Below are 55,111 nucleotides of genomic sequence, written 5' to 3' on the forward strand. Positions count from 1 at the left end.
GTTGCGCTTTCAACCAGCGGGTACGCGCCGGGTAAACACATTGCGCGTGCTGCTGGCCTTTACTGACCGGGGCATAAAGCGCTTGTACGGTGGCTGTCAGCTCCGCGTCGGGATGCTCGGCGCCATTGGTCGCCAGGAAGAACTTCTTGTCGCTGACATAGCTGCGCCAGCCGCCGAGTTTTGCGCTTTCGTAGTGGCCCAGGGAAATCCAGAACGGGTCGTTGGCCAGTTGCTGCAAACGTTGGTTGTCGATGCGAGGCGCGGCGGACAGCGGGGCGCAGACAAACAGCGCCAGACAGGCAAGGCGTTTGAGCATGGTGAGCTACTTGATTCAAAAAAAAAAGACCCAAAGAGGAGGGGGCGTTCTCAATTAGTTTCCACACCGCGGGGAAACTAATTGAGAACGCCCCCCAGGTCCAAAAAAACAAAACCCGCCTCGGTGGCGGGGCTGGTGCGATCGAGCTTAAGTCGGGGTGGCATATTTGGCCAGCCGAGCATCGCCTTTGAGCACGGCCAGGGTATTGGTGTGCACGTCGTCAGCGGTCACGTCAGCCTTGCTGAAAATCTGCTGGAAGTGCTCGTGGGTGACGGTGGCGAAATAGGCGCGGTCTTCCTGTGCGACGCCCAGTACCACGGCATAGGTGGTCAGCGCTTCGCCTTGACCCTTGGCCATGTCTTCGGACAGTTCGTTCATCATGCCGTTCATGGCAATCCAGGACTTGCCGCCATAGGTCAGTGCGGAGTTGGTTGCACAACCGTTGGTGCCGGACGTCATGCCGAAGGTGGCGTTGCCAGAGGTGCCGTTGGTGGTGGATGCCAGGACGTGCGCCGGGGTGCCACGCTGACCGTTGAACAGCATGTTGCCCCAACCGCAATCCGGCCCGCCAGGCGCCTGGGCCATGGCGTTGAGGGAGGCAACGGTGAAGAGAGTACCAAGAAGAATCCGTTTCATAGCTGTGTTCTCTTTTGTGTACGTACCATTGGACAGGGGGCTGGCGCCACTCTGACGCCAGTGGGCCGGTGATTTGCCCAGCCGTGCGGGTTGGAGTTTAGGCACGATCCTGCGGTTCCGTGATTTTTTGCAAAACATTCCCCGATACTATTGATTCACACCCGGCCCGCCTGGGGTTTGCCCTTTGACTATGCTTTTACCCAAGGCGCGCCTTGCCAGTCAGGCACAGGCGGCGCCAGAATGCCTTCAACTGCCCCGCCTGATGTAAGGAAGCCCGATGCCTGATCCTGTTGCTGCCAGCTTGCGTCTAGCGCCTGAAGCGCTGACCCGTCCGTTTTCCGCTGAACAGTTCAGCTTCTCTACCACCAATGATCTGGAGCCTTTTCGCGGCGTGCTTGGCCAGGAACGTGCGGTTGAAGCATTGCAGTTCGGTGTGGCCATGCCACGCCCCGGTTACAACGTATTTGTCATGGGTGAGCCCGGCACTGGCCGGTTTTCGTTCGTCAAACGCTACCTGAAAGCCGAAGGCAAGCGCCTGCAGACCCCGGCGGACTGGGTCTACGTCAACAATTTCGATGAGCCACGCGAACCGCGCGCACTGGAGTTGCCGTCAGGGACGGCCGGTGCGTTTATCGGCGACATCAATGGCCTGATCGACAACCTGCTGGCGACTTTTCCAGCGGTCTTCGAACACCCGTCCTACCAGCAAAAGAAAAGTGCCATCGACCGCGCCTTCAACCAGCGCTACGACCGCGCACTGGACGTGATCGAGCGCCTGGCGCTGGAGAAAGAAGTCGCGCTGTACCGCGACAGTACCAATATTGCCTTCACCCCGATGAGCGAAGGCAAGGCGGTGGACGAGGCGGAATTCGCCCAGTTGCCGGAAGCCGATCGTGAGCGTTTTCACACCGACATCTCATGGCTCGAAGAGCGTCTGAACGAAGAGTTGGCCAGCCTGCCGCAATGGAAGCGCGAGTCGAGTAACCAACTGCGTCATCTCAACGAAGAAACCATCACCCTGGCCTTGCAGCCATTGCTTTCACCGCTGTCGGAAAAGTACGCAGAAAACGCCGCGGTGTGCGGTTACCTGCAAGCCATGCAGGTCTATCTGCTCAAAACGGTGGTCGAGCAACTGGTCGATGACAGCAAGACCGACGCGGTCGCCCGTAAATTGCTCGAAGAACAATACGGCCCGAGCCTGGTGGTCGGTCATCCGTTCAGCGGTGGTGCGCCCGTGGTGTTCGAACCGCATCCGACTTACGACAACCTGTTTGGCCGTATCGAATACAGCACCGATCAGGGCGCGCTCTACACCACGTATCGGCAGTTGCGTCCGGGTGCGCTGCACCGGGCCAACGGCGGCTTCCTGATTCTGGAAGCCGAAAAAATGCTCAGCGAACCCTTTGTCTGGGATGCGCTGAAGCGGGCCTTGCAGTCACGCAAACTGAAAATGGAATCGCCGCTGGGCGAGTTGGGCCGATTGGCGACGGTGACCCTGACACCGCAACATATTCCGTTGCAGGTCAAAGTCGTCATCATCGGTGCACGCCAGCTGTATTACACGCTGCAAGACCTCGATCCGGACTTCCAGGAGATGTTCCGGGTGCTGGTGGACTTCGACGAAGACATCCCGATGGTCGATGAGAGCCTGGAGCAGTTCGCTCAGTTGCTCAAAACCCGTACCTCGGAAGAAGGCATGGCGCCGCTGACCGCCGATGCGGTGGCGCGTCTGGCAACTTACAGTGCGCGACTGGCCGAGCACCAGGGCCGTTTGTCGGCGCGCATTGGCGATCTGTTCCAGTTGGTCAGCGAAGCGGACTTCATTCGCGATCTGGCCGGCGATGAGATGACCGATGCCGGGCACATCGAGCGTGCGCTCAAGGCCAAGGCAACTCGCACCGGGCGTGTGTCGGCGCGGATTCTCGATGACATGCTGGCGGGGATCATCCTGATCGACACTGCCGGCGCGGCAGTCGGCAAGTGCAATGGACTGACGGTGCTGGAAGTCGGTGACTCGGCCTTCGGTATACCGGCGCGGATCTCAGCCACGGTCTACCCCGGTGGCAGCGGCATCGTCGACATCGAGCGTGAGGTCAACCTCGGGCAGCCGATCCACTCCAAGGGCGTGATGATCCTCACCGGGTATCTGGGCAGCCGTTACGCTCAGGAATTCCCGTTGGCGATCTCGGCGAGTATCGCGCTGGAGCAGTCCTATGGTTACGTCGATGGCGACAGTGCCTCGCTGGGCGAGGCGTGCACGTTGATTTCGGCGTTGTCGAAAACCCCGCTCAAGCAGTGCTTTGCGATTACCGGCTCGATCAACCAGTTCGGTGAAGTGCAGGCAGTGGGCGGGGTCAACGAGAAGATCGAAGGCTTCTTCCGTCTCTGCGAGGCACGCGGTTTGACCGGCGAGCAGGGTGCGATCATTCCTCAGGCCAACGTTGCCACGCTGATGCTCGATGAGCGGGTGCTGGCGGCCGTGCGTGCCGGGCAGTTCCATGTTTACGCAGTGCGACAGGCCGATGAGGCATTGAGCCTGCTGGTGGGCGAGCCTGCCGGCGAGCCGGACGAAGAGGGTCAGTTCCCGGAAGGCAGCGTTAACGCGCGCGTGGTGGAGCGTTTGCGGGTGATCGCGGAAATGATCAGCGAAGATGACTTGAAAGAGGCCGAGAAGGAGCAGGCCCAGGAAGCGTTGGCCGAAACCAAGCCTGCCTGATTTTCCTGCGTAGGAGCTGCTGCAGGCTGCGATCTTTTGATCTTGATGTTCAAACGTCAAAAGATCGCAGGCTTCGCCAGCGCCTACGGGGGGCATGTGTATGCAATAAATGGCGGTCATTTTTGTTGAGTGGATGACGTCAAAAATCCAACAACGACCATTCGGCGCCTTCTAGCCCGCCGTCAACTTGCTGACTCGACTTTTCTTCTATGCTCAGGTCAAGGACATCGACAGTCATCACTGGATCGAGACAGCCTTCCCGTGGAGGCTGAATACCCGGTTTACCGAGGGTCGCCGCCATGCCGCGCAACCTCTGCCTCACCCGCCAATGCTTAGGCCTGGTTACTCGTATCGAATGCAGTATTCGCCCGCTCGCGGGGGACACCGGTATGTGGACCTTGTTGTTTGCCGCCGGAATGGCTGGCGAGCAACCTTCCGCCATCAAAGCCCAGGGCCCGTTTCATGGTCCTTTCGTGGCCGAATCAATACTTGAAACCATCGTTGAAAGCTTGACCCTGCACGGCTACGAGTTGGCCGATGACCCGCAAATCTGGTGTTTGCACCTGCAAGCCCAGCTGCGGGAAATCAACGGTGGGCGCTGCCGCAACCTGAGCGGTTTCGAGTTCAACCCCGAACATTAGAGGCCTATTCGACAGGGTTTGGGTTTTCAGCCTTGTCGAGTTTGACCTCGAATCCATATTCGACAGTATTGAGGTCGGTGCGCTGGTAGGTCTCCAGGCTAGCCGGCTGGCCGTAGAAATAATGCACCTCAAACACCGCCGGGCCGTCTGCGCTGGCGTCGTGGCTGACAGCAAGAATTTCCTTCAAGTAGTTACCGCTCGTGTCCTTGGCGAAGAAGCGCCAGTCCTGGGCGGGGAATACTTTCTGGTCAACCACCAAGGCATTGCCCTTGAGCTCCAGGCCTTTGGGCAGCTTCTGGGTGTCGAGGCTGCTTTTTGCAATATTGGCTAAAAACAGCGGCATCGAGCCGACGGCATACGCCGGTGTCTCGGGGAACAAGGTCAGGTCGTACGTGATAGTGGCGTGCAGCGGGTCGATTTCGAAGGCCTCGGCTGGCAATTCGATGGGCTCGCCGCGTTTGCCCTTGTCATCCTGGGTGAAGAAGGTCACGGGGGTGTCACCAGGGCTGAATGAGGAACCGAGCAGTTCGTCGTTGAAGCTTTTCGGGTGATCGAATTCGATGCGTGCTGCGCTGGCGTCCTCGACGGACTGGTTGACGTGGATGCTCTTTTTCAGCTGTTCCTCATTCAGTGTGGCGCCTTTGAGCCAGGTTGCAGCCTGATCGTCGTACACGACCACGGGCAGGTTCAGGCTCTGGATGGTTTTATCCGTGGTAGTGCGGTCGAAGCGGCGTACCGGCAGTTCCAGGGCCTTGCGGGTGACGGTGACGGCCGAGAAGTCGAGCACGTTGACTTCAAGGTTGTCGAGGGGGCCGTTGAAGTACACCTTGGTGTAATGATGAGTCTGCTTGTGCTCGAACGCCTGCTGCTCGTCGTCGAGCTGTTTTTCGAACGCATCGCTCCAGGCGGTCTGCTTCTGCATCTCGGCCAGTTGTTTTTGATAGAACGCGATGTGTGCGGCGTCTTCGTTGATCGAGCCCGAGCGTGAGAGGAACTGCCCGGTCGTGTCCCTGGCCTGGACGATCAGCGGATTGAGCGGGGTATCGCTGACGTCTGGCGCCAGTGCTGCGCTGTTGTTGACTTCAACCTCGGCGTAGTTCTTTTCCAGGGCCCGCAGGGTGACGCTGATGTTGTCGTCGGTGCGGGTTTGGCCCACGTCCTTTTTCGTCAGGTCGAAGGTGAATACCTTGCGCGGTGCGATGACTTCGATTTTGCCTTGCAGGGTCGCTGGTTGCGGCGGGTTTCTGTTGTCGACTTCCAGGCCCTCGACAAAAGGGTAGGCCACGGTCAGGTCATCCGGATTGCTCATGTTGGAGCTTGAAGGACTCAACTGAATGCCGGGATCGGTTTCCGACCATTCAGGCTGGAAAGGGACGACCTTCTTGTTGCTCAGCGTGACCGACTGCCATTCCAGCCCATGCGGGAAGGGGAACTCGGAAGGCATGTTGAAGTTGAAGGGGAACACTGGTTGCAAGTCGGTCAGGTAGTCGGAGCTGGAGTGCTTGCGCAGTACGAACAGGCCGTCGATGTAAGTGTCGACCAGTGCCTGCGGGGTTGAATAGTGCTTGAGCAGGGCCATGGCGTCTTCGCCGTATTCGGTAGCGATCGGCTTGATGGCAAGCTTTTGCTGCGCACGTTCGAGCAGCAGCAACGAACCGCCGAGGTTGGCCACGGCATCCTTGAGCTTGGGATCCTGAATCGCGTCCAGCGACTTCTCGAACTGTGCGGTCTTTTCCTCGAGGCTCTGCGGGCGTTTCTCATCGTTGGGTGAGCAGCCGCCGATCAGTACCGCGAGGCAAAGGCTGACAGTCGTTAAAGGCAATCGCAAATCCATTTTCCGGTTTTCCTCTACGACGCAAGTGAACGGTGCGAATGCTGTGGACACTAGCAGAAAAACGCTTTGGCGGACTCGCAGGGTGTGGATTTGTCTGCGGTTTATGGGGTTTTGAGCGGCTGATATACTCGCCGCCGTTTAAAACCCTTGTGTGAGATTTAATGGAACGTTTTGTCGAAAATGCAATGTACGCCTCGCGCTGGCTGCTGGCGCCGATCTACTTCGGTTTGTCCCTGGGCCTGCTGGCCCTGGCCCTGAAGTTCTTTCAGGAAGTCTTCCACGTTATCCCCAACGTGTTCTCGATGGTCGAGTCCGATCTGATCCTGGTGCTGTTGTCGCTGATCGACATGGCGCTGGTGGGTGGCTTGCTGGTGATGGTGATGATTTCCGGGTACGAAAACTTCGTGTCCGAACTCGACATCGATGAAGGCAAGGAAAAGCTCAACTGGCTGGGCACGATGGACTCTTCTTCCCTGAAGATGAAAGTTGCGGCCTCGATCGTGGCCATTTCCTCGATCCACCTGTTGCGCATCTTCATGGACGCCAGGAACGTCGACCCCGAGCACCTGAAGTGGTACGTGATCATTCACATGACCTTTGTGATCTCGGCGTTTGCCATGGGTTATCTGGACAAGCTGACCAAGCACTGATAGCCGTTCCCGCGCCGTAGCGTGCCGCCCGGCCGTTGTGAAACGGACGGGCGGCGGCGTTTCTGGCTTGTGCTTTTGTGCGCCGAGGCATATCCCTGTAAGTGTCTCGGCTCGCCATTGCGCGGGGGGTGCTCATGAACCTGCACGAATTGAACGCCTATGCCATCGCGGGGAAGGTCGATGAGCTGAATCTGATCTCGATGGAAGGCGGGATTTATCTGTTGGAGGCACGGATACATGGCGCCGCTCATTCGCTCGACGACGCCCACGGGCAAACACTGCGCCTGCGTTCGGTGGAACATGCTCGTGAAGTGCTTCATGCCTTTCCCAAGTTGACTTTCAACCTGATTCACACCTCGGTGCACGACGAGATGTGCGGTCTGGGCGCCAGCGGGGAAGAAAGCCTGAAGGTGCCCATCTCCTGATAGCGCCGACACCCCTGATCACCGCAATGGCATCTGTGCTAGTCTGCTCGCCCTTTTGGTTCCGGGCGCTCCGGGATGCGCTGTGCACGCACGGCAATGTCCCGAGCCGTCCGCACAGCGGAGCAGTGTCATGTCCGAAGTAAATCTGTCCACCGACGAAACCCGCGTCAGCTACGGTATCGGCCGTCAGTTGGGCGACCAACTGCGCGACAACCCGCCACCGGGCGTTAGCCTGGACGCGATCCTGGCCGGTCTGACCGATGCATTCGCCGGTAAGGAAAGCCGTGTTGGCCAGGAAGCCATGTCTGCCAGCTTCAAGGTTATCCGCGAAATCATGCAAGCCGAAGCAGCTGCCAAGGCTGAAGCGGCTGCTGGCGAAGGCCTGGCATTCCTGGCTGAAAACGCCAAGCGTGACGGCATCACCACGCTGGCTTCCGGCTTGCAATTCGAAGTGCTGACTCAAGGTGAAGGCGCCAAGCCAACCCGTGAAGATCAAGTGCGCACTCACTACCACGGCACCCTGATCGACGGCACTGTGTTCGACAGCTCCTACGATCGTGGTCAGCCTGCAGAATTCCCGGTTGGCGGCGTGATCGCTGGCTGGACCGAAGCCCTGCAACTGATGAACGCCGGTAGCAAATGGCGCCTGTACGTGCCGAGCGAGCTGGCTTACGGCGCACAAGGCGTTGGCAGCATTCCGCCGCACAGCGTTCTGGTGTTCGACGTCGAGCTGCTTGACGTTCTGTAATACCTGGCCCGATGTCGGGTCGAACTAATGTGGGAGCGAGCTTGCTCGCGATTGAATCACCTCGGTTTCACAGGCAAACCGGGTTGGCCGCATCGCGAGCAAGCTCGTTCCCACAGGTTTTACGGCGCTTCTCATATCTCGAGCTTGGTGTTCAGTTCATTCACCGGGCGCAATGCCCGGGCGTAGCAGAACAGAAACAGGTTGCGCACCAGCTCCTTGAGCACCACCGGTTCGCTGGAATTCAGGCTGTTGAGGTCGAGGTCACCCTGATCTTGCAGTTCACTCAAGGCTTCTTCTTCCAATACAGCACACACTTCCCCGGTTTCCCGATGCAGGATCCTGAGGTAAGGGTGTGGGCGATCCAGCCATGCATCGATCAAGTAAGTCATGATGCTCATCTCCTTTTAAATGGTTTGATGAGAATAATTCCTATTCAATTAATAGCAAGTACCTATTGGCGGTTTCTGCTGTTTTCTGTGCGGGAATTGCTGGAGGTCAAAACGGTTGGCGTTTTGCTACTGGGCGGGATTGTTTGGGGAGTCAGGCGAGGGTGAAGCGCCATCCCACGCAGGGCGTGGGATGGAGTACAGGAGGTTCAGACTTTTCTGACGAACTCGGATTTGAGCTTCATCGGGCCGATACCGTCGATCTTGCAGTCGATGTCGTGGTCGCCATCGCACAGGCGGATGTTCTTGACCTTGGTGCCGACCTTGACCACCAGCGATGTGCCCTTGACCTTGAGGTCCTTGATCACAGTGATGGTGTCGCCGTCTTGCAGGACATTGCCGACCGAATCCTTTTTCACGGTTTCATCGGACGCCGCTTCGGCTTCACCATTGGCAGTCCACTCGTGGGCGCACTCAGGGCAGATCAGCTGGGCGCCGTCTTCGTAGGTGTATTCAGAATTGCATTTCGGGCAGGGTGGCAATGTGCTCACTAGGGCTCCTTGGATTCAGGATGGCTAAAAAGCGCACATTGTATAGGGTTTTAAGCAGGAGAGGGTGTAGCGGTGACAAACCTAATGTGGGAGCGGGCTTGCTCGCGAAAGCGGCATAACAGTCGACATCAATGTTGAATGTTCGTCCGTCTTCGCGAGCTAGCCCGCTCCCACAAAGGTTGGCTTTTAGTGCGTGCGTGCGACCGCAAATTCGCTCAACTCAACCAATGCATCACGGTATTCGCTGGCAGGCAGCGTTTCGAGGCATTTGATCGCACGGGCCACGTAATCACGGGCCAGTTGTGCGGTGTAGTCCAGCGAGCCCGAGGCTTCCACGGCGGCGCGGATGCTTTCCAGGTCTTCGATGCCACCTTTTTGAATCGCCTGACGCACCAGTGCCGCTTGCTCCGGCGTGCCTTCGCGCATGGTGTAGATCAGCGGCAGGGTCGGCTTGCCCTCGGCCAGATCGTCACCGACGTTCTTGCCCAGGGTTTCCGCGTCGCCACGGTAGTCGAGCAGGTCGTCGACCAACTGGAAGGCCACGCCGAGGTGATCACCAAAGGTGCGCAGTGCTTCGCTCTGTTCCGGCGTAGCGCCGGCCAATGCTGCGGCGCTGTGGGTCGAGGCCTCGAAAAGCATCGCGGTTTTGCCGCGGATGACTTCCATGTAGGTTTCTTCGGTGGTGCTGGCATCGCGCACCTTGGACAGCTGCAGGACTTCGCCTTCAGCAATGATTCGCGTGGCTTGCGAGAGAATCTTCATCACCGGCATCGAGCCCAGTTCGACCATCATCTCGAACGAGCGCGAGTACAGGAAGTCACCCACCAGCACGCTCGGGGCGTTGCCCCACATGGCGTTGGCGGTCGAACGGCCACGGCGCATGCCGGACATGTCGACCACGTCATCGTGCAGCAGGGTGGCGGTGTGCAGGAACTCGATGGTGGCGGCCAGCAAGCGCATGTCGTCGCCTTCGCGCCCCAGGGCCTTGCCACACAGCAACACTAATAAAGGGCGCAGGCGTTTACCGCCGGCCGAGGTAATGTAGTCGCCGATTTTCGATACCAGCGGCACTCGGGAAGTCAGCTGCTTCTTGATGATGCCGTCGACGGCGTTAAAATCGTCCGCCACCGCGCGGTAGAAAGCTTGGGGTTGCATCAGCGACAGTTGCTCCAGAAGGGTTGCGCGGCATGCTAGGACCCACGTCAGCGGGTGTCAAGGCGCGGTCAGGCACTGTGAAGCTGCTGCAGGCTTCGAGCCTTCCGCAGCGTCTGAAGGCCACTTGCAACGTACCCGCGCCTTGCGTACAATCGCGCACCCTGAACTTCCTGGGCAGCACCTGCCTTACGCAATTGCATTTGGGTCGTTCCATCCCATGCAGCCATGCCAGCCAATACCTCTTCTTATAAAGAGCTGGGTGAGCAGGATTATCGGAGAAATACCATGTCGTACGCAGTAATCGTTACTGGTGGCAAGCAATACAAGGTCGCCCCAGGTGAATACCTGAAGATCGAGAAACTGGAAATCGCTACCGGCGAATCCGTAACTTTTGATCGCGTTCTGTTGGTCGCCAATGGCGATGACGTGAATATCGGCGCTCCAGTTGTTGCTGGCGCTACCGTTGTGGCTGAAGTGATCTCCCAAGGTCGTCACGATAAAGTCCGCATCATCAAGTTCCGTCGTCGTAAGCACCACATGAAGCGTATGGGCCACCGCCAGTGGTACACCGAGATCAAAATCACCGGTATTCAGGCTTAATTTCAGCCTAATTCCTCACTAGGAGAATTGAACTCATGGCACACAAAAAAGCTGGTGGTAGTACCCGTAACGGTCGCGACTCAGAAGCCAAACGCCTTGGCGTGAAGATGTATGGCGGCCAGGTTATCATTCCGGGCAACATCATCGTGCGTCAGCGCGGCACCCAATTCCACGCTGGCTACGGCGTTGGCATGGGCAAGGATCACACTCTGTTCGCTAAAATCGACGGCGTGATCAAGTTCGAAGTAAAAGGCGCCTTCGGTCGCCGTTACGTGAGCATTGTCCCGAAGACTGCAGTCGTCGCGGCATAATTACGTAGTTGCTGGAAAAGCCCTGTCTTGCGACGGGGCTTTTTCGTTTGTGGGGTGAGTCTCTTGCAAAACTGTTTGTATGGGCTGCCGGCGCTGGATTGTGCGGTCGTTGATTGAGGTCGCTGCGCTCATTTTTGCAAGAGTCTTATGTCTTAGTGTTTTTCGGCTCGTCCGTATGGCGAGAGGCGTTTTGTTATGAAGTTTGTTGATGAAGTATCGATTCGAGTAAAAGCTGGCGACGGCGGCAATGGCTGCATGAGTTTCCGTCGGGAAAAATTCATCGAAAACGGCGGTCCTAACGGCGGTGACGGTGGTGATGGCGGCTCGGTCTACATGATCGCCGACGAAAACCTCAACACCCTGGTCGACTACCGTTACACCCGGCACTTCGATGCCGAGCGTGGCGCCAACGGCGGCAGCACTGACTGCACCGGTAAAAAAGGTGAAGAGCTGGTCCTGCGGGTTCCGGTCGGTACCACGGTCATCGACTCTGCTACGCAAGAAGTCATTGGCGATCTGACCAAGGCTGGTCAGCGTCTGCTGGTGGCTCATGGCGGCTGGCACGGTCTGGGTAACACTCGTTTCAAGTCCAGTACCAACCGCGCGCCGCGCCAGACTACGCCGGGCAAGCCGGGCGAGCAGCGTGACCTCAAGCTGGAAATGAAGGTGTTGGCCGACGTGGGCCTGCTGGGCTTGCCGAACGCCGGCAAAAGTACCTTTATCCGTTCGGTTTCGGCGGCCAAGCCGAAAGTTGCCGATTATCCGTTCACCACGCTGGTGCCAAACCTGGGTGTGGTCAGCGTCGATCGCTGGAAGAGTTTCGTCATTGCCGACATTCCGGGGTTGATCGAAGGTGCTTCTGATGGCGCGGGCCTGGGGATTCGCTTCCTCAAGCACTTGTCGCGTACCCGTCTGTTGCTGCACCTCGTCGACATGGCGCCGCTGGATGATGCCAGTGCTCCAGATGCTGCCGAAGTGATCGTCAGCGAACTGACCAAGTTCAGTCCGTCCCTGGCTGAGCGTGATCGCTGGCTGGTGCTGAACAAGTGCGACCAAATCCTTGAGGAGGAGCACGACGCTCGCGTCAAGGAGATCGTTGATCGTCTGGAGTGGACCGGCCCGGTTTATGTGATCTCGGCCATCTCCAAGCTGGGCACTGAGCGTCTATGTCACGACATCATGCGTTACATGGAGGATCGTGCCGATCGTCTGGCTAACGACCCGGCCTACAAGGAAGAGCTGGCCGATCTCGATCAGCGCATCGAAGATGAAGCTCGTGCCCAGTTGCAGGCGCTGGATGATCAGCGTGCCCTGCGCCGCAGTGGCGTGAAGTCGGTCCACGACATCGGTGACGATGATTGGGATGAAGAAGATGTGGATGACGAAGACGGTCCGGAAATCATTTACGTGCGTGACTGATTCGTTGCAGTAAACTTAAGCGCCGCTCAATCGAGCGGCGTTTTGGTGTCTGGAAATCGGTAGTCACGAATAACGTTACGGGCAGCGCTGGGTCGCGCTGTCCTCAAGCTAAGGTTGAAGATGATGCGGAGCAAGGTGACAGGTGCGCAGCGTTGGGTCGTGAAGATCGGCAGCGCTTTGCTGACGGCTGACGGCAAGGGTCTGGATCGCGCAGCAATGAGCGTCTGGGTTGAGCAGATGGTCGCGCTGCATGAGGCGGGTGTCGAGCTGGTGCTGGTGTCCTCAGGGGCGGTAGCGGCAGGCATGAGTCGCCTTGGCTGGACCGCACGACCCAGTGCGATGCACGAGTTGCAGGCGGCTGCCGCCATCGGGCAGATGGGGTTGGTGCAGGCCTGGGAGTCGAGCTTTGCCGAGCATGGCCGGCACACGGCGCAGATTCTCCTGACGCACGATGACTTGTCCGATCGCAAGCGTTACCTCAACGCCCGCAGCACCTTGCGTGCACTGGTCGACCTCAAGGTCATTCCGGTGATCAATGAGAATGATACGGTGGTCACCGACGAAATTCGTTTCGGCGACAACGACACGCTGGCGGCGCTGGTGGCCAATCTGGTCGAGGCTGATCTGCTGGTGATTCTCACGGACCGTGATGGCATGTTCGACGCCGATCCGCGTAACAATCCTGATGCCAAGCTGATTTACGAAGCGCGTGCCGATGATCCGGCGCTGGACGCAGTCGCGGGTGGTACCGGCGGTGCGCTCGGTCGTGGCGGTATGCAGACCAAATTGCGCGCGGCGCGTCTGGCGGCGCGCTCGGGGGCTCACACGATCATCGTGGGTGGGCGGCTGGAGCGTGTGCTGGATCGTTTGAAGACGGGCGAGCGCATCGGCACCTTGCTGTCGCCTGAGCGCGGCCTGCTGGCGGCACGCAAACAGTGGCTGGCTGGGCATTTGCAGACCCGCGGCACGCTGGTGCTGGATGAGGGGGCGGTCACGGCGTTGTCGCAGGGCAATAAAAGTCTGCTGCCGGTTGGTGTAAAACTGGTTCAGGGCAGCTTCCGTCGCGGCGAAATGGTGGTATGCGTGGCGCCGGACGGTCGTGAGATCGCTCGTGGCCTGGCTAACTACAGTGCGCTTGAGGCGCAAAAAATCATCGGTCAATCGTCTGAAGCGATTGTCGGTCTGTTGGGTTACATGGCGGAGCCGGAGCTGGTTCACCGCGATAACCTGATTCTGGTTTAAGGAAAACGCGAATGCGCATGGCAAAAGGATTGTTGGGGTTGCTGCTGGCGATGCCGCTGCTGGCTTCGGCGGAAGAAATCGGTCAGGTATCGACCGTGTTCAAATTCGTCGGGCCGAATGACCGTATCGTCGTCGAGGCCTTCGATGATCCGAAGGTCGATGGCGTGACCTGCTACCTGTCGCGCGCCAAGACGGGCGGCGTCAAGGGTGGTCTGGGGTTGGCCGAGGATCGCTCGGAGGCGTCCATCGCTTGCCGTCAGGTCGGGCCGATCAGCTTCAAGGGCGAGCTCAAGGATGGCGAAGAAGTGTTCAAGGAGCGCACGTCGCTGGTGTTCAAGACCATGCAGGTGGTGCGTTTCCTCGACAAGAAGCGCAATACCCTGGTGTACCTGGTCTACAGCGACCGTCTGATCGAAGGCAGCCCGCAGAATGCGGTGACGGCGATTCCGATTTTGCCTTGGACTCACAATCAGTAATCTAACGAAGATTGAAATGTGGGAGCGAGCTTGCTCGCGATAGCGGTGTAGCAGTCAGCAATCATGTTGAATGTTATGGCCTCATCGCGAGCAAGCTCGCTCCCACATTGGTTTTGGGTGTGCGCTCGCCAAATCGCAGGCAATAAAAAACCGACCCTGGGGTCGGTTTTTTAATGAGCGTGTCGCTTAGGCAGCAGCGGCAACGTTCAGAGCCTTTACGTGGCCATTCAGGCGGCTCTTATGGCGAGCGGCTTTGTTCTTGTGGATGATGCCTTTATCGGCCATACGGTCGATAACTGGCACAGCCAGAACGTAAGCAGCTTGCGCTTTTTCAGCGTCTTTTGCGTCGATGGCTTTAACTACATTCTTGATGTAGGTACGAACCATGGAACGCAGGCTGGCGTTGTGGCTGCGACGCTTCTCAGCCTGTTTTGCACGTTTTTTGGCGGAAGGTGTGTTGGCCACCGTCGAGCTCCTCGAAAGACTTTTTAGGAAATAGCAAACAAAATAGGCCGCGAATCATGCCGATGAGTTGAAGTCTTGTCAAGGGCGGGTGATGCGTTCCGCTGAGTGGTCGATCTAAAGAGGCGGGATATTTATTTCCGGCGCTTGACCTGTAAACTCGCGAGCTTTGGCTCTGTGCTGTTGCGGCGCGGAGTATCGCATAAGTGGGCGGTTTGTTCGCCTGCTGTTTATCGACAGGCAAAAACTCTTCAATGAACCTGCTTAAATCGTTGGCCGCCGTCAGCTCTATCACGATGCTTTCCCGAGTTCTGGGGTTCGTCCGTGACACGCTCGTCGCACGCATATTTGGCGCCGGGATGGCCACAGACGCCTTCTTTATTGCCTTCAAACTGCCCAATCTGTTGCGGCGAATCTTCGCCGAAGGGGCGTTTTCCCAAGCCTTCGTGCCGATTCTGGCGGAATACAAAAGTCAGCAGGGCGAGGAGGCGACGCGAACCTTCATCGCTTATGTTTCGGGCTTGCTGACGCTAGTACTGGCGCTGGTGACGATTCTCGGGATGATCGCGGCGCCCTGGGTCATCTGGGCAACGGCCCCGGGCTTTACCAGCACGCCGGAAAAATTCCAGCTGACCTCCAGCCTGTTACGGGTGACCTTTCCTTATATATTGCTGATCTCGCTGTCCTCGCTGGCCGGCGCGATCCTCAATACCTGGAACCGCTTCTCGGTACCGGCCTTCGTGCCGACCCTGCTCAACGTCAGCATGATCGTCTTCGCGTTGTTCCTGACGCCGTACTTCGATCCGCCCGTAATGGCTCTGGGCTGGGCGGTGTTGGTCGGTGGCCTGGCGCAATTGCTCTATCAACTGCCGCACCTGAAAAAAGTCGGCATGTTGGTGCTGCCGCGTCTGAATCTGCGCGATACCGGCGTCTGGCGGGTGATGAAGCAGATGCTGCCGGCGATCCTCGGGGTCTCGGTCAGCCAGATTTCGCTGATCATCAACACCATTTTCGCCTCGTTTCTGGTGGCGGGTTCAGTGTCCTGGATGTATTACGCCGACCGCCTGATGGAGTTGCCGTCCGGCGTTCTGGGGGTGGCACTGGGGACGATTTTGCTGCCGACGCTGGCCAAGACTTACGCCAGCAAGGATCGCCACGAGTACTCGCGAATCCTCGATTGGGGCCTGCGCCTGTGCTTCGTGCTGGTATTGCCGTGCTCGCTGGCGCTGGGGATTCTGGCCGGGCCGCTGACCGTTTCGCTGTTCCAGTACGGCCAGTTCAGCGCATTTGATGCCTCGATGACCCAGCGCGCACTGGTTGCCTACTCGGTCGGTCTTCTCGGGATTATCGTGATCAAGGTCCTGGCGCCGGGGTTCTATGCGCAACAAAACATTCGCACCCCGGTAAAAATCGCAATCTTCACGCTGATCGTCACTCAGCTCTTCAACCTGGCCTTGATCGGTCCGTTGAAGCACGCAGGGCTGGCCCTGGCCATTAGCGCTGGTGCATGCCTCAACGCCAGCCTGTTGTTCTATCAGTTACGCAAACAGAAGATGTATCAGCCACAGCCAGGCTGGGGCCTGTTCGGGCTTAAACTGGTGGTTGCGGTGACGGTAATGTCCGCGGTGCTGCTGGGGTTGATGCATTTCATGCCGGCCTGGGGCGAAGGGCACATGCTGGAGCGCTTCCTGCGTCTGGGGGCTTTGGTCGGTGCCGGTGTGGTGACCTATTTCGGTATGTTGGCGTTGATGGGCTTCCGTCTGCGGGACTTCAATCGCAAGGCGCTGAACTGAAGACGCAGCGTCAATAGTCGCGGGTCGGGCGTCGGTTTTGTCGGTTCGATCACTTTGGGTTACGGTGTTGCCTGTCGTCGGCCGCCGGGTGTGGTTATAATCGACCACTTTATGAGCAAGAAGCGCGTTATGCAGCTGGTTCGAGGCCTCCACAATCTGCGCCCCCAGCATCGGGGCTGTGTCGCCACTATTGGCAACTTTGACGGTGTTCACCGTGGTCACCAGGCTATCCTGGCCCGACTGCGTGAGCGTGCGCTCGAGTTGGGTGTACCCAGCTGCGTGGTGATTTTCGAGCCACAGCCGCGTGAGTTCTTTGCGCCTGACACGGCTCCGGCCCGTCTGGCGCGCTTGCGCGACAAGCTGCAGCTATTGGCCGACGCAGGTGTCGACCGGGTTCTGTGCCTGGCCTTCAATCAGCGCTTGAGCAAGCTCAGCGCCGCCGAGTTCGTCGACACCATTCTGGTTGATGGCCTGGGCGTGCAGCATCTGGAGGTCGGTGACGACTTCCGCTTCGGCTGTGATCGGGTAGGGGATTTCGATTTCCTGCAACAGGCCGGCGCCGTTCAGGGCTTCACCGTCGAAGCGGCGCAGACCGTTGAACTGGACGGGTTGCGTGTCAGCAGCACCCAGGTGCGTAATGCCTTGGCTGCGGCTGATTTTGCCTTGGCCGAGCGATTGCTGGGCCACCCGTTCGGGATTGCCGGGCGGGTTCTGCACGGGCAGAAGCTGGCGCGCCAATTGGGCACGCCAACGGCTAACGTGCAACTCAAGCGTCGTCGTGTACCGCTGACCGGGGTTTACCTGGTGAGCGTCGAAGTCGACGGCAAGACCTGGCCGGGAGTCGCCAATATCGGCGTTCGGCCAACGGTCGAAGGGGATGGCAAAGCCCACCTTGAAGTCCATATTCTAGATTTTGCCGGCGATTTGTATGACCGGCGTTTGACGGTGGTTTTCCACCATAAGCTGCGTGAAGAGCAGCGTTTCGCCTCTCTGGAGGCGCTTAAGACGGCGATCAATGCGGATGTCGCCGCCGCCCGTGCCTATGCCGCACCTAGCGCCAATCGCTAATGAAGAGCCTTAAATGACCGACTATAAAGCCACGCTAAACCTTCCGGACACCGCCTTCCCAATGAAGGCCGGCCTGCCTCAGCGCGAACCGCAGATTCTGCAGCGCTGGGACAGCATTGGCCTGTACCAGAAGTTGCGTGAGATTGGTAAGGATCGTCCGAAGTTCGTCCTGCATGACGGTCCTCCGTACGCCAACGGCACCATTCATATCGGTCATGCGCTCAACAAGATTCTCAAGGACATGATCATCCGCTCGAAAACCCTTTCGGGTTTCGACGCGCCTTATGTTCCGGGCTGGGACTGCCATGGTCTGCCGATCGAGCACAAAGTCGAAGTGACCCACGGCAAGAACCTCACCGCGGATAAAACCCGCGAGCTGTGCCGTGCCTACGCCACCGAGCAGATCGAAGGCCAGAAGTCCGAGTTCATCCGTCTGGGCGTGCTGGGCGACTTCGCCAACCCGTACAAGACCATGGATTTCAAGAACGAGGCCGGTGAAATCCGTGCCTTGGCTGAAATCGTCAAGGGCGGTTTCGTGTTCAAGGGCCTCAAGCCTGTGAACTGGTGCTTCGACTGTGGTTCGGCCCTGGCTGAAGCCGAAGTTGAATACGAGAACAAAAAGTCCTCGACCATCGACGTAGCGTTCCCGATCGCCGACGAAGCCAAACTGGCTGCCGCCTTCGGCCTGCCATCGTTGGGCAAACCGGCTTCGATCGTGATCTGGACCACCACCCCGTGGACCATCCCGGCCAACCAGGCGCTGAACGTTCACCCGGAATTCAACTACGCGCTGGTCGATGTCGGCGACAAACTGCTGGTACTGGCTGAAGAACTGGTCGAGTCGTGCCTGGCTCGCTACAACCTGGAAGGTTCGGTCATCGCCACCGCCACTGGCGCGGCGCTGGAACTGATCAATTTCCGTCACCCGTTCTATGATCGCCAGTCGCCGGTTTACCTGGCCGAGTACGTCGAACTGGGCGCTGGTACTGGCGTGGTTCACTCCGCACCGGCTTACGGCGTGGATGACTTCGTGACCTGCAAAGCCTATGGCATGGTCAACGACGATATCCTCAATCCAGTGCAAAGCAACGGCGTGTACGTGCCGTCGCTGGAGTTCTTTGGCGGCCAGTTCATCTGGAAGGCCAACCCGGCCATCGTCGACAAGCTGACCGAAGTCGGTGCGTTGCTGCACACCACCGTCATCGAACACAGCTACATGCACTGCTGGCGCCACAAGAGTGCGCTGATCTACCGCGCCACCGCGCAGTGGTTCATCGGCATGGACAAACAGCCGACGTCTGGCGAAACCCTGCGCAAGCGCGCAATCAAAGCCATCGAAGACACCCAGTTCGTTCCGGCCTGGGGCCAGGCACGACTGCACTCGATGATCGCCAACCGCCCAGACTGGTGCATCTCCCGCCAGCGTAACTGGGGCGTGCCGATCCCGTTCTTCCTGCACAAGGAAAGCGGCGAGCTGCACCCGCGCACCGTTGAGCTGATGGAAGCCGTTGCCAAACGCGTCGAAGTCGAAGGCATCGAAGCCTGGTTCAAGATGGACGCGGCCGAGCTGCTCGGTGACGAAGCGCCGCAGTACGACAAGATCAGCGACACCCTCGACGTCTGGTTCGATTCGGGCACCACGCACTGGCACGTCCTGCGCGGTTCGCACCCTGTGGGCCACGAAAACGGTCCGCGTGCCGACCTGTACCTGGAAGGTTCCGACCAACACCGCGGTTGGTTCCACTCGTCTCTGTTGACCGGTTGCGCCATCGACAACCACGCGCCGTACCGCGAACTGCTGACCCACGGTTTCACCGTCGACGAAGCCGGCCGCAAAATGTCCAAGTCCCTGGGCAACGTGATTGCGCCGCAGAAAGTCAACGACACCCTGGGCGCCGACATCATGCGTCTGTGGGTGGCTTCGACCGACTACTCGGGCGAAATGGCGGTTTCCGACCAGATCCTGCAACGCAGTGCGGACGCCTACCGGCGGATCCGTAACACTGCGCGCTTCCTGCTTTCCAACCTGACCGGTTTCAACCCGGCCACCGACATCCTGCCGGCAGAAGAAATGCTCGCGCTGGACCGTTGGGCCGTGGACCGGACCTTGCTGCTGCAACGCGAGCTGCAAGAGCACTACGGCGAGTACCGTTTCTGGAACGTCTATTCCAAGATCCACAACTTCTGTGTGCAGGAGCTGGGTGGTTTCTACCTCGACATCATCAAGGACCGTCAGTACACCACTGGCGCCAACAGCAAGGCTCGCCGTTCGGCGCAAACCGCGCTGTTCCACATCTCTGAAGCGCTGGTGCGCTGGATCGCGCCGATCCTCGCCTTCACCGCTGATGAGCTGTGGCAGTACCTGCCGGGCGAGCGCAACGAATCGGTCATGCTCAACACCTGGTACGAAGGCCTCAGCGAGTTGCCGGAAGGCTTCGAACTGGACCGCGCCTACTGGGAGCGGATCATGGCGGTCAAGGTCGCGGTCAACAAGGAAATGGAAATCCAGCGCGCGGCCAAGGCCGTGGGCGGTAACCTGCAGGCCGAAGTGACGCTGTTCGCCGAAGAAGCGCTGAGCGCCGACCTGGCCAAGCTGAGCAACGAACTGCGCTTCGTGTTGATCACCTCGACAGCGAGCATTGCACCGTTCGTGCAAGCGCCGGCCGACGCGGTAGAAACCGAAGTCAGCGGCCTGAAACTCAAAGTGGTCAAGTCGGGCTTCGTCAAGTGCGCCCGTTGCTGGCATTGCCGTGAAGACGTCGGCGTGAATCCGGAGCATCCGGAAATCTGCGGTCGTTGTGTCGACAACATCAGCGGTGCCGGCGAGGTTCGTCACTATGCCTAAGGCTGCTAGCCGTTTCGGACGGCTGAGCTGGCTCTGGTTGAGCGTGCTGGTTCTGGTCATTGACCAGGCCAGCAAGTTCCACTTCGAAAGCTCGCTGACGATGTACCAGCAAATCGTGGTGATCCCCGATTACTTCAGCTGGACCCTGGCCTACAACACCGGTGCGGCATTCAGCTTCCTGGCTGACAGCTCTGGCTGGCAGCGCTGGTTGTTCGCCCTGATCGCCGTCGTGGTCAGTGCCGTGCTGGTGGTCTGGCTCAAGCGTCTGGGGCGTAACGACACCTGGCTGGCGATTGCGCTGGCACTGGTGCTCGGCGGCGCGCTGGGTAACCTGTACGACCGCATTGCCCTGGGCCATGTGATCGATTTCATTCTGGTGCATTGGCAGAACCGCTGGTATTTCCCGGCGTTCAACTTTGCCGACAGCGCCATCAGCGTTGGGGCCGTGATGCTCGCGCTGGATATGTTCAAAAGTAAGAAGACCGGAGAAACCGTTCATGACTGAACAGGTATTGGCTGAGCAACGCATAGGCCAGAACACGGAAGTCACCTTGCACTTTGCATTGCGCCTGGAGAACGGCGACACCGTCGACAGCACCTTTGACAAAGCCCCGGCGACCTTCAAGGTCGGCGACGGTAACCTGCTGCCAGGTTTCGAAGCCGCGCTGTTTGGCTTCAAGGCGGGCGACAAGCGTAATCTGAGCATCGCGCCGGAAAACGCTTTTGGCCAGCCCAACCCGCAAAACGTGCAGATCATCCCGCGTTCGCAGTTCCAGGATATGGAACTGTCCGAAGGCCTGCTGGTGATCTTCAACGATGCGGCGAATACTGAGCTGCCCGGTGTGGTCAAGGTTTTCGATGACGCTCAGGTGACCATCGACTTCAACCACCCACTGGCTGGCAAGACATTGACCTTTGACGTAGAAATCATCAACGTCAAAGCGCTGTAACTGACTGAGTAGGGTCAAATGTGGGAGCGAGCTTGCTCGCGATGGCTGAGTACCATTCAACATCAATGTTGGATGTGAGGCCCTTATCGCGAGCAAGCTCGCTCCCACAGTAAGTTTTCACTGTTTTCGAGCCCGGTGTTCGAATGACAGGCAGGCATTACTATTTCTTGCGCGCAAGACACGAGGCACAGCATGCACATCAAACTCGCCAACCCCCGTGGCTTCTGCGCCGGTGTGGACCGGGCGATCGAAATCGTCAATCGCGCCCTGGAAGTCTTCGGGCCGCCGATCTTTGTGCGCCACGAAGTGGTCCACAACAAATTTGTCGTTGAAGACCTGCGCGCACGCGGGGCGATCTTCGTCGAAGAACTGGATCAGGTGCCGGACGACGTCATCGTGATTTTCAGCGCCCATGGGGTTTCCCAGGCTGTTCGCACTGAAGCCGCAGGCCGTGGCCTGAAGGTATTCGACGCGACCTGCCCGTTGGTGACCAAAGTGCACATCGAAGTGGCGCGCTACAGTCGCGACGGTCGTGAATGCATTTTGATCGGCCATGCCGGTCACCCGGAAGTCGAGGGCACGATGGGGCAGTACGACGCCAGCAATGGTGGTGCGATCTACCTCGTCGAAGATGAAAACGATGTCGCCGCGTTGAACGTGCGCAACCCTGAAAATCTCGCCTTCGTCACGCAAACCACCTTGTCGATGGACGACACCAGCCGTGTGATCGATGCCTTGCGCACACGTTTCCCGGCGATTGGCGGCCCGCGCAAGGACGACATCTGCTACGCCACGCAAAACCGTCAGGACGCGGTCAAGCAACTGGCTGACGAATGCGACGTGGTGCTGGTGGTCGGTAGCCCGAACAGCTCCAACTCCAACCGTTTGCGCGAACTGGCTGAGCGCATGTCCACCCCGGCGTACCTGATCGACGGCGCCGAAGACCTGCAACGCAGCTGGTTCGAGGGCGTCGAGCGTATCGGCATCACCGCCGGGGCTTCGGCACCGGAAGTGCTGGTTCGTGGTGTCATCGAGCAATTGCAGGCCTGGGGCGCTACCGGTGCCGATGAACTGGCCGGTCGCGAGGAGAACGTCACCTTCTCCATGCCCAAAGAGCTACGCGTTCGCTCCCTGCTCTGAGTCTTCACCTCCCGCGCACAAGGCCTGCTCGGCCTTGTCGCTGCGCAGGCTGACGCGGCCGCTTCTGGACAGCACCACCTGGTGATGACTGACCGGCTCGCGGTCCGCGCAGATGTGCAGCGTCCCGGCCTGAAACGCCCCGCTGGGCAATAGCGGCTCGCCGAGGCTGCTGAAACGTACAAAACTCCTCACCGGCCGATTACCCTCGATCGGCACCCCTGCGGCTGTCTGGCGCTCGATCAGCAGCGGGTTGCTGCTGTCCTGATGACCCTTGCCATTGATGTCCAGAATGATTCGCCAACCCTGGCCCCAGTCGTCGTTTAACGCGTGGATGACAAGGGTCTGATTGCGCAGGATCGCTTCGCTGCGGGCATTGCGCATGCCACTGGCGAGCGTTTGCGCAGCGTTCTCACGGCGCACCGATAGCGTGTACTCGCTGAACACCGGGCTGACCTGTTGCAGAACGATCGCTGCGATTGCCAGTCCGATAAGCAGTTCGATCAGACCGAAACCCTTTTGATGCATGACGTCTCCTTCCCTGGAGAGGGCGTTGATTTGTGCAATGAATGTCAAAACAACCCTACGGCCACCGGTTGAATGTTCTAGCTTGTTACAGCTAGGTGTAGTCGTTGACAGCGGAGGGCAGCGATGAAACATCGTACAAAAGGTTTCACGTTGATCGAATTGCTGGTGACCCTTGCGGTGCTGGTGATCCTGATCACCCTGGCGGTGCCTGCGTTTACCCGTTCGGTGCAGAACGCCAAGGCCGATACCGAAATCAGTGATTTGCAGCGAGGACTCAATTACGCCCGGCTGGAGGCGATCGACCGTGGCATCACCACGCGAATCCGGCCAACCGCTGGCGGCAGCGTCTGGACCGGGGAGTTGACGGTGTACGACAGCACGGGCTCGCCAGCGAATGTATTGCGGGTTGTTCCGGCGATGAGCAGCGGCGCCACTCTGACGCTAACCTCTGGAGTGACCAGCATCGATTTCAACAATCTGGGTGGGGTGTCGGCGCCAGCCACGGCGGTGGTGATCAATTACGTATTAGGGGCGCAGAGCCGGACGCTCAGCGTGTGTTTGAACGGACGGATTGTCTTGGGTGGAAGCTGCGGATGACAGGATCGGGATCGCGTGCACAGGACGGCATGACACTGATCGAAGTGTTGGTTGCGTTATTGATTCTGGGGGTAGGGCTGCTGGGGGCGGCGGCGATTCAGCTCAATGCGCTGAAATACACCGACAGCTCGCTGATGAGCAGCCAGGCGAGTTTTATCGCCTACGACATGATGGACCGGATTCGCGCCAATTCCGCAGCCGACTACACCGTCACGCCGCCGACCTCGGGCAATTTGAATGTCACTCGAGATCAGGACCTGTATGACTTCACCACCAATATCACAAGCTTCGGCGGCCCGACCGCCACGGGCAGCATTACCCTGAATCAGCGGGTCTACACCATCACCATCACCTGGGACGACTCGCGGGCAGCCGCCACTGGTTCGGCCCGCAGCTTTGTCCTGAGCAGTCGTGCCACGGTCGATCCGGTGGCGACGCCATGAACCGTTCATCCCGAGGTTTTGGCCTGATCGAACTGATGATCGCCCTGGCGATCAGCCTGATCGTGGTGCTCGGCGTGGCACAAATTTTTATTTCGGCGAAAAGCACTTACGTCAGCCAGAACACCGCTGCGGGGATGCAGGAGGACGCGCGTTTTGTCCTGAGCAAGATGATTCAGGAAATCCGCATGGTCGGCATGTTCGGTTGCCTGGGCGCGATTACCGATGCGAGCTCGGCCGGTGACTTCAATGCCAACCAGATCACCCCGATCAGTTGGGATAACACCGCACTTAAACTGACCCTGGTAACGTCGGATGTCGGCGGCAACGGCGGGGATCCGACCTGGACCGTGGTGTCTGACTGCCGGACCAGCGCAACGGCCTACACCGGGGCGCACACCCCGGCGACCGGGCAACTGGCGTTTCCGATCCGGCGGTTGGCCTATAGCCTCAGTAATGGCCAGATCCTGATGACCACGGGCGGTATGCCCGCGGCGCTGGTGAACAACGTCAGTGCCTTCAACGTGACCTTCGGCATGGCCACCAGCGCCACCGACGTTGCGGCATCGAGTTACAGCAGCAATCCGACCGACCCGACGCGAATCCGCAGTGTGCGTTTGACCCTGACCCTGACGGATCCCAACAACCGCGTGCGCAATCAGACTTTCAATGTGGTTGCCGCCTTGCGCAACCGGTTGATGTAGGGGCGATGCCGATGATTCGTTCTCCTCTCAGGGCACACGCTCAGCGCGGCATGGCGCTGTTGATGAGCCTGGTGTTTCTGCTGTTGTTGACGCTGATTGGTATTTCTTCGATGCAGAACGCCACGCTCCAGGAAAAAATGGCCGGCAGCGTGACGCTGCGCAATCAATCCTTCCAGGGCGCAGAGGCGGCGTTACGTATCGGTGAAAGCGCTGTACAACTGAGCGCATACACCCTGGCGGCATGTGCCAACACCACCCAATGTGCACCGCCGGCCGAATCTTCAGTTATTACGGCCGCGGGCTTCAACGCCACCTCCGGGGTGACCTGGATCGCTGCCGGCAGCGGTTTTTATGGCGTACAGAACATCGGCACCACGCAGGGCGCGGTGAATATTCCGAGCAACACCTCGGCGACGCTCTATCGGGTTACTGCCATTGGGTTGGCGGGTACCTCGCGCAGTGTGGTGGAGAGCATCTATGCCAAATACTGACGTTCGTCGCCAGACGTGGCTCCGCTGGTTGTCGAAAGCACTCTGTGGCTGGCTGCTGGGTCTTTATCTGGCCGCTCCGGCCTATGCCTTCACGCCATCGGATTCACCACTGCTCGGCGCATCGGCAGTCGCGCCAAACGTGCTGCTGCTGCTCGATGATTCGGGGAGCATGAACAGCATCATCTATGCCTCGGGGTTTGACCCGACCGTTTCACGACCTCCGGCCCAGCAATGTAACGCGCTCTTGGGCTTGTGTTTGAGTAGCTCCGCTATCGTCGGCGATCCGATCCTGCTGTCCAGTTTGCCCCAGTCGGGATGTTCCAGCGGTTACTCCGCGTTCTACAAAAACAGCCTGACGCCGCTGTGCCTGAAGCTCCCTGACCCGGTCGGCGGCGGCAACACCCGTTATTCCGACAACTACATTTCCTACCTGGTGAGCCTGGCTAACGGCAGCAATCGCGACTTCACTGACGGCTCGATACCCAATGACTACCGAATCAACGTGGCGCGCAACGTAGCCACGGCGCTGATCACCAGTAATCGCGGGCTGCGTTTCGGTCTGGCAACCTTTAATTCGCCGACTACCCACGGCAACAGCGATGGTAATCATGGCAACGGCGCTGGCAGTGGTATCGGCAACAATAATGCCGGTAATGGCGGTTACATCGTCAACGAGATCAGCGATCTGAAAGTGGTCAGCGGCAGCGTGACCCAGGCCCAGGCGGACGCCAACTACAACGCACTAATCTCTTCTATCGGCGCCCTGAGCGCGATATCCAATACACCGCTGGCAGAAACCTACTACGAAATCACCCGCTATTTTCGCGGCATGACGCCGTACTACAACTCAGGGCCAGCTACCTACACCAGTCCGATCCAGTACCGCTGCCAGAAGAGCTACGGGGTGGTCATCAGCGATGGTCTGCCGACCTACGACCGGAGTTTTCCGAGCGACGATCCACTCGGTGGCACCCGACTGCCCAACTGGGACGGGATCAACAATGACGGTAACGACCTGAACGGCGATAACGAGGGTGACACCCTGTACCTGGACGATATCGCCAAATTCGCGTTCGACATCGACATGCGCTCCACCGGTACGGATCTGGCGGGCAAAAGCTGGAGTTCACCAGACTTCCCCACGCAGAACCTGAACACCTACACCGTGGGTTTTACCACCGCCAATCAGATGTTGGCGGATGCCGCTCGTTATGGGCAGGGCAAGTACTATCAGGCAACCGACAGCGCCAGCCTCAACACTGCGTTATCGGCAGCCTTGAGCGACATCTCCACCAAGGCCGGCTCGGGCGGCAGCGGCGTCGCCAGCAGCAACACGCTGACCAGTGGCTCCAGTTATTTTCAGACCGGCTACGACCCCAAGGACTGGCGTGGCACGATCAAGGCCTTTGGCTTCACCTCAAGCGGAGCCGTGGACACCACCTCGGTGCTGTGGACTACCGACACGGCCATCGTCCCCGGTGCGACGGCACCAACCTATCAGTCGTGGAACACTGCAACCAACGCGGTGGTCACTCTGGCCTACGGCAACTTCTCCAGCACCCAGCAAACCAGCCTCAGCCAGAATCTGCCGACCGGTATCAGCGGCAGTGATCTGGTGGAGTGGAGCAAGGGCGCCAACAAAACCGGCTTGAAGACCCGCGCTGTGCTGCTTGGGGACATCATCAACTCGCCATTGGCGCTGGCGTCGCCCACCGACAAAACCGCTTCTGACCTGGCCGGCAGCACCAGTTACAGCACCTTTCTGACCAGCAAAGCGGCGAACATGAACACCAGCCTGGTGGTGAATGCCAACGACGGCTTCGTGAATGTCATCAACAGCGGCAACGGCGCGCGGCGTTATGCCTACATGCCTTCCAGCGTGCTGCCGTCGCTGCACTTCATCGCCGACACCGGCTATATCAATGGTTCCAGTCACAAGTTTCTCAACGACGGTCAGGTTGGCGTATTCGACGCTCAGCTCAACAGCGCCTGGAAAACCCTGGCCCTGGGTGGCGTGGGGGCAGGCGGGAAGACCTTTTACGCCGTGCAGCTTTTCGATGGGACGGCGGGGAACGTGACCAATGCCTTGTGGGAAATCAGTGCACCGGCCACCGCCAACACCGCGAGCGTTTTCAATGATCTGGGTTATGCCTATGCGCGGCCGGAAGTGGCACGCTTGGCCGATGGTCGTTGGGCGGCCTTCATATCCAACGGTTACGGCAGCAATTCGGGCGTTGCCGCGTTGTACGTGGTGGATATTCGCGACGGTTCGCTGATCAGGAAAATCGTTATCGACAGCACCGAAACCACCAATGGCCTGTCATCGATCAAGCTCAAGGTCGACTCGCAAAGCATTGTGCAGGCAGCCTATGGCGGTGATCTGAAAGGCCGGTTGTGGAAGTTCGACTTGAGCAGCTCAAATCCCGCCAGCTGGGGCGTGGCCTTTTCCAGTAAGCCGCTATTCACTGCGCCGGGCGGTGCGACACAGCCGATTACTGCGCAACCGTTGCTGGCGGACCATCCGATCAATGGTAAAGAGGTGTTCTTCGGCACCGGGAAATTCAACGAGACAGCTGACAAGCTCAGCAAGGACCTGCAAGCGTTCTATGGGGTGTGGGATGCCGATGGGGGCTCGGGGCAGATCACCGTGTCGAGCTTGCAGGTGCAGTCAGTGACCGGAGTGTTCACCGGAACCGCAGGGGGGCAGTTCATCACCACCTCGCAGAACCCAGTGACCTATCCCGCACAGAACGGTTGGTACTTGCCGCTGGTGTACAACAATGTCCTGACCGGCGAGCGGGTCATCAACCAGGCTGCTTTGGTGCTCGGGCGAATAGTGTTTACCACGGCCGGCGTCGACACCACGGACCCGTGTTCAAGTTTTGGCACTGGCAAACTGGTCGAACTCGATGCGTTCAGCGGTAAGATGCTCAACTATGCGGTGCTCGACACCAATGGCGATGGCCTGGTCGATACTAACGACACGATCTCCAGCGGAGTGATTTTTACCGGTGGTATCCCGACGCTGAACGCGATCGTCAATAATGCGGCCCGAAAAATCGTGAACGACTCCAGTGGCGGCGTCACGACCCTGGTTGAAAAATCCGGCGGCGGCAGCCGTCGAATCATGTGGCGACAAATACAGTAAGTGAGAGTTGAGGCAATGCGCAGATTCAACCAAGGTTTTACCCTGATCGAAATCATGATCGTGATCGCGATCATCGGGATTTTGGTGACCCTATCCGCTCCGCTCCTGACCGAGTACGTGAAGAAAAGCCATCGCACCGAAATCGCCGGACTGCTGTCCGAGCAGGCGCAAAACCTTGAGCGGTTCTATTCGAAGAACAATGTGTACACCAACGCTACCGGGCTGAGTGCTGGCAACGACTACTACACCCTCACCCCGACGCTGACTGATCAGACCTTCCTGCTGACTGCCACGCGGAAATCCGGATCAACCATGGCCAGTGACAAATGTGGCGATTTCACCCTCACCAACACCGGCGTCAGAGGCATGAACAATGCGACGACCGGGCTGACCACCAAAGATTGCTGGGGTCGCTGAGTACCTTTCCTCGGGCGCGTTTTGCGCCCTCCGTCTTTTTTATTGTTGGATCAGATGATGGCCAAGCAACAGCAAGTGGTGATTGTCGGCGGTGGGGTGATCGGCCTGCTGACCGCGTTTAATCTGGCGTCGCACGTGCAGAGCGTGGTTCTGCTGGATCGCTCGAACGTGGGCCAGGAATCGTCCTGGGCCGGCGGCGGCATTGTTTCGCCGCTGTACCCGTGGCGCTACAGCCCGGCGGTCACCGCATTGGCTCACTGGTCCCAGGACTTTTATCCACAGCTGGCCGAACATCTGTTCGTGGCCACCGGAGTCGATCCCGAGGTTCACACCACGGGCCTGTATTGGCTGGATCTGGATGACGAGGCCGAGGCACTCGCCTGGGCCAAGCGGGAAAACCGTCCGCTGAGCCCTGTGGATATCTCGGCTACTCACGATGCCGTACCGGTGTTGGGGCCGGGGTTTTCGCGGGCGATCTACATGGCCAATGTGGCTAACGTGCGTAACCCGCGACTGGTGAAATCCCTCAAGGCGGCATTGCTGGCGCTGCCTAATGTGACCATTCATGAGCAGTGCGAGGTCAGCGCGTTCATTCGTGAAGGCGATGCGGTGGTGGGTGTAGAGAGTTCAAAGGGCCCGATCCTTGGCGATCAGGTGGTACTGACCGCTGGCGCCTGGAGCGGTGATTTGCTGAAAACCCTGGGCCTGACGTTGCCGGTGGAGCCGGTCAAGGGGCAGATGATCCTCTACAAATGCGCATCGGACTTCCTGTCGAGCATGGTTCTGGCCAAGGGCCGTTATGCCATTCCGCGCCGCGACGGGCACATCCTGATCGGCAGCACGCTGGAACACGAAGGGTTCGACAAGACGCCGACCGAGTCCGCCCTGGAAAGCCTCAAGGCTTCGGCGGTCGAACTGATTCCGGCGTTGGCGCAGGCCGAGGTGGTCGGGCATTGGGCGGGGTTGCGGCCGGGTTCGCCGGAGGGGATTCCGTACATTGGCGCGGTGCCAGGGTTTGCCGGGTTGTGGCTCAATTGCGGGCATTACCGTAACGGGTTGGTGCTGGCGCCGGCGTCGTGTCAGTTGTTTGCGGATGTGATGCTTGGCCGTGAACCGGTTATCGATCCGGCACCTTATGCGCCGACAGGGCGGATCTGAAGCCGCCGCTCAATCCAGGCCTAATTTCTTCAGCCGGTAACGCATCGACCGAAACGACAGATTCAACCGCTGGGCCGCCGCTGTACGGTTCCAGCGGGTTTCTTCCAGGGCCTGGAGAATCAGTTTGCGTTCGACGTTCTCCAGATACTGTTCAAGATTGTCGATTTTCGTCAGGTCCGGCAAACCGGTTTCGGCGCTGCAATTGCCGTCAGTCAGGCGCAGGTCGCTGGCTTCGATCTGCTGGTTTTCGCAAAGGGTGTATGCCCGTTCGAGCATGTTTTCCAGCTCGCGGACGTTGCCCGGAAAACGGTAACGCTTGAGCGCATCGAGGGCTTGCGGCTGGAGATGGGCGGCCGGCAAGCCGCTGCCTGCCGCGAGACGCTTGAGCACATGACTGGCCAGCAGCTCGATGTCGTCACGGCGCTCGCGCAACGGCGGGACGCGCAGTTCGATCACATTCAACCGATAGTACAAATCCTGCCGAAAGCGCCCGGCGAGCACTTCGGCGTCCAGGTTCCTGTGGGTGGCGCAGAGTATTCGCGCATCGATGATGGCTTCCTGCTGTCCGCCGATGCTGCGTACGGCCTTCTCCTGTATCACTCGCAGCAGTTTGACCTGCATCGCCAACGGCAAGTCGGCCACTTCATCGAGAAACAGGGTGCCGCCGTTGGCCGCCTGAAACAGCCCGGGCTTGTCTTCGATGGCGCCACTGAAACTGCCTTTGCGATGACCAAAAAACTCGCTTTCCATCAATTCGGACGGAATCGCCCCGCAGTTGACCGGCACAAACGGCTGGCTGCTGCGTGGACCTTGTTCATGAATCAGCCGGGCGACCAATTCCTTGCCGCTGCCGGACTCGCCGCTGATGTACACCGGCGCCTGGCTGCGCGCCAGTTTGTCGATCTGTTTGCGCAGGTTGCGCATGGGTAATGAGTCGCCGAGCAGGCGGCGCTCGATGGCGCTGGTAGCGCCGCAGGCGACCGGCAAGCGCAGGGCGCTGACCACCAGCTCCCGCAGCCGGGTCAGGTCCACTGGTTTGGTCAGGAAATCGAAGGCCCCGGCTTTCAGCGCGTTGATGGCGGTATCGAGGCTGCCATAAGCGGTGATCATCGCCACGGGGACTTGTGGATAGCTCAGCTGAATGTGCTGCACCAACTCCAGGCCGGTGCCGTCGGGCAGGCGCATGTCGGTCAGGCACAGGTCGAACCGTTCATTGGCCAGTAGGCTCCGTGCTTCGTCGACATTGCGCGCGCTCAGCGTGTCGAGCTTCATTCGGCCGAGGGTGATTTCCAGTAGTTCGCGAATATCCGGTTCGTCATCGACGATCAGGACTTTTTGTCGTGAGCTTGTCTTCAACTTTGTTTCCGTCCGTGAGCAAAGGTGATGCGAAAGCAGCCGCCGCCTTGGCGTGGTTTGAAGTCTAGGCGGGCCTGGTTGCTTTCGCACAGCTCACGGGACAGATAGAGACCCAGGCCAGTGCCCTGGCTACTGGTGGTGAAGAACGGTTCGAACAGATGCGCTTGCTGCTCCACTGATATGCCGGGCCCATTGTCCAGCACGTCGAGGGTGGGAAGCTGGCTGTCGGGGTCGACACAGAGCGTGAGCCAGACCTCGGCCTGCTCGTGTGCAAGGGCGCTGTGGCGCCAGGCATTGCGCAGCAGGTTGTCGAGCACCTGAGTCAGTTGGTCAGGGTCCATCAATGTGGTGAAGGGGCCTGAACCTACGCTCAGATGAATCTGCTGGTGATCCGTTGCACCTTCGCGCACCGTTTGCACGAACTGCTCCAGCCACGGTTTCAGCTCGAGCCGTTGCGGCACGGTTTGCTGACGGCGCGAAAGCTGCAGAACGTTTTCTATCACTCGGTTCATGCGTTGAGAGTGGTCTTGAATAATTTGCGTCAGACGCCGGTCCGCGCCCATCAGTTCCTCAGACTCGTTCAGCAACTGCGCCGCATGGCTGATGGCGCCCAATGGATTGCGGATTTCATGGGCAATCCCGGCGGTTAGCCGGCCCAGTGCCGCGAGCTTGAGTTGCTGGGCTTGTTGCGCGACCTGGGCAAGGTCTTCGAGAAATACCAGGGTCTGACGTTGTTCGTTCAGGCCCAGTGCAATAAAGCTCGGTTGCAGCTCCAGCCCGGTACTGGCGACTTTCAGGCTTTGTGGGCGCAAGGTCGGGTTGTTGAACCAGAGTTGCAGGCGCTCGACCAGAGCTGTCGAGTAATCGTCGATCAGTTGGCCGTCGAGGCGTTCCTGACCAAACAGGCTCAAGGCGCTGTGATTGGCCAGCTGAACTCGGCGCTCGCTGTCGAGCACCAGGATGCCGGTGCGCATGCGTTGCAGGATCAGCGCATTGAGCGTTTCCAGGCTAACCACTTCGCTGGCGCGCTGCTCGGCCAGGCTCTCGCTGATCTCCACTCGCCGGGTCAGACCCTGCACCAGCAACGCCGCGGCAAAGCACAGCGCGCCGAGGGTGCCGGCTTGCAAGTAGTGATTGGCGCTAGTGGGGTGGCTATCGCTCAGGTAAAAACTCACGGAGATGATGCCAATGCTGGCGATGGCCGCGAGTAGCAGGCCGATGCGCCCACGCAGCAGAGCATTGCTGATAGCCACCGACACAATCAGCAGATTGCCGATAGCGCTGAGCGCGCCGCCTGCGGCATAGAACAACACGGACAACAGCAGGGTATCGGCTAGCGCGAGACTGAAAATGTGTGCGGGTTGTCTGGGGTTCCCCAGAAACACCACCAGCAGGATATTCAGAATCAGGTACAGCCAACTGCCGGTGCGCAGGAGGTCGCCGTTGGCGAATTCCAGCATCTGGTTGTCCATGTTGCTGGAGACCAACAGCACCAGAAGCAAGCCGATGCTTAAACGGTAGAGATGATAGAGGCGCAGCAGTCGCTGGGCCTGTTTGCCGCCGGGACTTGAGGTCTCAGCGATCACGTGAGCTCGGGCCTTGCTCAAGGTGAGCCTGGCTGCAATACCACTGTTGTTGAAGTCTCAGCGCACGGTCGCGTGGCAGGTGTACACCGCAATGGGCACAGCGAACCATGGGCGGCGCATCTTGTTCGCTGGGCGTATGTGGGGTGTCGGTGGGGCGCTTGAACTTGCGCCAGAACCATACGGCAGCAGCAATCAGGGCAATCCAGAACAGTAAACGAAGCATGGTGAGCCGCTTTGCAATGAATAATCCGGCAGTTTAGCCAAGGACTGGAGAAGCGCACAGCGCAATGAAATTCGGGAATAAAAAAAGGGAGACTCGAAAGTCTCCCTTTTGGGTACCTCGCGGGTGTCAGTCGAACACACCGAAGGTCATGTAGCTGAACCACGAGCGGTTGCTGTTGTTGCCTTCGGCCTCGTGCTGCTGTTCTTCGACCGCATCGCCTTCCTTAGGCTTGAGGTCGGAAGGAATCGCGTCCTTGGCATCCTGGAACTGCTTCATCACGTCCTGGTTGGCGCGGGTTTCGCCCGGCGGCAGCGGTGGACGGGATTCGATCAGGCCCAGGGTGGCCTTGCTCAGCCACGAACGGTTGTCGGCTTCGGCGACCCGCGGCACGAACTGGCCATCGACCAGGGTCGGGTGCTTCGGGTAGTTGAGCTTCAGGGTTTCGAGGCTGGAGTTGGCCAGCTCGTCCAGGTGCAGGCGCTGGTAGGACTCGACCATCACCGCCAGGCCGTCACCGACCGAAGGGGTTTCCTGGAAGTTTTCCACCACATAACGACCACGGTTGGCCGCTGCAACGTACGCCTGACGGGTCAGGTAGTAGTTGGCTACGTGAATTTCGTAGGACGCCAGCAGGTTACGCAGATAAATCATGCGTTGCTTGGCGTCTGGCGCGTAGCGGCTGTTTGGGTAGCGGCTGGTGAGCTGGGCGAACTCGTTGTAGGAGTCACGTGCGGCGCCCGGGTCACGCTTGGTCATGTCCAGCGGCAGGAAGCGCGCCAGCAGGCCGACGTCCTGGTCAAAGGAGGTCAGGCCCTTGAGGTAGTACGCGTAATCGACATTCGGGTGCTGCGGGTGCAGACGGATAAAACGCTCGGCGGCCGACTTGGCAGCCTCAGGCTCGGCGTTCTTGTAGTTCGCATAAATCAGTTCGAGTTGAGCCTGATCAGCGTAGCGACCGAACGGATAACGCGATTCCAGAGCCTTCAGCTTGGCTGTGGCGCTGGTATAGCTGTTGTTGTTCAGGTCGGTCTGAGCCTGCTGGTACAGCTCGACCTCGCTGAGGTTTTCGTCGACGACTTCCTTCGATGAGCAAGCAGCGGTCAATGCGAGGATGGCGATCAGCAGCAGGTGTTTCACTTGCATGGCGGCTTGCGTCCCTATGACGGCCGCTGTCTTGGGCGGGGCCGTCCTGTTATGATGAGTACCCCGTTGAATAGCCTCGGGGCAAAAGACGCCGTATTTAACCACAAGCGCGCAGCCGAAACCAAAGGCTGTGCCGACGCCTAGTCTGAGCATGTCCGATAAAATTGAACTTCGCGCAGAGGTGCCGTCCGAATTGGGCGGCCAACGCCTCGATCAAGTCGCCGCACAATTATTCGCTGAGCACTCGCGCTCGCGCCTTTCCGCCTGGATCAAAGACGGCCGCCTGACTGTGGATGGAGCGGTCATCCGCCCGCGAGACATCGTTCACGGCGGCGCCATTCTTGAGCTGACTGCCGAGCAGGAAGCTCAAGGAGAATGGATTGCTCAGGACATCGCCCTGGACATCGTCTATGAAGATGACGACATCCTGGTGATCAACAAGCCTGCGGGCCTGGTGGTGCATCCTGCTGCCGGTCACGCCGACGGCACCTTGCTCAACGCCTTGCTGCACCACGTGCCGGATATCATCAATGTGCCGCGCGCCGGTATCGTGCACCGTCTGGACAAGGACACCACCGGTCTGATGGTGGTGGCCAAGACCATTCAGGCGCAGACGCAGCTGGTCACACAGTTGCAGAGCCGCAGCGTCAGCCGGATCTACGAATGCATCGTGATTGGTGTGGTCACCGCCGGCGGCAAGATCAACGCGCCGATCGGTCGTCACGGCCAGCAGCGTCAGCGCATGGCGGTGATGGAAGGCGGCAAGCAGGCGGTCAGTCATTACCGCGTGCTCGAGCGTTTCCGCTCCCACACTCACGTGCGGGTCAAGCTGGAAACCGGTCGTACGCACCAGATTCGCGTGCACATGGCCCACATCAACTTTCCGTTGGTCGGAGATCCTGCCTACGGCGGCCGTTTCCGTATTCCGCCGGCAGCCAGTGTGACCATGGTTGAGTCGCTGAAACACTTCCCGCGTCAGGCGCTGCATGCGCGTTTCCTGGAGCTGGATCACCCGACCACCGGTAAGCGCATGAGCTGGGAATCGCCACTGCCGGACGATTTCGTCTGGTTGCTGTCGCTGCTCAAGCAAGACCGTGAGGCGTTCATCGGATGATGGACTGGCTGATTCCTGACTGGCCCGCGCCGGCCAGGGTGAAAGCCTGCGTCACCACCCGGGCGGGCGGCGTCAGCCTGGCGCCGTTCGACAGCCTCAACCTGGGCGATCATGTCGAGGACAGCCCTGCGGCTGTCGCCGAGAATCGCCTACGTCTGACTGAACACTTCTCTATTCAACCGGCCTGGTTGCAACAGATTCACGGCGTTGCCGTGGCCCATGCCGACCCGACTACGGTCGCGACGGCTGACGCGAGCTGGACTGCCACGCCGGGCATCGCCTGTGCGGCAATGACGGCCGACTGTTTGCCCGCATTGTTCTGTGATCGCGCCGGTACTCGCGTCGCCGCCGCTCATGCCGGTTGGCGCGGTCTGGCGGCGGGTGTGCTTGAGGCAACCGTCGAAAGCCTGGACGTAGACCCTGCCGAGGTGCTCGTCTGGCTCGGCCCGGCCATCGGTCCGAAAGCCTTCGAAGTCGGCCCGGAAGTTCGCGAGGTCTTTGTCCAGCAACTCCCGGAAACCGGTCAGGCCTTCGTCCCAAGCCACAACGCCGGCAAGTTCATGGCCGACATCTATCTGCTGGCGCGCCTGCGTCTGGCAGCCCGCGGTGTCACTGCCGTGTACGGTGGCGGCTTCTGCACGGTGACCGATCCACGCTTCTTTTCTTACCGCCGCAGTCCTCGCACTGGTCGGTTTGCCTCCCTGGTCTGGCTGGAACGCTAGACTTTCCTGATCTACATCAACTGTATGACGCTTGAAACTCCCAGAATCGACCGCATCTAGTGGGGTATCTGGCAGGTTTTCTTCATTAAGGTGTATTTATCGCTCCGGCCTGCCCATTTAGGAAGGTGACCAATGCGTATAGACCGTTTAACCAGCAAATTACAGTTAGCCTTATCCGATGCTCAATCCCTGGCTGTCGGCCTCGATCATCCCGGCATTGAGCCTGTGCACCTGATGCAAGCGCTGCTTGAACAGCAGGGCGGCTCGATCAAACCGCTGCTGATGCAAACAGGTTTTGACATCAATAGCCTGCGCAAAGAGTTGAGCAAAGAGCTCGACCATCTGCCAAAAATCCAGAATCCCACCGGCGACGTGAACATGTCGCAGGACCTGGCGCGTCTGCTCAACCAGGCCGATCGCCTGGCCCAGCAGAAGGGTGACCAGTTCATCTCCAGCGAGCTGGTGCTGCTTGCCGCCATGGACGAGAACAGCAAGCTCGGCAAGTTGCTGCTCGGTCAGGGCGTCAGCAAGAAAGCCCTGGAAAACGCGATCAACAACCTGCGTGGCGGCGAAGCAGTGAATGACGCCAATCACGAAGAATCGCGTCAGGCGTTGGACAAATACACTGTCGACCTGACCAAGCGCGCCGAAGAAGGCAAGCTCGACCCGGTGATCGGCCGTGACGATGAAATTCGCCGGACCATTCAGGTCCTGCAACGCCGCACCAAGAATAACCCGGTGCTGATCGGTGAGCCTGGCGTGGGTAAAACCGCGATCGCCGAAGGCCTGGCCCAGCGCATCATCAACGGCGAAGTGCCGGATGGCCTGAAAGGCAAACGCCTGCTGTCGCTGGATATGGGCGCGCTGATTGCCGGTGCCAAGTACCGTGGCGAGTTCGAAGAACGCCTGAAATCCCTGCTCAACGAGCTGTCGAAGCAGGAAGGTCAGATCATCCTGTTCATCGACGAGCTGCACACCATGGTCGGCGCCGGTAAAGGCGAAGGCTCGATGGACGCCGGCAACATGCTCAAACCGGCACTGGCCCGTGGCGAGCTGCATTGCGTTGGCGCGACCACGCTCAATGAGTATCGCCAATATATAGAGAAGGACGCGGCCCTTGAACGGCGCTTCCAGAAAGTGCTGGTGGACGAGCCGAGTGAAGAAGACACCATTGCGATTTTGCGTGGCCTAAAAGAGCGCTACGAGGTTCACCACAAGGTAGCGATCACCGACGGCGCAATCATTGCGGCCGCCAAGCTGAGCCATCGCTATATCACTGACCGTCAGTTGCCGGACAAGGCCATCGACCTGATCGACGAAGCGGCCAGCCGTATTCGCATGGAAATCGACTCCAAGCCGGAAGTGCTGGATCGTCTGGAGCGGCGTTTGATTCAACTCAAGGTTGAATCTCAGGCGCTGAAGAAAGAAGACGACGAAGCGGCGAAGAAGCGTCTTGAAAAGCTCCAGGAAGAAATCGTTCGTCACGAGCGTGAGTACTCGGACCTCGAAGAGATTTGGAATTCGGAAAAAGCCGAAGTGCAGGGCTCGGCGCAGATCCAGCAGAAAATCGAACAGTCCCGTCAGGAACTGGAAGCCGCCCGCCGCAAAGGCGACCTCAACCGTATGGCCGAGTTGCAGTACGGGGTGATCCCGGATCTGGAGCGCAGCCTGCAAATGGTCGATCAGCACGGCAAGAGCGAAAATCAGTTGCTGCGCAGCAAGGTGACTGAAGAAGAGATTGCCGAAGTCGTGTCGAAATGGACCGGCATTCCAGTGTCGAAAATGCTCGAAGGCGAGCGCGACAAGCTGCTGAAAATGGAAAGCCTGTTGCACCAACGCGTGATCGGCCAGAACGAAGCCGTGGTGGCGGTGGCCAACGCTGTGCGGCGTTCGCGTGCCGGGTTGTCCGACCCGAATCGCCCGAGCGGTTCGTTCATGTTCCTCGGCCCGACGGGTGTCGGTAAAACCGAGTTGTGCAAAGCCTTGGCCGAGTTCCTCTTTGATACCGAAGAGGCGATGGTGCGCATTGATATGTCCGAGTTCATGGAGAAACATTCCGTGGCGCGGCTGATCGGAGCCCCACCAGGCTACGTGGGCTATGAGGAGGGCGGTTACCTGACCGAGGCGGTGCGTCGCAAGCCGTATTCGGTGATCCTCCTGGACGAGGTCGAGAAGGCCCACCCGGACGTGTTCAACGTGTTGCTGCAAGTGCTGGAAGATGGTCGCCTGACCGACAGTCACGGACGTACCGTGGATTTCCGCAATACGGTGATCGTCATGACGTCCAACCTGGGCTCAGTGCAGATCCAGGAACTGGTCGGTGATCGTGAGGCGCAACGTGCGGCGGTGATGGATGCGGTGTCGACGCACTTCCGTCCGGAGTTCATCAACCGGATCGACGAAGTGGTGATCTTCGAGCCGTTGGCGCGTGATCAGATTGCCGGCATCACCGAGATCCAGTTGGGTCGTCTGCGCAGCCGTCTGGTAGAGCGTGAGCTGAAACTGACGTTGAGCAGCGAGGCGCTGGATAAGTTGATTGCGGTGGGTTACGACCCGGTCTATGGCGCACGGCCGCTCAAACGAGCGATCCAGCGCTGGATCGAAAACCCACTGGCTCAGTTGATTCTGTCCGGCAGCTTCCTGCCAGGCGCCACCGTGACGGCCACCGTTGCGAACGACGAAATCGTTTTCAACTGAGCGTTCGCTGCACGCTAATGGAGGAGGCCCCGCATCGCGGGGCCTTTTTTTTCTTAGGGTGTTGAACTGTAAGGAAAAGGCTTGTAAAGTGCGCCCCGCAGTAAGTCGCCCCAACGGTTTCTTCTCCCCAAGGAGAAATCTGAAATAAGTTGCAAATCATTGTCTTGAAAGCAATTTAGGGGGTTGACAGAGGTGTTTAAGATTGTAGAATAGCGCGCCTCAGACACACGAACGCAGCGATGCGAACGAGTCGAAGAGATGAAGCAAGCTTCACAGTTGTAATTGAAATATGTAGTTCCGTGATAGCTCAGTCGGTAGAGCAAATGACTGTTAATCATTGGGTCCCAGGTTCGAGTCCTGGTCACGGAGCCAATTTCAAACCGGGGTATAGCGCAGTCCGGTAGCGCGCCTGCTTTGGGAGCAGGATGTCAGGAGTTCGAATCCCCTTACCCCGACCATTTTTGGGTCGTTAGCTCAGTTGGTAGAGCAGTTGGCTTTTAACCAATTGGTCGTAGGTTCGAATCCCACACGACCCACCATTTTTGAAACCAGTTAGCGCTGGAATCGAATCTTAAGATCAGAGGCCAAAAGCGCTGATCGAAGAAGGAGCCTTTCAAAGGGTTCCTTTTTTTTACCGGGGTATAGCGCAGTCCGGTAGCGCGCCTGCTTTGGGAGCAGGATGTCAGGAGTTCGAATCCCCTTACCCCGACCATATTAAAAATCCTCGTATCGAAAGATACGGGGATTTTTTTTGCCTGTTGAAAAATCCCCGTTGCCTTCAAGTCATCGTACAACTTGCCGATAACCTGCTGACGGGGGACTGCCGCAGTAACGCCCCTTTACTCAAGCCACGACAAGAAAAAGGGCGCTCGTTATGTTGCTTCGTCAGTTGAATATCGCGCCTCGCGCAGCGTTGGGATTTGCCCTTATTGCGGTGTTGGTCGCCTTGCTCGGCGTGTTCGCGCTGGGACAGATGTCGAGCATTCGCGACAGTGAGGTCGCGGTAGAGAATCAGTGGCTGCCAAGCATTCGTGGTGGCGACGAGATCCGCGAGATCATGCTGCGCATCCGTACCATTTCTCTGCGCATGGCCCTGGATCCGGATCTGAAGAACATTGCGCAGTACCGCAGCCAGATGGACACCCGCGACAAGGAGCTGGGCGACAAGATCGCCGCCTACGATAAGCTGGTCACCACCGCCGAAGGCAAAGGGTTGTATGACCAGTTCAAAAAAACCTTCGCGGCCTATCGTTCGGGCATCGCCCAGTCCTTCGTCCTGGCCGAGCAAGGTCGGCGTGACGAGCTGACCAAGCTGCTGCTGGTCGACATGAAAACCGTGGTCGACGGTTCCGGCAAGCAGCTCAATGACCTGGCAGAACTGTTCGCCAAACAGGTCGCCACTGAAAGCCAGAATTCCGCAGCGCATTACCAAACCTCGCGCCTGATTGTCAGCCTGTTCATCGGTTTGGCCGCTCTGGCCACCGTCGGACTCGCCATGTTGCTGACCCGCAGCATCGTGCGCCCGCTGACCAATGCGCTGAATGCAGCCGAAAACGTGGCGCGGGGCGACCTGACCCAGCCCATCGAAACCCATGGCAACGACGAAGTCAGCCGTTTGCTCAAGGCGCTGGCGACCATGCAGCAAAACCTGCGGGAAACCCTGCAAGGCATCAGCGGTTCGGCCACGCAATTGGCCACGGCGGCGGATGAGTTGAACGCGGTGACTCTCGACAGCACTCAGGGCCTGCAACAGCAGAACAACGAGATCGAACAGGCGGCGACCGCAGTCAACGAAATGACCACCGCCGTGGAAGAAGTCGCGCGCAATGCGGTGTCGACTTCCGATGCGACCCGCCAGTCCAGTGAGTCGGCGCATCTGGGTCAGGAGCGAGTCAGTGAAACCGCCAGTGCCATCAGCGCCCTGGCCAGCGATGTGCAGCACACCGGTGAACTGGTGCAGTCGTTGGCCAACCAATCACAGGACATCGGCAAGGTGCTGGATGTGATTCGCGCCATTGCCGAGCAAACCAACCTGTTGGCGCTAAATGCCGCGATCGAAGCCGCGCGCGCGGGGGAGAGCGGGCGAGGTTTTGCGGTGGTGGCCGATGAAGTGCGGGCGCTGGCGCATCGCACGCAGCAGTCGACCCAGGAAATCGAGCTGATGGTGCAGGGCATGCGCAACGGGTCGAGCCTGGCACTCGAGTCCATGCAGGCCAGTGCCTCGCGTGCTGCCAGTACGCGGGTACTGGCCGAGCGGGCGGGCGACGCCCTGCAAACCATCACCGCGTCGGTGCATGAAATTCACGAGCGCAATCTGGTGATCGCCAGTGCCGCCGAAGAACAGGCGCAAGTGGCGCGGGAAGTGGATCGTAATCTGGTGAACATCCGTGATTTGTCGGTGCGTTCTGCGGCGAGTGCGGATCAGACCAGCGCTTCCAGCCATGAACTGTCGCAGTTGGCCAATGCGTTGCAAGGCATGGTACGGCGCTTTCAGGTGTGAATTTGAGCGATAAAAAAATGTGGGAGCGAGCTTGCTCCCACATTGTTGGCTTTGTCAGTGCAGCTTCAGACGCGGTTCTGTCCCGCGGCCAATCTTGCTGCCGAGCATCAGCATCGCCGTGCGGAACGGGCCGTACAGCGCGACCTGATGCATACGGTACAGCGACACGTAAAACATCCGCGCCAGCCAACCTTCGAGCATCACGCTGCCGGTCAGGTTGCCCATCAAGTTACCCACCGCCGAAAAACGCGACAGCGAGATCAAGGAACCGTAATCGGTGTACTTGTACTCAGGCAGCGCCTTGCCTTCGATGCGCAGTTTCAATGATTTGGCCAGCAGCGAGGCTTGTTGGTGTGCCGCCTGCGCACGTGGCGGCACGTTGCGATCGGTGCCGGGTTGCGGGCAGGCCGCGCAGTCACCGAAGGCGAAGATGTTTTCGTCGCGGGTGGTTTGCAGGGTCGGCAGCACTTGTAGCTGGTTGATCCGATTGGTTTCCAGACCGTCGATGTCCTTGAGGAAACCCGGCGCACGAATCCCGGCCGCCCAGACTTTCAGGCTGGCCTTGATCTCCTGGCCGCTGGCTGTGATCAGCGCATCGGAGGTGACTTCACTGACCGCTGCGTTGGTCAGCACTTTGACCCCGAGTTTTTCCAGGGTTTTATGCACAGGGCCGCCGATTCGTTCCGGCAGGGCAGGTAGCACCCGTGGACCGGCTTCGATCAGGGTGATGTGCATGTTTTCCGGCAGGATGCGGTCCAGGCCGTAGGCCGCCAGTTCGTGGGCCGCGTTGTGCAGCTCCGCCGCCAGCTCGACGCCAGTGGCGCCTGCGCCGACGATGGCCACGCTGATCTGCTGAACCGCATCGGATTGCCCGGCGTGGGCGCGCAGGTAGTGGTTGAGCAATTGCTGATGGAAGCGCTCGGCCTGTTTACGGGTGTCGAGGAACAGGCAGTGCTGCGCCGCGCCCTGAGTGCCGAAATCGTTGGTGGTGCTGCCGACTGAAATCACCAGCGAGTCGTAACCCACCTCGCGAGCCGGCACCAGTTCCAGGCCATTCTCGTCGTAGGTAGCGGCGAGCTGGATTTTCTTCTGTGCGCGATCGAGCCCGCTCATGCGCCCCAGCTGGAACTCGAAGTGGTTCCATTTCGCCTGGGCGACATAGTTGAGTTCGTCTTCGGAAGAGTTCAAGGAACCTGCCGCCACTTCATGCAGCAGCGGCTTCCAGATGTGCGTCAGGTTCGCGTCGACCAGCATCACGCTGGCCGTGCCACGTTTGCCCAGAGTCTTACCCAGACGGGTAGCCAACTCCAGACCGCCGGCGCCGCCGCCAGCAATGACAATACGATGAGTCATGGGGATATCTCGCAAGGCTAAAAGAAATCTGTGCATTTACCCGAGCGAGCGCGAAGCGGCTCATAGCGTCAGGTAACTGATAAGTCGGCTCAGCAGGCCCAGGCCAATCGTCACTGCCAATACCACCACGAGGAGCATCCACGGCCGGAAAGGCCGGCGCTCGACTCGGTTCTGGGACAGTTGCAGGTACTCTTCGACACGCTGCTGGTCGTCGGGTTTCAGGCGGCTGGTCATATCGGGCCTCGTCAGGGGTAGACGTTGCTGAATGTGCAGAAGCTACAGGGAATTTATCCCCCTGTGAACGGAGCATAGCCGCTGGCAGGGAAGGGCTCGACGCTCACAGGCTGATCCCGACGTCGAAGAGGATGCTGCGCCCCAGGTTACCGCGCAAAAAGTCCGGTGCATCGGGGTGGGCGAACAGCACCCTGGCGAAGGTCGGGCCCACCAGTGACAGTGAGCGCCAGCCCTGGCGCAGGTATTCGGTGGGCGGTGGGAAATGGCTGTTGAGGTCGAGCACTTCGCGCTTGAGGCTGGCGAAGGCGATGATGTCCAGTTCGCCCAGGTCCATGCCGCGTTCCTTGTAGTTGTGCGCTTTTTTGCGCAAGGTCGGTGCCAGTCTCAGCAAAAACTCGTTGGCTGGAATACGCCTGGGTTTGGCTTCGCGGCGCACCAGTTGGCTCAGGGAGAAAGCACTGCGCCTGCGTTGTAGCTCGTCGCGCCACTCGTCATTGAGCCGTCGACCTTCGTCGAGCACGAAGAACACTTCGAAATTCGCCTCGCGAAACAGGACGTCCGGCGGCTCCCCGGCAGGGCTGAATTCGTCGACGCGGTAGGGAATATTCAAGCCTTGCAGCAGGCGTTGGCAGACCCAACGCTCACGCTCCCATTTGCGGGCGTTGGAAAGGAACGCGTTGGCTTGCTCGGCCGCGATGGTCAGCAGGCGTAAATAATCTGAGTCATCCATAGGCCAAGCTTAGCGTTCAAATGCGATCGCAAAGAAGACAGTTTGTCGGAGAGGAAAAACTTTCCCGAGTCTTCATCGTTGCATGCATCCGGCGATCTTCCTTCAAAGCCCGGTTCAGGGCACTGCACAAAACGGATAGCGATCTGCGCAAAGCGGATAGTGCCGCGCGCCATGCGTCCCTACCCTCGGCTGTACGGACGTTTACCGCGTTACCGATGCTCTTAAAAAAACAACAACAAGAGAAAGATGCCATGCGCACGATCGACGTACATGAGGTTATCGACAACGCACGCTTCAACCGCTTTCACTGGAGGGTGCTGTGCTGGTGTGCCCTGATCATCATCTTCGATGGTTACGACCTGGTGATCTACGGTGTGGTGCTGCCGATGCTGATGAAAGACTGGGGGTTGAGTCCTCTGCAGGCGGGTGCATTAGGCAGTTATGCACTGTTCGGCATGATGTTCGGGGCGCTGTTTTTCGGCCCGCTGTCGGACAAGATCGGCCGCAAAAAGGCCATCACCCTGTGCGTGATGCTCTTCAGCGGTTTTACCGTGCTCAATGGTTTTGCCAGCAACCCCACTGAATTTGGCATTTGCCGGTTCATTGCCGGGCTGGGGATTGGCGGGGTGATGCCCAACGTCGTGGCGCTGATGAACGAGTACGCGCCGAAAAAAATCCGCAGCACCCTGGTGGCGATCATGTTCAGCGGCTACTCGGTGGGCGGCATGCTCTCGGCCGGGCTGGGCATCGTGCTGATCCCAAGCTTTGGCTGGCAGTCGGTGTTTTATGTGGCGATTTTGCCGTTGCTGTTGTTGCCGCTGATCATGTACTTCTTGCCCGAGTCGGTAGGTTTCATGCTGCGTCAGGGTCGTAACGAAGAGGCGCGCAAGGTTCTCCAGCGCGTCGATCCGGCGTATGTCGCACAAGCCAGCGATGAACTGCACATGACCGAAGTGAAGGGCACCGGCACCCCGGTTCTGCAACTGTTCCGTGAAGGCCGGGCGGTGCGCACGCTGATGTTGTGGCTGGCATTTTTCTGCTGTCTGTTGATGGTGTATGCCTTGAGCTCCTGGCTGCCGAAACTGATGGCCAACGCCGGTTACAGCCTGGGGTCGAGCCTGTCATTTCTGCTGGTGCTGAACTTCGGCGCAATATTCGGCGCGGTCGGCGGCGGGGTGTTGGGTGACAAACTCAACCTGCCGAGGGTCTTGGCGGTGTTCTTCGCCATCGCTGCCGTATCCATCACCTTGCTCGGCTTCAACAGCCCGACGCCAGTGCTGTATCTGCTGATCGCCATTGCCGGCGCCACCACGATCGGCTCGCAGATCCTGTTGTACGCCTGCGCCGCGCAGTTCTATTCCATGGCCATTCGTTCCACCGGTTTGGGCTGGGCCTCGGGTATCGGCCGCAACGGGGCCATCGTCGGCCCGCTGCTGGGCGGTGCGTTGCTGGGGATCAGTCTGCCGCTGCAACTGAACTTCATGGCGTTCGCCTTGCCGGGGGCGGTCGCGGCCATCGCCATGGTCGTGTTCGCCATCAGCAGCCAGCGCACCAGCCCAGGCGTCACCTCGAGACTGGCGCCGACCAGCGCCTGATCCCCACCACTCGCCTCGAAATACTGCGGGTGGCGCACGCCAACCTGTCGATCAATAACAATAAGAGAAAAGCGATGAAACAGATTATCCCCACACTCGGTTCAGTGGTGTCCCTGGCGGTCGTCTTGGGTTTTTCCAGTGGCCTGATGGCTGCCGAGGGCGGCTTTATCGAAGACACCAGCGCCACGTTGCAGGCGCGCAATTACTACTTCAGCCGGGATTTCTCCGACATTGTCGGGGCCAACAAGCAGTCGAAGGCCGAGGAGTGGGCCCAAGGTTTTATCCTGAACGTAAAGTCCGGCTACACCCAAGGCACCGTCGGTGTCGGTGTGGATGTCATCGGGTTGCTCGGCCTCAAGCTCGACAGCAGCCCGGATCGGGTCAATACCGGGTTGTTGCCGGTACAGAGCGATGGGCGCGCGGCGGATGATTACAGCCGCCTGGCCGGTGCGTTGAAGCTGCGTTACTCGAAGACCGAGTTGAAGGTCGGTGAATTGCAACCCAACCTGCCGGTGCTGGCCTTCAGCGATATTCGCTTGCTGCCGCCGAGCTACCAAGGGGCGAGCATCAGCTCCAACGAGATCAATGGCCTGACGTTGCAGGCCGGGCATTTGAGTTCGACCAGCCTGCGCAACGAATCCGGCGAGCAAAAGATGCAGGCCATGCTGGGTCACGTGCCGCAGCGCCAGGTCAGCAGTGACGGCTTCAACTTTGCGGGCGCCGATTACGCTTTCAATGACAAACGCACCTCGGTCAGTGCCTGGTACGGGCAACTGGAAGATATCTACAACCAGCGCTTCCTCGGCCTCAAGCACAGCGAACCATTGGGCGACTGGACCCTGGGCGCTAACCTGGGCTACTACGACTCCCATGAAGACGGCAAAAAGTTGCTCGGCACCATCGACAACCGGGCGTTCTTTTCCTTGCTGTCGGCCACGCGTGGCGGCCACACGTTTTATGTCGGTTATCAGGGCATGTACGGCGACAGCGCCTTCCCGCGGGTCTTCGCCAACATCTCGCCGCTGGGCAACGAGGTGCCAACCTACGAGTTTGCCTACACCGACGAACGCTCCTGGCAGGCGCGCTACGACTACGACTTCGCCGCCCTCGGGGTGCCGGGGCTGACCAGCACTGTGCGTTACATCACCGGCAACAACGTCGACACCGGCAGGGGTTTCGAAGGCAAGGACCGCGAGCGCGATCTCGATCTCGGTTATGTGCTGCAGAGCGGTACCCTTAAAGGCCTCGGGATACGCGTGCGCAACGCCATGGCGCGTTCTAACTACCGCAGTGATATCGATGAAAACCGCTTGATCCTCAGTTACACCTGGACACTGCTATGACCGGCGCGCAAGAACGCGGGCCGCGCAAGATCGGTGCGGGTTTGTTGTTGATGAGTGCTGGCGTGGGCGCTGTGATGTTGGCCTGGGGCGATAACGAGCGGCTGCTGCTGGCTGGCGGGATCAACCTCGCATTGCTGTTCGCTGCGGCGCTGTATCGTCGACAGCCACCGGTGATAGTGGCATCGCCGCTTGAGTCTGAAGTTCCCGTGCCGAGCGTGGTGCTGATCGAGCCTCCGACCCCGGCAGTGCAACCCGAGCGCGAATGGCCCGGTGCGATTGTGCACCTCACGCTGGAGCAATTGACCGAGTCGGTGCTGCAAACCGAGGAAGACATGCGCTTCGCCAATCAACTGGCACGCACGGCCGGCGAGCGGGTGAAGGCGAGTGCGCTGAGCATGCAGTCTTCGGCGAGTGTGCTGGGGGACCTGAACCTGTACATGCAGCGTCTGGATCAAGTGTTCGATGAGCTTGGTGGTCAGTCGATGCGCATCGGTGCAATTGTCGGCAGCATTCAGGACATTTCTCGTCAGACCAATCTGCTGGCGTTGAACGCAGCCATCGAGGCGGCACGGGCAGGCAGCCATGGCCGAGGCTTTGCGGTGGTGGCGGATGAAGTGCGTAATCTGTCCCGTCAGGCGGCGGATTCCAGTGCGCAGATCAGGCAGATCGCGACGGGCCTGGAGCAGTCCGCCGAGCATGCGCGCCAAGGAATCGAACAGTTGGCCGGTTCAACGCGTCTGGGGCTGGAAAAGGCCGAAGTGGCGCTGCACTCGATGGGCGAACTGCAAAGTGGTGCGCTGGCCCGGGTCGAAGTGGTCGAGCGCATCATGGCGCGCTTGGCCGGGCTGCATGATCTGGCCTTGCAGGCGAAACGGATGGTCGTTTGAGTCGTGCAGCGAGCCAGGGATCACAGGTCGCTCGTGCAGCTGCCCATGACCTGGTAAGTCACGCGATGGGTCTGGCCTTGATGATCGATGTAGACCATGGTCGCCGGCACTACGTCGCAGGCGGTGGCGGTGTTTGTCACGGATACCACCTTGGCGATGTCCAGCGGTTGCGCCGGGTTGTACGCGGTGGTGGGTTCGTTGCCGGCGGCCATGGCCGAGGTGGCGACAACGGTCAGAAACAGACTGATCAAGGTTTTCATTTTTGCGTGCTCCGTGTGAGTTCCGATGATTGAAGTCTATGCCACGCCCGCTACCGATAAAGGGGCAAACGCCTGATGCAGCCTTACGTGAAACGCAACAGTCAGTGCCCGAGGAGGGTCTATGGATTTGCTCAACAACTTGCGGGTGTACGTCCGCGTGGTGGACAGCGGCAGTTTCACCGCCGCCGCCGACGCGCTCGAGCTCTCGACCGCGCAAGTGTCCCGACTGGTCGCGGATCTGGAGCAGCATGTACAGGCGCGCCTGCTGCAACGCACCACTCGGCGTTTGAGCCTGACCGAGGCCGGCGAGCGCTTTTTGCTGCGCGGTCGGCAAATACTCGAAGAGATGGAGGAGGCCACGGCCGAAGCGCGTGGTGCTCATCTCAAGCCCAGCGGTCGGTTGCGGGTTCACAGCATGCATGGCCTGGGTGTTCTGATCACGCCGCTGATCGCTCGATACTCCGAACTCTATCCTGATGTGGTGTTTGAGCTGACCTTGTCGCAACGCAATCCGGATCCGCTGGAAGGAGGTCATGACGTGGTGATTTCTATTGCCCATGAGTTGGCCGACTCGCAGTTTGTCGCCCAGGTCATCGGGCAGATTTTCAGCGTGCCCTGCGCCTCCCCGGATTACCTGCAACGCCACGGTGTGCCAGACAATCCGTTGGAGCTGAACGATCATCGGTGTTTGCGCATGCTCGATCCGTTGTACAGCGATCAATGGGTGTTCCATGACGCTAAGGGTGAGCATCGCGTCAGCCCGGCGAAGACCTTTCAGTGCAATGTTGCCGAGTCGATGGTCAAGGCTTCCGAGGCGGGGATGGGGGTCAGTCTGTTGCCGTTTTATACCGCGACACGGCCGTTAAGCGACGGCACATTGCTGCGCCTGCTGCCGACCTATCGCCCGCGAGAGCGCAATGTCTACGCGTTGTACCCGTCGCGGCGCTTTCTCGATGCGAAGGTCCGAACCTGGGTGGACTTTCTGAAGGCCGAGTTACCGCGCCTGTTCGCCGAGCATGAGGCGGTGATGAACAATCCACGCCACTGGGCCTGAGATCGAAGGGCGCGCGCAGGGCGGTGTAGACTCAAGGCTTGTTTCGGTTCGACAAGGAGTCTGAAGTGAAGATCTGCTCTGTAGGGTTACCGGGTTTTGTGCCGTTGTGGGCGCGGGAGTGTCTACCGCGATGATCGGTGCCGCATTACTGTCCCCCGAAACCCTCACGGTCGGCTGGTTGATCTACGTGCCGGTGTTGACCTGGGCCATTGCGCGAGCGCCGTGGGTGGAGCTGTTTACCGACAGTCGGCGTCAGCACTTGCTGTTCGGCACTGTGTTCGCGCTGTTCGTCCTCTGGCTGGTGCGACGGGACTTCGATACCGGCGTCTCCTACCACATTATCGGCATGACAGCGGTGACGTTGCTTCTGGACTGGCCGCTGGCGATTGTCGGCGGGCTGGTGGCGCAGATGGGGCTGGTACTGCTCGGGCGTCAAGACCTGGCGGCGATGGGGATCAATGGCGCGTTGCTGATTCTGTTGCCGGTACTGGTCACCGAAAGCTGCGCGATCCTGGTGGAGCGGGCGCAACCGCGTAATCCCTTTGTGTATATCTTTTGCTCAGGCTTTTTGGCCGCCGCGCTCTCGGCATTGCTCTGCCTGCTGCTGGGGCTGGGGTTGCTGTGGTTCGACGAGCGTTTTGCGATGCCGGAGTGGCTGGAGGATTTTGTCGGTTACCTGTGGCTGATCATCTTCCCCGAAGCGTTCATCAACGGCATGGTGGTCAGTGCGCTGGTGGTGTTCTGCCCCGAGTGGCTGGAAACCTTCAACCGCACACGTTATTTGTCGGCGCCGTGGAAGGACGACAACAAGCCTTGATCCATATCAAAGGCTCAAATCGCTGGCGATCCCATGCTCTGAAAAATCCTCAGGAGCAGCGGCATGAGCGTTTACGAGTGGGCAAGGCAGGAGTTGCGCAACAGTCTGGAGTCGGCGCAGGAGGCGGGGTTTGAACCCGGGTTGAGCCTGCGTGCCTTGCTCAGTGCGGTGGTGCAACAGAGCAAGGCGGTGCGCAGTGTCGAGGATCTGGCCGATGAGTTGCAGTTTCTGGCAGAGAATCTCGATGACGGCCAGGATTACGGGTTCATGCGGCCCTGATGCTGGGGATCAGTGACGCGGGTCGAAATCTTCCGTAAACAGATCATCTTCAGCATCCGGGCTGACCGGGATCTTGTGTTCTTCCGACGCCCAGGCGCCCAGATCGATCAGTTTGCAACGGTCCGAGCAAAACGGCCGGAAGGTGCTGGCCTCGCTCCATTCAACAGGGGCGCCGCAGGTTGGACATTCGACGACAGGGGGTTGGCTCATGACTGGCCTCCACGCAAAGTAAGGTAAAAGTGATGCAGGCGTTCGACTTCGCTGTGCAGCCAGGCGAGGTCGCGGTCGTTGACCACTACATCGTCGGCATGGCTGATGCGGTCCTGACGGCTGGATTGAGCCTTGAGGATTGCCTGAACCTGCTGTTCGCTGGTCTGGTCGCGCTGCAAGGTTCGTTCGATCTGTAAGTGTTCCGGTGCGTCGATCACCAGCACTCGCTGGGTCATTTTGTACTGCCCGGACTCGATCAACAGCGGCGACACCAGAATCGCATAAGGTGATTGTGCGCGTGCCAGGTGCGCAGTGATTTCCTCAGCGATCAGCGGATGCAGCAACGCTTCGAGCCAGCGGCGTTCATCGGGCACTTCGAAGATCAGCTTGCGCAGTGCGGCGCGATCCAATTGGCCGTCGGCTTGCAGCACGCCGGCACCGAAGTGCTCGGCAATCTGTGCCAGCGCCGGGCGACCGGGTTCGACCACCCAGCGCGCGGCATGATCGGCATCCACCGCATGCACACCCAGATCGATGAAATGCCGGGCGGCCGCGCTTTTGCCGCTGCCGATGCCACCGGTCAGGCCGAGAATCCAGGGTTTTTCCACAGGGGTATTCATTTGAAACCGACAAACTGCCAATAGAAGCCGGTTATTTGACCACCCCAGAGCAAGGCAATCCAGCCGGCAATTGCCAGATACGGTCCGAAGGGGATTGGCGTCGAGGTTTTCGCTTCTTTCACCCGCAGCAAAATCACCCCTCCTACGGCGCCCACCAATGATGAAAGCAGGACCGTCAGCGGCAGTATCTGCCAGCCGCCCCAGGCTCCGAGCAGCGCCAGCAGCTTGAAGTCACCGTAGCCGATACCTTCCTTGCCGGTCATCAGTTTGAACAGCCAATACACCGACCACAGCAGCAGATAGCCGACCACCGCGCCCCACATCGCCTCATGCAAGGATACGAAGAGCTCGAAGCTGTTGACGATCAACCCCAGCCACAATAACGGCAACACCAGCACATCCGGCAGCAATTGGTGGTCGGCGTCGATCAGACACATCGCCAGCAAGCCCCAGCTCAAGACCAGCACCCACGCCGCCTGCCAGCCGAAGCCGAAGTGCCAGGCGACGAACGCTGACAGCAAGCCGCAGGCCAGTTCGGTCAAGGGGTAGCGGGCGCTGATCGGTGCTTTGCAGCTTGAGCAGCGGCCGCGCAGCGCCAGATAGCTGAGCAGCGGAATGTTTTCCCAGGCGCGGAGTTGATGAGCGCACTGCGGGCACTGCGAATGCGGCAGCATCAGGTTGTAGGTCGGCCCCGGTGCGTCGCTTGGCAAACCCAGTACGTCCTGGGCTTGTTGCCGCCAATCGCGTTCGAGCATTTTCGGCAAGCGCCAGACCACCACATTGAGAAAACTGCCGATCACCAGCCCAAGGACCAGCGCGGTTAACACGAAGGCCAGTGGGTAACCGGCCAGAAGCTCACTCAAGGGCATGTTCAGATCGCTGTGCCGAGTTGGAAAATGGGCAGGTACATGGCAACCACCAGCCCGCCGACAATGACGCCGAGCACCACCATGATGACGGGTTCCATCAAGCTGGTCAGGTTATCGACCATATTGTCGACTTCAGCTTCATAGTAGGTCGCCACTTTGCCGAGCATGTCGTCCAGTGCACCGGATTCCTCGCCAATGGCGGCCATTTGAATGGCCATGTTGGGGAAAATCCCGCTGGTGCGCATCGAGAAATTTAACTGCATGCCGGTGGAGACATCTTGCTTGATGCGCAAGACCGCCCGTTTGAACACGATATTGCCTGTGGCGCCTGCCACCGAATCCAGCGCTTCGACCAAGGGCACGCCAGCGGCGAAGGTGGTCGACAGCGTGCGGGCATACCGGGCCACCGCCGATTTGTAGAGCAGCGTTCCGACGATCGGCAGCTTCAGCAGGTGAGTGTCCAGCCAGTCGCGAAAGCGTTGTGAGCGTATGAGCGCATGGCGAAAACCCAGAAGCCCGACGATCAGGCTGCCCAGTAACAGCCACCACCACGCCTGCATGAACTCGGACAGGCCGATCACCATCACCGTGAAAGCCGGGAGTTCTGCACCGAACCCGGCAAACACCGACTGAAACTGCGGAACCACTTTGACCAGCAGAATACCGGTGACGATGATTGCGACAAAGACCACGGCCAGCGGATAGGTCATGGCTTTTTTGATCTTGGCCTTGAGGCTTTCGCTTTTTTCCTTGTAGGTCGCAACCCGCTCCAGCAGCGTGTCGAGCGCGCCGGCCTGCTCGCCAGCATCGACCAGGTTGCAGTAGAGCTCATCGAAGTACTGCGGCTTTTTACGCAGCGCAGTGGCGAAGCTGTTGCCGGCGGCGACTTCCTGTTTCACCTCGTCCACCAGCTTGCGCATGTTCGGGTTGTCGAAGCCTTCGCCGATGATCTCGAACGATTGCAGCAAGGGCACGCCGGCTTTCATCATGGTCGCCATTTGCCGGGTGAAGAGGGCAATGTCCAATGCCGTGATACGTTTGCCGGCACTGAACAGCGAAACGGTTTTTTTTCGGACTTTGCCCGGGTTGATGCCTTGTTTGCGTAGCTGCGCCTTGATCAAGGCCGGGTTATGGCCGCTCAGCTCACCGGTTATTTTGCTGCCTTTTTTGTCGGTGCCTTCCCAGGCGTAGACGCTGACTTTGATTGCTTTGACCGCCATGACTCAATCCTTGGTGACCCGGTTGACTTCTTCAAGGCTGGTGACGCCCTGCATGGCCTTGAGCAGGCCCGAGGTGCGCAGGTCGTTGAAGCCGTCCTTGCGCATCTGGGCATCGATCTCCAGAGAATTGCCTTCAGCCATGATCAGCCGTTGCAGCTCTGGGGTGTTTTTTACCACTTCATAAATACCGACTCGGCCTTTGTAACCGTTGTTGCAGTGTTCGCAACCGGCGGGTTCGTAGATCGTGAAGGAGCCGATGCATTCCCGAGGGAAGCCTTCCTTGATCAGGGTTTCGTCGGGAATCGAGAGGGCTTTTTTGCAGTGGCTGCACAGCTTGCGAGCCAGACGCTGGGCAATGATCAGGTGCACGGCGGTGGCGATGTTGAACCCCGGGATGCCCATGTTGTGCAGGCGGGTCAGGGTTTCCGCCGCGCTGTTGGTGTGCAGGGTAGAAAGCACCAGGTGTCCGGTTTGCGCAGCCTTGATCGCAATTTCGGCGGTTTCCAGGTCGCGGATCTCGCCGACCATGATCACGTCCGGGTCCTGGCGCAGAAATGAGCGCAACGCCTGAGCGAAGTCCAGGCCCTGCTTGGGATTGACGTTGACCTGGTTGATGCCTTCCATGTTGATCTCTACCGGGTCTTCGGCGGTGGAGATATTGATATCGACGGTATTGAGGATATTCAGCCCGGTGTACAGCGACACGGTTTTCCCTGAACCCGTCGGCCCGGTGACCAGAATCAGCCCTTGAGGTTGCTTGAGTGCCGCCATGTACAGGTCTTTCTGATCAGGCTCGTAACCCAGGGCGTCGATGCCCATCTGCGCGCTGGAGGGGTCGAGAATCCGGATCACGACTTTTTCGCCCCACAACGTTGGCAGGGTGTTGACCCGAAAATCGATGGATTTGTTTTTCGACAGGTGCATCTTGAGCCGCCCGTCCTGGGGTTTGCGCCGCTCCGAGATGTCCAGGCTGGCCATGACCTTGAGGCGCGCGGCGATGCGGTTGGCCAGTTGAATCGGCGGTTTGGCGACTTCACGCAACATGCCGTCGGTCCGTACCCGCACCCGGTAGATTTTTTCGTAAGGCTCGAAATGCAGGTCCGAGGAGCCGCCCTTGATCGCGTCCAGCAGCATCTTGTGGACGAAGCGCACCACCGGGGCATCGTCGGAGTCCTGGGCGGTGATGACGTCCTGGTGCTGGTCGTCGATGGTTTCGATGTCCAGACCGTCGAGGTCGACGTCGGCCATCTCCTCCATTCCCGAACTGCGACTGTCGAAGAACTTGTCGATGGCGTCGCTGAGCTTGTCGTCTTCGACCAGAATCGCTTCGGTGGTCAGCCCGGTGCTGAACTGGATGTCGTTGATCGCCTGCTGATTGCTCGGGTCGGAAATGCCCACGAACAGCTTGTTGCCGCGCCGCCAGAGCGGCAGGGCGTGGTGCTGGCGAATCAGCTTTTCGCTGACCAGGTCTTTGGGCTGGGAGTCTTTGTCGAGGCAGTTGAGGTCCAGGAATGCCACGCCGAAATGCTCAGAGGCGATTTCCGCAACCTGACGGCTGTTCACCAGTTTGTTTTGTACCAGATAGCTGACCAGGGAAATGCGATTGCGTTGGGCTTGCTGATACGCCTGTTGCGCGCTTTGGTCAGTGAGCAGTTCGGCCAGCACCAATTGCTTGGCCAGACCGCTGAGGGCGATGTCATTCATTCAAATACCAGACGCAGACCGTTCAAGACTTATAGCCTAGTCAACGGATGGAACCCCACCAGCGCTCTTGAGGTGACAAAAAGTGTCAGATAGTGCGGTTCCTCGGGGCGTACGCGGGACTATTGCCGATCTGATGCCCCGCCAGCAGGGGGCGCAGGGCTTGGCATGTGCTGTGCTTTGGCTTGTTCAGGACATGAGATTTCGCCTCATGCATGGAGCCTGTTCTATGAATAATCAAAAAGGTTTTACCCTCATCGAGCTGCTGATCGTGGTGGCGATCATTGGCATTCTGGCGACGTTCGCGTTGCCGATGTATTCCAAATATCAGGCGCGGGCCAAGGTGACGGCGGGGGTGGCGGAAATTTCGGCGCTGAAGGTGCCTTTTGAAGACATCATCAATCAGGGCACTGACCCGACGCTGGCGGCGATCAACGGCACGGCAACTACCGGTAACTGCACGATCACGGCATCGGGTACTGCCGCCACCGGTGTAGGCACTATTGTTTGCACGATTGTCAATGCGCCAGGACCGGTGCTCGGCAAAACCATCACACTCACACGGTCGGCAACGACCGGCTGGAGCTGCGGGACCACGGTATTGCAGGACTACGCGCCCAAGGGTTGCACGGGCGTCTGATCTTGCATCGACGCATCAATGCCTCGCCTCTGCGGACGCGGGGCATTTTTTGTTCACTGTTCGGTGGTCTGACAGTGATTCGAGAACATCCCGGCAACTCTGGCTCTGAATCTT

General features: G+C 59.3%; 55 protein-coding genes, 4 tRNA genes and 1 pseudogene (1 of these 60 only partly in view). 38 read left to right on the top strand and 22 right to left on the bottom strand.

Going from position 1 to position 55,111, the window contains the following annotated elements:
• Both AC1RPZ_RS19965 and AC1RPZ_RS19970 read right to left on the bottom strand, forming a co-directional pair.
• On the bottom strand, positions 1–316 hold the 5' portion of the coding sequence (locus AC1RPZ_RS19965) for an Lnb N-terminal periplasmic domain-containing protein (protein WP_493138715.1). Its footprint begins 1,538 nt before the window's first position; only the first 316 of its 1,854 coding nucleotides appear in the window; it begins with the start codon at positions 314–316; its stop codon lies beyond the left edge, outside the window.
• Between the two features lie 147 nt (positions 317–463).
• Positions 464–952, bottom strand: a complete 489-nt coding sequence (locus AC1RPZ_RS19970) for a DUF3015 domain-containing protein (RefSeq protein ID WP_493138716.1) — start codon at positions 950–952, stop codon at positions 464–466.
• Positions 953–1,229: 277 nt separating this feature from the next.
• Here AC1RPZ_RS19970 and AC1RPZ_RS19975 point away from each other — a divergent pair, with 277 nt between their 5' ends.
• Positions 1,230–3,668, top strand: a complete 2,439-nt coding sequence (locus AC1RPZ_RS19975) for a Lon protease family protein (protein ID WP_493138718.1) — start codon at positions 1,230–1,232, stop codon at positions 3,666–3,668.
• Positions 3,669–3,807: 139 nt separating this feature from the next.
• Here AC1RPZ_RS19975 and AC1RPZ_RS19980 read toward each other — a convergent pair whose 3' ends face one another.
• Positions 3,808–3,969, bottom strand: a complete 162-nt coding sequence (locus AC1RPZ_RS19980) for a hypothetical protein (protein WP_493138720.1) — start codon at positions 3,967–3,969, stop codon at positions 3,808–3,810.
• On the opposite strand from AC1RPZ_RS19980, the gene AC1RPZ_RS19985 reads away from it, so the two are divergent.
• Positions 3,968–4,309 (top strand): PA4575 family protein, encoded by a 342-nt coding sequence (locus AC1RPZ_RS19985; protein ID WP_493138722.1) that lies wholly within the window; start codon positions 3,968–3,970, stop codon positions 4,307–4,309. The genes AC1RPZ_RS19980 and AC1RPZ_RS19985 overlap by 2 nt on opposite strands.
• Before the next feature lie 4 nt (positions 4,310–4,313).
• Here the strand turns inward: AC1RPZ_RS19985 and AC1RPZ_RS19990 are convergent, their stop codons facing one another.
• On the bottom strand, positions 4,314–6,143 hold the full coding sequence (locus tag AC1RPZ_RS19990; RefSeq protein ID WP_493138724.1) for a hypothetical protein: 1,830 nt from the start codon (positions 6,141–6,143) through the stop codon (positions 4,314–4,316).
• 161 nt (positions 6,144–6,304) lie between these two features.
• Here AC1RPZ_RS19990 and AC1RPZ_RS19995 point away from each other — a divergent pair, with 161 nt between their 5' ends.
• The 3 genes from AC1RPZ_RS19995 to bamJ all read left to right on the top strand — a co-directional run bounded on the left by AC1RPZ_RS19995 (position 6,305) and on the right by bamJ (position 7,966).
• Positions 6,305–6,793, top strand: a complete 489-nt coding sequence (locus AC1RPZ_RS19995) for a TIGR00645 family protein (protein WP_493138726.1) — start codon at positions 6,305–6,307, stop codon at positions 6,791–6,793.
• 134 nt (positions 6,794–6,927) lie between these two features.
• Positions 6,928–7,218, top strand: coding sequence for a DUF6482 family protein (locus AC1RPZ_RS20000; protein WP_493138728.1), 291 nt, complete (start codon positions 6,928–6,930; stop codon positions 7,216–7,218).
• Between the two features lie 130 nt (positions 7,219–7,348).
• Entirely contained in the window at positions 7,349–7,966 is a 618-nt protein-coding gene (gene bamJ / locus AC1RPZ_RS20005; RefSeq protein WP_054595509.1) for a BamJ family beta-barrel-assembly machinery protein, read from the top strand.
• 131 nt (positions 7,967–8,097) lie between these two features.
• Here the strand turns inward: bamJ and AC1RPZ_RS20010 are convergent, their stop codons facing one another.
• From AC1RPZ_RS20010 to AC1RPZ_RS20020, 3 genes are all read right to left on the bottom strand, one after another.
• Entirely contained in the window at positions 8,098–8,355 is a 258-nt protein-coding gene (locus tag AC1RPZ_RS20010) for a PA4570 family protein (protein WP_493138730.1), read from the bottom strand.
• Positions 8,356–8,561: 206 nt separating this feature from the next.
• Positions 8,562–8,903 carry a zinc ribbon domain-containing protein YjdM gene (locus AC1RPZ_RS20015; protein ID WP_493138733.1) on the bottom strand — a complete coding sequence of 114 codons (342 nt, stop codon included), beginning with the start codon at positions 8,901–8,903 and terminating at the stop codon, positions 8,562–8,564.
• Positions 8,904–9,089: 186 nt separating this feature from the next.
• Positions 9,090–10,058, bottom strand: a complete 969-nt coding sequence (locus tag AC1RPZ_RS20020; protein ID WP_493138735.1) for a polyprenyl synthetase family protein — start codon at positions 10,056–10,058, stop codon at positions 9,090–9,092.
• Positions 10,059–10,343: 285 nt separating this feature from the next.
• Between AC1RPZ_RS20020 and rplU the strand changes: the two genes are divergently transcribed.
• The 5 genes from rplU to AC1RPZ_RS20045 all read left to right on the top strand — a co-directional run bounded on the left by rplU (position 10,344) and on the right by AC1RPZ_RS20045 (position 14,106).
• Complete coding sequence (gene rplU / locus AC1RPZ_RS20025; protein ID WP_003176051.1) at positions 10,344–10,658, top strand: 50S ribosomal protein L21; 315 nt, start codon at positions 10,344–10,346, stop codon at positions 10,656–10,658.
• A 35-nt stretch (positions 10,659–10,693) separates the two neighbouring features.
• Positions 10,694–10,969 carry a 50S ribosomal protein L27 gene (gene rpmA, locus AC1RPZ_RS20030; protein WP_071553243.1) on the top strand — a complete coding sequence of 92 codons (276 nt, stop codon included), beginning with the start codon at positions 10,694–10,696 and terminating at the stop codon, positions 10,967–10,969.
• Positions 10,970–11,164: 195 nt separating this feature from the next.
• Complete coding sequence (gene cgtA / locus AC1RPZ_RS20035) at positions 11,165–12,388, top strand: Obg family GTPase CgtA (protein ID WP_493138737.1); 1,224 nt, start codon at positions 11,165–11,167, stop codon at positions 12,386–12,388.
• A gap of 123 nt (positions 12,389–12,511) precedes the next feature.
• Positions 12,512–13,630 (top strand): glutamate 5-kinase, encoded by a 1,119-nt coding sequence (proB, locus tag AC1RPZ_RS20040; RefSeq protein WP_493138870.1) that lies wholly within the window; start codon positions 12,512–12,514, stop codon positions 13,628–13,630.
• An 11-nt stretch (positions 13,631–13,641) separates the two neighbouring features.
• A complete protein-coding gene (locus tag AC1RPZ_RS20045) occupies positions 13,642–14,106 on the top strand; it encodes a CreA family protein (RefSeq protein ID WP_493138739.1) in 465 nt (154 codons plus the stop codon).
• A 186-nt stretch (positions 14,107–14,292) separates the two neighbouring features.
• Here AC1RPZ_RS20045 and rpsT read toward each other — a convergent pair whose 3' ends face one another.
• Positions 14,293–14,571: a 30S ribosomal protein S20 gene (rpsT, locus tag AC1RPZ_RS20050; RefSeq protein ID WP_003185593.1), complete on the bottom strand. Its 279-nt coding sequence runs from the start codon at positions 14,569–14,571 to the stop codon at positions 14,293–14,295.
• Between the two features lie 251 nt (positions 14,572–14,822).
• Here rpsT and murJ point away from each other — a divergent pair, with 251 nt between their 5' ends.
• The 6 genes from murJ (at position 14,823) to ispH (ending at position 22,364) form a co-directional block, all read left to right on the top strand.
• A complete protein-coding gene (gene murJ / locus AC1RPZ_RS20055) occupies positions 14,823–16,361 on the top strand; it encodes a murein biosynthesis integral membrane protein MurJ (protein ID WP_493138741.1) in 1,539 nt (512 codons plus the stop codon).
• Between the two features lie 129 nt (positions 16,362–16,490).
• Complete coding sequence (gene ribF, locus AC1RPZ_RS20060) at positions 16,491–17,429, top strand: bifunctional riboflavin kinase/FAD synthetase (protein WP_493138743.1); 939 nt, start codon at positions 16,491–16,493, stop codon at positions 17,427–17,429.
• Between the two features lie 13 nt (positions 17,430–17,442).
• Positions 17,443–20,274 carry an isoleucine--tRNA ligase gene (gene ileS, locus AC1RPZ_RS20065; protein ID WP_493138745.1) on the top strand — a complete coding sequence of 944 codons (2,832 nt, stop codon included), beginning with the start codon at positions 17,443–17,445 and terminating at the stop codon, positions 20,272–20,274.
• Entirely contained in the window at positions 20,267–20,779 is a 513-nt protein-coding gene (gene lspA / locus AC1RPZ_RS20070; protein WP_493138747.1) for a signal peptidase II, read from the top strand. Before ileS ends, lspA begins: the two co-directional genes overlap by 8 nt.
• A 7-nt stretch (positions 20,780–20,786) precedes the next feature.
• Entirely contained in the window at positions 20,787–21,224 is a 438-nt protein-coding gene (fkpB, locus tag AC1RPZ_RS20075) for an FKBP-type peptidyl-prolyl cis-trans isomerase (RefSeq protein ID WP_493138872.1), read from the top strand.
• 192 nt (positions 21,225–21,416) lie between these two features.
• A complete protein-coding gene (gene ispH / locus AC1RPZ_RS20080) occupies positions 21,417–22,364 on the top strand; it encodes a 4-hydroxy-3-methylbut-2-enyl diphosphate reductase (RefSeq protein WP_493138749.1) in 948 nt (315 codons plus the stop codon).
• Here ispH and AC1RPZ_RS20085 read toward each other — a convergent pair.
• Complete coding sequence (locus tag AC1RPZ_RS20085) at positions 22,341–22,889, bottom strand: GspH/FimT family pseudopilin (protein WP_493138751.1); 549 nt, start codon at positions 22,887–22,889, stop codon at positions 22,341–22,343. The two genes, ispH and AC1RPZ_RS20085, sit on opposite strands and share 24 nt — an antisense overlap.
• A 123-nt stretch (positions 22,890–23,012) precedes the next feature.
• Here AC1RPZ_RS20085 and AC1RPZ_RS20090 point away from each other — a divergent pair, with 123 nt between their 5' ends.
• The 7 genes from AC1RPZ_RS20090 to thiO are packed head-to-tail and all read left to right on the top strand — an operon-like array spanning position 23,013 to position 29,844.
• On the top strand, positions 23,013–23,486 hold the full coding sequence (locus AC1RPZ_RS20090; RefSeq protein WP_493138753.1) for a GspH/FimT family pseudopilin: 474 nt from the start codon (positions 23,013–23,015) through the stop codon (positions 23,484–23,486).
• Entirely contained in the window at positions 23,483–23,929 is a 447-nt protein-coding gene (pilV, locus tag AC1RPZ_RS20095) for a type IV pilus modification protein PilV (protein ID WP_493138755.1), read from the top strand. The genes AC1RPZ_RS20090 and pilV overlap by 4 nt, the downstream gene beginning before the upstream one ends.
• Positions 23,926–24,630 (top strand): PilW family protein, encoded by a 705-nt coding sequence (locus AC1RPZ_RS20100; RefSeq protein ID WP_493138757.1) that lies wholly within the window; start codon positions 23,926–23,928, stop codon positions 24,628–24,630. The genes pilV and AC1RPZ_RS20100 overlap by 4 nt, the downstream gene beginning before the upstream one ends.
• Positions 24,631–24,635: 5 nt before the next feature.
• The gene (locus AC1RPZ_RS20105; protein ID WP_493138759.1) at positions 24,636–25,121 is read left to right on the top strand and encodes a pilus assembly PilX family protein; all 486 of its coding nucleotides are present in this window, start codon (positions 24,636–24,638) and stop codon (positions 25,119–25,121) included.
• Positions 25,108–28,269, top strand: a complete 3,162-nt coding sequence (locus tag AC1RPZ_RS20110) for a pilus assembly protein (RefSeq protein WP_493138761.1) — start codon at positions 25,108–25,110, stop codon at positions 28,267–28,269. The genes AC1RPZ_RS20105 and AC1RPZ_RS20110 overlap by 14 nt, the downstream gene beginning before the upstream one ends.
• 15 nt (positions 28,270–28,284) lie before the next feature.
• Positions 28,285–28,686, top strand: coding sequence for a type IV pilin protein (locus tag AC1RPZ_RS20115; RefSeq protein WP_493138763.1), 402 nt, complete (start codon positions 28,285–28,287; stop codon positions 28,684–28,686).
• A gap of 57 nt (positions 28,687–28,743) precedes the next feature.
• Positions 28,744–29,844 (top strand): glycine oxidase ThiO, encoded by a 1,101-nt coding sequence (thiO, locus tag AC1RPZ_RS20120; protein ID WP_493138765.1) that lies wholly within the window; start codon positions 28,744–28,746, stop codon positions 29,842–29,844.
• Positions 29,845–29,853: 9 nt separating this feature from the next.
• Here the strand turns inward: thiO and AC1RPZ_RS20125 are convergent, their stop codons facing one another.
• The 4 genes from AC1RPZ_RS20125 to AC1RPZ_RS20140 all read right to left on the bottom strand — a co-directional run bounded on the left by AC1RPZ_RS20125 (position 29,854) and on the right by AC1RPZ_RS20140 (position 34,152).
• Positions 29,854–31,200 carry a sigma-54-dependent transcriptional regulator gene (locus AC1RPZ_RS20125; protein ID WP_493138767.1) on the bottom strand — a complete coding sequence of 449 codons (1,347 nt, stop codon included), beginning with the start codon at positions 31,198–31,200 and terminating at the stop codon, positions 29,854–29,856.
• Positions 31,197–32,786, bottom strand: a complete 1,590-nt coding sequence (locus AC1RPZ_RS20130) for a sensor histidine kinase (protein WP_493138769.1) — start codon at positions 32,784–32,786, stop codon at positions 31,197–31,199. Before AC1RPZ_RS20130 ends, AC1RPZ_RS20125 begins: the two co-directional genes overlap by 4 nt.
• Positions 32,776–33,009 (bottom strand): PP0621 family protein, encoded by a 234-nt coding sequence (locus AC1RPZ_RS20135; RefSeq protein WP_493138771.1) that lies wholly within the window; start codon positions 33,007–33,009, stop codon positions 32,776–32,778. Before AC1RPZ_RS20135 ends, AC1RPZ_RS20130 begins: the two co-directional genes overlap by 11 nt.
• 126 nt (positions 33,010–33,135) lie before the next feature.
• The gene (locus AC1RPZ_RS20140) at positions 33,136–34,152 is read right to left on the bottom strand and encodes an outer membrane protein assembly factor BamD (protein ID WP_493138773.1); all 1,017 of its coding nucleotides are present in this window, start codon (positions 34,150–34,152) and stop codon (positions 33,136–33,138) included.
• Between the two features lie 151 nt (positions 34,153–34,303).
• Here AC1RPZ_RS20140 and rluD point away from each other — a divergent pair, with 151 nt between their 5' ends.
• The 8 genes from rluD (at position 34,304) to AC1RPZ_RS20180 (ending at position 41,185) form a co-directional block, all read left to right on the top strand.
• Positions 34,304–35,266, top strand: coding sequence for a 23S rRNA pseudouridine(1911/1915/1917) synthase RluD (gene rluD, locus AC1RPZ_RS20145; RefSeq protein ID WP_123423611.1), 963 nt, complete (start codon positions 34,304–34,306; stop codon positions 35,264–35,266).
• Positions 35,263–35,988, top strand: a complete 726-nt coding sequence (gene pgeF / locus AC1RPZ_RS20150) for a peptidoglycan editing factor PgeF (RefSeq protein ID WP_493138775.1) — start codon at positions 35,263–35,265, stop codon at positions 35,986–35,988. Before rluD ends, pgeF begins: the two co-directional genes overlap by 4 nt.
• A 132-nt stretch (positions 35,989–36,120) precedes the next feature.
• On the top strand, positions 36,121–38,685 hold the full coding sequence (gene clpB / locus AC1RPZ_RS20155) for an ATP-dependent chaperone ClpB (RefSeq protein WP_493138777.1): 2,565 nt from the start codon (positions 36,121–36,123) through the stop codon (positions 38,683–38,685).
• 296 nt (positions 38,686–38,981) lie between these two features.
• Positions 38,982–39,057: transfer RNA gene (locus tag AC1RPZ_RS20160), tRNA-Asn, on the top strand.
• Between the two features lie 9 nt (positions 39,058–39,066).
• Positions 39,067–39,143, top strand: a tRNA-Pro gene (locus AC1RPZ_RS20165).
• 5 nt (positions 39,144–39,148) lie between these two features.
• Positions 39,149–39,224: transfer RNA gene (locus tag AC1RPZ_RS20170), tRNA-Lys, on the top strand.
• A 96-nt stretch (positions 39,225–39,320) separates the two neighbouring features.
• Positions 39,321–39,397: transfer RNA gene (locus tag AC1RPZ_RS20175), tRNA-Pro, on the top strand.
• 162 nt (positions 39,398–39,559) lie between these two features.
• Positions 39,560–41,185, top strand: a complete 1,626-nt coding sequence (locus AC1RPZ_RS20180) for a methyl-accepting chemotaxis protein (protein WP_493138779.1) — start codon at positions 39,560–39,562, stop codon at positions 41,183–41,185.
• 54 nt (positions 41,186–41,239) lie between these two features.
• On the opposite strand, the gene AC1RPZ_RS20185 is transcribed toward AC1RPZ_RS20180, so the two are convergent.
• The 3 genes from AC1RPZ_RS20185 to AC1RPZ_RS20195 form a co-directional block, all read right to left on the bottom strand.
• Positions 41,240–42,538, bottom strand: coding sequence for an NAD(P)/FAD-dependent oxidoreductase (locus AC1RPZ_RS20185; protein WP_493138781.1), 1,299 nt, complete (start codon positions 42,536–42,538; stop codon positions 41,240–41,242).
• Positions 42,539–42,598: 60 nt separating this feature from the next.
• Positions 42,599–42,772 carry a DUF3094 family protein gene (locus AC1RPZ_RS20190; protein WP_493138783.1) on the bottom strand — a complete coding sequence of 58 codons (174 nt, stop codon included), beginning with the start codon at positions 42,770–42,772 and terminating at the stop codon, positions 42,599–42,601.
• 103 nt (positions 42,773–42,875) lie between these two features.
• On the bottom strand, positions 42,876–43,502 hold the full coding sequence (locus tag AC1RPZ_RS20195) for a DUF1780 domain-containing protein (RefSeq protein ID WP_477769442.1): 627 nt from the start codon (positions 43,500–43,502) through the stop codon (positions 42,876–42,878).
• A gap of 251 nt (positions 43,503–43,753) precedes the next feature.
• On the opposite strand from AC1RPZ_RS20195, the gene AC1RPZ_RS20200 reads away from it, so the two are divergent.
• The 3 genes and pseudogenes from AC1RPZ_RS20200 to AC1RPZ_RS20210 form a co-directional block, all read left to right on the top strand.
• Positions 43,754–45,097: an aromatic acid/H+ symport family MFS transporter gene (locus AC1RPZ_RS20200; protein WP_493138785.1), complete on the top strand. Its 1,344-nt coding sequence runs from the start codon at positions 43,754–43,756 to the stop codon at positions 45,095–45,097.
• Positions 45,098–45,171: 74 nt separating this feature from the next.
• A complete protein-coding gene (locus AC1RPZ_RS20205; RefSeq protein WP_493138787.1) occupies positions 45,172–46,440 on the top strand; it encodes an OprD family porin in 1,269 nt (422 codons plus the stop codon).
• Positions 46,441–46,934: 494 nt separating this feature from the next.
• Positions 46,935–47,327: pseudogene (locus AC1RPZ_RS20210) on the top strand (methyl-accepting chemotaxis protein); the annotation flags it as partial.
• 20 nt (positions 47,328–47,347) lie between these two features.
• Here the strand turns inward: AC1RPZ_RS20210 and AC1RPZ_RS20215 are convergent.
• The gene (locus tag AC1RPZ_RS20215; protein WP_493138789.1) at positions 47,348–47,587 is read right to left on the bottom strand and encodes a DUF2790 domain-containing protein; all 240 of its coding nucleotides are present in this window, start codon (positions 47,585–47,587) and stop codon (positions 47,348–47,350) included.
• Positions 47,588–47,708: 121 nt separating this feature from the next.
• Between AC1RPZ_RS20215 and AC1RPZ_RS20220 the strand changes: the two genes are divergently transcribed.
• The 3 genes from AC1RPZ_RS20220 to AC1RPZ_RS20230 all read left to right on the top strand — a co-directional run bounded on the left by AC1RPZ_RS20220 (position 47,709) and on the right by AC1RPZ_RS20230 (position 49,737).
• Entirely contained in the window at positions 47,709–48,641 is a 933-nt protein-coding gene (locus AC1RPZ_RS20220) for a LysR family transcriptional regulator (RefSeq protein ID WP_493138791.1), read from the top strand.
• A gap of 130 nt (positions 48,642–48,771) precedes the next feature.
• Positions 48,772–49,458, top strand: a complete 687-nt coding sequence (locus AC1RPZ_RS20225) for an energy-coupling factor ABC transporter permease (protein ID WP_493138793.1) — start codon at positions 48,772–48,774, stop codon at positions 49,456–49,458.
• Between the two features lie 63 nt (positions 49,459–49,521).
• Positions 49,522–49,737 carry a hypothetical protein gene (locus tag AC1RPZ_RS20230; RefSeq protein ID WP_262114896.1) on the top strand — a complete coding sequence of 72 codons (216 nt, stop codon included), beginning with the start codon at positions 49,522–49,524 and terminating at the stop codon, positions 49,735–49,737.
• A gap of 9 nt (positions 49,738–49,746) precedes the next feature.
• Here the strand turns inward: AC1RPZ_RS20230 and yacG are convergent, their stop codons facing one another.
• Genes yacG through pilB form a run of 5 tightly spaced genes read right to left on the bottom strand, consistent with a single transcriptional unit; the run spans position 49,747 to position 54,360 of the window.
• Positions 49,747–49,947, bottom strand: a complete 201-nt coding sequence (gene yacG / locus AC1RPZ_RS20235; RefSeq protein ID WP_493138795.1) for a DNA gyrase inhibitor YacG — start codon at positions 49,945–49,947, stop codon at positions 49,747–49,749.
• Complete coding sequence (gene coaE, locus AC1RPZ_RS20240) at positions 49,944–50,567, bottom strand: dephospho-CoA kinase (protein WP_493138797.1); 624 nt, start codon at positions 50,565–50,567, stop codon at positions 49,944–49,946. Before coaE ends, yacG begins: the two co-directional genes overlap by 4 nt.
• Positions 50,564–51,436 (bottom strand): prepilin peptidase, encoded by an 873-nt coding sequence (locus AC1RPZ_RS20245; protein ID WP_493138799.1) that lies wholly within the window; start codon positions 51,434–51,436, stop codon positions 50,564–50,566. Before AC1RPZ_RS20245 ends, coaE begins: the two co-directional genes overlap by 4 nt.
• 2 nt (positions 51,437–51,438) lie before the next feature.
• Positions 51,439–52,656 carry a type II secretion system F family protein gene (locus AC1RPZ_RS20250; RefSeq protein ID WP_493138800.1) on the bottom strand — a complete coding sequence of 406 codons (1,218 nt, stop codon included), beginning with the start codon at positions 52,654–52,656 and terminating at the stop codon, positions 51,439–51,441.
• 3 nt (positions 52,657–52,659) lie between these two features.
• Positions 52,660–54,360, bottom strand: a complete 1,701-nt coding sequence (pilB, locus tag AC1RPZ_RS20255) for a type IV-A pilus assembly ATPase PilB (RefSeq protein ID WP_493138802.1) — start codon at positions 54,358–54,360, stop codon at positions 52,660–52,662.
• 226 nt (positions 54,361–54,586) lie between these two features.
• Here pilB and AC1RPZ_RS20260 point away from each other — a divergent pair, with 226 nt between their 5' ends.
• Entirely contained in the window at positions 54,587–54,997 is a 411-nt protein-coding gene (locus AC1RPZ_RS20260) for a pilin (protein ID WP_493138804.1), read from the top strand.
• Positions 54,998–55,111: the final 114 nt, after the last annotated feature.

The sequence above is a fragment of the Pseudomonas sp. GW822-FHT02D10 genome (assembly GCF_058802345.1).

Coding starts and splice junctions, on each gene's coding strand:
- AC1RPZ_RS19970 (WP_493138716.1), bottom strand. CDS start 952: ATGAAACGGATTCTTCTTGGTACTCTCTTCACCGTTGCCTCCCTCAAC.
- AC1RPZ_RS19975 (WP_493138718.1), top strand. CDS start 1,230: ATGCCTGATCCTGTTGCTGCCAGCTTGCGTCTAGCGCCTGAAGCGCTG.
- AC1RPZ_RS19985 (WP_493138722.1), top strand. CDS start 3,968: ATGCCGCGCAACCTCTGCCTCACCCGCCAATGCTTAGGCCTGGTTACT.
- AC1RPZ_RS19980 (WP_493138720.1), bottom strand. CDS start 3,969: ATGGCGGCGACCCTCGGTAAACCGGGTATTCAGCCTCCACGGGAAGGC.
- AC1RPZ_RS19990 (WP_493138724.1), bottom strand. CDS start 6,143: ATGGATTTGCGATTGCCTTTAACGACTGTCAGCCTTTGCCTCGCGGTA.
- AC1RPZ_RS19995 (WP_493138726.1), top strand. CDS start 6,305: ATGGAACGTTTTGTCGAAAATGCAATGTACGCCTCGCGCTGGCTGCTG.
- AC1RPZ_RS20000 (WP_493138728.1), top strand. CDS start 6,928: ATGAACCTGCACGAATTGAACGCCTATGCCATCGCGGGGAAGGTCGAT.
- bamJ (WP_054595509.1), top strand. CDS start 7,349: ATGTCCGAAGTAAATCTGTCCACCGACGAAACCCGCGTCAGCTACGGT.
- AC1RPZ_RS20010 (WP_493138730.1), bottom strand. CDS start 8,355: ATGACTTACTTGATCGATGCATGGCTGGATCGCCCACACCCTTACCTC.
- AC1RPZ_RS20020 (WP_493138735.1), bottom strand. CDS start 10,058: ATGCAACCCCAAGCTTTCTACCGCGCGGTGGCGGACGATTTTAACGCC.
- rplU (WP_003176051.1), top strand. CDS start 10,344: ATGTCGTACGCAGTAATCGTTACTGGTGGCAAGCAATACAAGGTCGCC.
- rpmA (WP_071553243.1), top strand. CDS start 10,694: ATGGCACACAAAAAAGCTGGTGGTAGTACCCGTAACGGTCGCGACTCA.
- cgtA (WP_493138737.1), top strand. CDS start 11,165: ATGAAGTTTGTTGATGAAGTATCGATTCGAGTAAAAGCTGGCGACGGC.
- proB (WP_493138870.1), top strand. CDS start 12,512: ATGCGGAGCAAGGTGACAGGTGCGCAGCGTTGGGTCGTGAAGATCGGC.
- AC1RPZ_RS20045 (WP_493138739.1), top strand. CDS start 13,642: ATGCGCATGGCAAAAGGATTGTTGGGGTTGCTGCTGGCGATGCCGCTG.
- murJ (WP_493138741.1), top strand. CDS start 14,823: ATGAACCTGCTTAAATCGTTGGCCGCCGTCAGCTCTATCACGATGCTT.
- ribF (WP_493138743.1), top strand. CDS start 16,491: ATGCAGCTGGTTCGAGGCCTCCACAATCTGCGCCCCCAGCATCGGGGC.
- ileS (WP_493138745.1), top strand. CDS start 17,443: ATGACCGACTATAAAGCCACGCTAAACCTTCCGGACACCGCCTTCCCA.
- lspA (WP_493138747.1), top strand. CDS start 20,267: ATGCCTAAGGCTGCTAGCCGTTTCGGACGGCTGAGCTGGCTCTGGTTG.
- ispH (WP_493138749.1), top strand. CDS start 21,417: ATGCACATCAAACTCGCCAACCCCCGTGGCTTCTGCGCCGGTGTGGAC.
- AC1RPZ_RS20085 (WP_493138751.1), bottom strand. CDS start 22,889: ATGCATCAAAAGGGTTTCGGTCTGATCGAACTGCTTATCGGACTGGCA.
- AC1RPZ_RS20090 (WP_493138753.1), top strand. CDS start 23,013: ATGAAACATCGTACAAAAGGTTTCACGTTGATCGAATTGCTGGTGACC.
- pilV (WP_493138755.1), top strand. CDS start 23,483: ATGACAGGATCGGGATCGCGTGCACAGGACGGCATGACACTGATCGAA.
- AC1RPZ_RS20100 (WP_493138757.1), top strand. CDS start 23,926: ATGAACCGTTCATCCCGAGGTTTTGGCCTGATCGAACTGATGATCGCC.
- AC1RPZ_RS20105 (WP_493138759.1), top strand. CDS start 24,636: ATGCCGATGATTCGTTCTCCTCTCAGGGCACACGCTCAGCGCGGCATG.
- AC1RPZ_RS20110 (WP_493138761.1), top strand. CDS start 25,108: ATGCCAAATACTGACGTTCGTCGCCAGACGTGGCTCCGCTGGTTGTCG.
- AC1RPZ_RS20115 (WP_493138763.1), top strand. CDS start 28,285: ATGCGCAGATTCAACCAAGGTTTTACCCTGATCGAAATCATGATCGTG.
- thiO (WP_493138765.1), top strand. CDS start 28,744: ATGGCCAAGCAACAGCAAGTGGTGATTGTCGGCGGTGGGGTGATCGGC.
- AC1RPZ_RS20135 (WP_493138771.1), bottom strand. CDS start 33,009: ATGCTTCGTTTACTGTTCTGGATTGCCCTGATTGCTGCTGCCGTATGG.
- AC1RPZ_RS20140 (WP_493138773.1), bottom strand. CDS start 34,152: ATGCAAGTGAAACACCTGCTGCTGATCGCCATCCTCGCATTGACCGCT.
- rluD (WP_123423611.1), top strand. CDS start 34,304: ATGTCCGATAAAATTGAACTTCGCGCAGAGGTGCCGTCCGAATTGGGC.
- pgeF (WP_493138775.1), top strand. CDS start 35,263: ATGATGGACTGGCTGATTCCTGACTGGCCCGCGCCGGCCAGGGTGAAA.
- clpB (WP_493138777.1), top strand. CDS start 36,121: ATGCGTATAGACCGTTTAACCAGCAAATTACAGTTAGCCTTATCCGAT.
- AC1RPZ_RS20180 (WP_493138779.1), top strand. CDS start 39,560: ATGTTGCTTCGTCAGTTGAATATCGCGCCTCGCGCAGCGTTGGGATTT.
- AC1RPZ_RS20185 (WP_493138781.1), bottom strand. CDS start 42,538: ATGACTCATCGTATTGTCATTGCTGGCGGCGGCGCCGGCGGTCTGGAG.
- AC1RPZ_RS20190 (WP_493138783.1), bottom strand. CDS start 42,772: ATGACCAGCCGCCTGAAACCCGACGACCAGCAGCGTGTCGAAGAGTAC.
- AC1RPZ_RS20195 (WP_477769442.1), bottom strand. CDS start 43,502: ATGGATGACTCAGATTATTTACGCCTGCTGACCATCGCGGCCGAGCAA.
- AC1RPZ_RS20200 (WP_493138785.1), top strand. CDS start 43,754: ATGCGCACGATCGACGTACATGAGGTTATCGACAACGCACGCTTCAAC.
- AC1RPZ_RS20205 (WP_493138787.1), top strand. CDS start 45,172: ATGAAACAGATTATCCCCACACTCGGTTCAGTGGTGTCCCTGGCGGTC.
- AC1RPZ_RS20215 (WP_493138789.1), bottom strand. CDS start 47,587: ATGAAAACCTTGATCAGTCTGTTTCTGACCGTTGTCGCCACCTCGGCC.
- AC1RPZ_RS20220 (WP_493138791.1), top strand. CDS start 47,709: ATGGATTTGCTCAACAACTTGCGGGTGTACGTCCGCGTGGTGGACAGC.
- AC1RPZ_RS20225 (WP_493138793.1), top strand. CDS start 48,772: ATGATCGGTGCCGCATTACTGTCCCCCGAAACCCTCACGGTCGGCTGG.
- AC1RPZ_RS20230 (WP_262114896.1), top strand. CDS start 49,522: ATGAGCGTTTACGAGTGGGCAAGGCAGGAGTTGCGCAACAGTCTGGAG.
- yacG (WP_493138795.1), bottom strand. CDS start 49,947: ATGAGCCAACCCCCTGTCGTCGAATGTCCAACCTGCGGCGCCCCTGTT.
- coaE (WP_493138797.1), bottom strand. CDS start 50,567: ATGAATACCCCTGTGGAAAAACCCTGGATTCTCGGCCTGACCGGTGGC.
- AC1RPZ_RS20245 (WP_493138799.1), bottom strand. CDS start 51,436: ATGCCCTTGAGTGAGCTTCTGGCCGGTTACCCACTGGCCTTCGTGTTA.
- AC1RPZ_RS20250 (WP_493138800.1), bottom strand. CDS start 52,656: ATGGCGGTCAAAGCAATCAAAGTCAGCGTCTACGCCTGGGAAGGCACC.
- pilB (WP_493138802.1), bottom strand. CDS start 54,360: ATGAATGACATCGCCCTCAGCGGTCTGGCCAAGCAATTGGTGCTGGCC.
- AC1RPZ_RS20260 (WP_493138804.1), top strand. CDS start 54,587: ATGAATAATCAAAAAGGTTTTACCCTCATCGAGCTGCTGATCGTGGTG.